This is a genomic window from Jiangella sp. DSM 45060 (assembly GCF_900105175.1).
In the GTDB taxonomy this organism is placed as follows: Bacteria; Actinomycetota; Actinomycetes; order Jiangellales; family Jiangellaceae; genus Jiangella.
The window spans coordinates 2218973-2274445 of record NZ_LT629771.1; the positions used below are offsets into that span (position 1 = coordinate 2218973).

59 protein-coding genes, 1 pseudogene and 1 riboswitch (2 of these 61 only partly in view) are annotated in these 55473 nt (G+C 72.7%); of the genes and pseudogenes, 37 read left to right on the forward strand and 23 right to left on the reverse strand.

Annotation, left to right across the window (positions count from 1 at the left end; genetic code table 11):
• Positions 1-1869, forward strand: the 3' portion of a protein-coding gene (locus tag BLU82_RS09875) for a DEAD/DEAH box helicase (protein WP_092619158.1). 282 nt of this gene lie to the left of the window's left edge; 1869 of the gene's 2151 nt are visible here — the last part of the coding sequence; its start codon lies off the left edge, out of view; the stop codon is at positions 1867-1869.
• A 51-nt stretch (positions 1870-1920) separates the two neighbouring features.
• Here the strand turns inward: BLU82_RS09875 and BLU82_RS09880 are convergent, their stop codons facing one another.
• From BLU82_RS09880 to BLU82_RS09900, 5 genes and pseudogenes are all read right to left on the reverse strand, one after another.
• A complete protein-coding gene (locus BLU82_RS09880) occupies positions 1921-2244 on the reverse strand; it encodes a hypothetical protein (RefSeq protein ID WP_157740775.1) in 324 nt (107 codons plus the stop codon).
• A gap of 72 nt (positions 2245-2316) precedes the next feature.
• Positions 2317-3174: a lysyl oxidase family protein gene (locus BLU82_RS09885; protein WP_092619164.1), complete on the reverse strand. Its 858-nt coding sequence runs from the start codon at positions 3172-3174 to the stop codon at positions 2317-2319.
• A 67-nt stretch (positions 3175-3241) separates the two neighbouring features.
• Positions 3242-3892, reverse strand: a complete 651-nt coding sequence (locus tag BLU82_RS09890) for a PIG-L deacetylase family protein (protein WP_092619167.1) — start codon at positions 3890-3892, stop codon at positions 3242-3244.
• Positions 3893-3986: 94 nt separating this feature from the next.
• Positions 3987-4523, reverse strand: a pseudogene (locus BLU82_RS36285) (nucleosidase); the annotation flags it as partial.
• Entirely contained in the window at positions 4520-5362 is an 843-nt protein-coding gene (locus BLU82_RS09900; protein WP_092619170.1) for an SDR family NAD(P)-dependent oxidoreductase, read from the reverse strand. The pseudogene BLU82_RS36285 and the gene BLU82_RS09900, both read right to left, overlap by 4 nt.
• 44 nt (positions 5363-5406) lie before the next feature.
• Here BLU82_RS09900 and BLU82_RS09905 point away from each other — a divergent pair, with 44 nt between their 5' ends.
• Positions 5407-6024: a uridine kinase gene (locus BLU82_RS09905; protein WP_092619172.1), complete on the forward strand. Its 618-nt coding sequence runs from the start codon at positions 5407-5409 to the stop codon at positions 6022-6024.
• Here the strand turns inward: BLU82_RS09905 and BLU82_RS09910 are convergent.
• From BLU82_RS09910 to BLU82_RS09925, 4 genes are all read right to left on the reverse strand, one after another.
• The gene (locus BLU82_RS09910; RefSeq protein WP_092619175.1) at positions 6017-7840 is read right to left on the reverse strand and encodes an ABC transporter ATP-binding protein; all 1824 of its coding nucleotides are present in this window, start codon (positions 7838-7840) and stop codon (positions 6017-6019) included. The two genes, BLU82_RS09905 and BLU82_RS09910, sit on opposite strands and share 8 nt — an antisense overlap.
• Positions 7840-9627 carry an ABC transporter ATP-binding protein gene (locus BLU82_RS09915; protein WP_092619178.1) on the reverse strand — a complete coding sequence of 596 codons (1788 nt, stop codon included), beginning with the start codon at positions 9625-9627 and terminating at the stop codon, positions 7840-7842. The genes BLU82_RS09910 and BLU82_RS09915 overlap by 1 nt, the downstream gene beginning before the upstream one ends.
• Before the next feature lie 62 nt (positions 9628-9689).
• A complete protein-coding gene (locus BLU82_RS09920; RefSeq protein ID WP_092619181.1) occupies positions 9690-11168 on the reverse strand; it encodes a glutamate-cysteine ligase family protein in 1479 nt (492 codons plus the stop codon).
• A gap of 74 nt (positions 11169-11242) precedes the next feature.
• Complete coding sequence (locus BLU82_RS09925) at positions 11243-11656, reverse strand: hypothetical protein (RefSeq protein ID WP_092619184.1); 414 nt, start codon at positions 11654-11656, stop codon at positions 11243-11245.
• 100 nt (positions 11657-11756) lie between these two features.
• Between BLU82_RS09925 and BLU82_RS09930 the strand changes: the two genes are divergently transcribed.
• Positions 11757-12818 carry a DUF4037 domain-containing protein gene (locus BLU82_RS09930; protein ID WP_197682844.1) on the forward strand — a complete coding sequence of 354 codons (1062 nt, stop codon included), beginning with the start codon at positions 11757-11759 and terminating at the stop codon, positions 12816-12818.
• Here BLU82_RS09930 and BLU82_RS09935 read toward each other — a convergent pair.
• The 3 genes from BLU82_RS09935 to BLU82_RS09945 all read right to left on the reverse strand — a co-directional run bounded on the left by BLU82_RS09935 (position 12796) and on the right by BLU82_RS09945 (position 15342).
• The gene (locus tag BLU82_RS09935) at positions 12796-13215 is read right to left on the reverse strand and encodes a VOC family protein (RefSeq protein ID WP_092619190.1); all 420 of its coding nucleotides are present in this window, start codon (positions 13213-13215) and stop codon (positions 12796-12798) included. The two genes, BLU82_RS09930 and BLU82_RS09935, sit on opposite strands and share 23 nt — an antisense overlap.
• Before the next feature lie 103 nt (positions 13216-13318).
• Positions 13319-14881 carry a DHA2 family efflux MFS transporter permease subunit gene (locus tag BLU82_RS09940; RefSeq protein WP_092619193.1) on the reverse strand — a complete coding sequence of 521 codons (1563 nt, stop codon included), beginning with the start codon at positions 14879-14881 and terminating at the stop codon, positions 13319-13321.
• On the reverse strand, positions 14878-15342 hold the full coding sequence (locus tag BLU82_RS09945; RefSeq protein WP_092619196.1) for a MarR family winged helix-turn-helix transcriptional regulator: 465 nt from the start codon (positions 15340-15342) through the stop codon (positions 14878-14880). The genes BLU82_RS09940 and BLU82_RS09945 overlap by 4 nt, the downstream gene beginning before the upstream one ends.
• 228 nt (positions 15343-15570) lie before the next feature.
• Between BLU82_RS09945 and BLU82_RS09950 the strand changes: the two genes are divergently transcribed.
• The 13 genes from BLU82_RS09950 (at position 15571) to BLU82_RS10010 (ending at position 27929) form a co-directional block, all read left to right on the forward strand.
• Positions 15571-16173 carry a CDP-alcohol phosphatidyltransferase family protein gene (locus tag BLU82_RS09950; protein ID WP_197682845.1) on the forward strand — a complete coding sequence of 201 codons (603 nt, stop codon included), beginning with the start codon at positions 15571-15573 and terminating at the stop codon, positions 16171-16173.
• A gap of 56 nt (positions 16174-16229) precedes the next feature.
• Positions 16230-17087: a DUF881 domain-containing protein gene (locus BLU82_RS09955; protein ID WP_157740777.1), complete on the forward strand. Its 858-nt coding sequence runs from the start codon at positions 16230-16232 to the stop codon at positions 17085-17087.
• Positions 17084-17416: a small basic family protein gene (locus BLU82_RS09960; RefSeq protein ID WP_069114798.1), complete on the forward strand. Its 333-nt coding sequence runs from the start codon at positions 17084-17086 to the stop codon at positions 17414-17416. The genes BLU82_RS09955 and BLU82_RS09960 overlap by 4 nt, the downstream gene beginning before the upstream one ends.
• A complete protein-coding gene (locus BLU82_RS09965) occupies positions 17409-18386 on the forward strand; it encodes a DUF881 domain-containing protein (RefSeq protein ID WP_092619205.1) in 978 nt (325 codons plus the stop codon). Before BLU82_RS09960 ends, BLU82_RS09965 begins: the two co-directional genes overlap by 8 nt.
• Before the next feature lie 34 nt (positions 18387-18420).
• The gene (gene gcvH / locus BLU82_RS09970; RefSeq protein WP_092619208.1) at positions 18421-18807 is read left to right on the forward strand and encodes a glycine cleavage system protein GcvH; all 387 of its coding nucleotides are present in this window, start codon (positions 18421-18423) and stop codon (positions 18805-18807) included.
• 139 nt (positions 18808-18946) lie between these two features.
• Positions 18947-19483 (forward strand): FHA domain-containing protein, encoded by a 537-nt coding sequence (locus BLU82_RS36145; protein WP_069114796.1) that lies wholly within the window; start codon positions 18947-18949, stop codon positions 19481-19483.
• A 71-nt stretch (positions 19484-19554) separates the two neighbouring features.
• Positions 19555-20220 carry a MerR family transcriptional regulator gene (locus BLU82_RS09980; RefSeq protein ID WP_092625659.1) on the forward strand — a complete coding sequence of 222 codons (666 nt, stop codon included), beginning with the start codon at positions 19555-19557 and terminating at the stop codon, positions 20218-20220.
• Between the two features lie 61 nt (positions 20221-20281).
• Complete coding sequence (locus tag BLU82_RS09985) at positions 20282-20758, forward strand: bifunctional nuclease family protein (RefSeq protein WP_046770126.1); 477 nt, start codon at positions 20282-20284, stop codon at positions 20756-20758.
• 798 nt (positions 20759-21556) lie between these two features.
• Positions 21557-22168, forward strand: a complete 612-nt coding sequence (locus BLU82_RS09990; protein WP_281243393.1) for a MerR family transcriptional regulator — start codon at positions 21557-21559, stop codon at positions 22166-22168.
• A gap of 108 nt (positions 22169-22276) precedes the next feature.
• Positions 22277-22374, forward strand: a riboswitch (glycine riboswitch).
• 73 nt (positions 22375-22447) lie between these two features.
• Positions 22448-25300 carry an aminomethyl-transferring glycine dehydrogenase gene (gcvP, locus tag BLU82_RS09995; protein ID WP_092619211.1) on the forward strand — a complete coding sequence of 951 codons (2853 nt, stop codon included), beginning with the start codon at positions 22448-22450 and terminating at the stop codon, positions 25298-25300.
• A 120-nt stretch (positions 25301-25420) separates the two neighbouring features.
• Positions 25421-26116 carry a DedA family protein gene (locus tag BLU82_RS10000; protein WP_092619214.1) on the forward strand — a complete coding sequence of 232 codons (696 nt, stop codon included), beginning with the start codon at positions 25421-25423 and terminating at the stop codon, positions 26114-26116.
• An 89-nt stretch (positions 26117-26205) separates the two neighbouring features.
• Entirely contained in the window at positions 26206-27294 is a 1089-nt protein-coding gene (locus BLU82_RS10005; protein ID WP_197682847.1) for a sensor histidine kinase, read from the forward strand.
• Positions 27285-27929, forward strand: a complete 645-nt coding sequence (locus BLU82_RS10010) for a response regulator transcription factor (RefSeq protein WP_172885567.1) — start codon at positions 27285-27287, stop codon at positions 27927-27929. Before BLU82_RS10005 ends, BLU82_RS10010 begins: the two co-directional genes overlap by 10 nt.
• Here BLU82_RS10010 and BLU82_RS10015 read toward each other — a convergent pair.
• The gene (locus tag BLU82_RS10015; RefSeq protein WP_092625665.1) at positions 27914-28531 is read right to left on the reverse strand and encodes a DedA family protein; all 618 of its coding nucleotides are present in this window, start codon (positions 28529-28531) and stop codon (positions 27914-27916) included. The two genes, BLU82_RS10010 and BLU82_RS10015, sit on opposite strands and share 16 nt — an antisense overlap.
• 260 nt (positions 28532-28791) lie before the next feature.
• Between BLU82_RS10015 and BLU82_RS10020 the strand changes: the two genes are divergently transcribed.
• The 10 genes from BLU82_RS10020 (at position 28792) to BLU82_RS10065 (ending at position 39079) form a co-directional block, all read left to right on the forward strand.
• Positions 28792-29589 carry a polysaccharide deacetylase family protein gene (locus BLU82_RS10020; RefSeq protein WP_157740779.1) on the forward strand — a complete coding sequence of 266 codons (798 nt, stop codon included), beginning with the start codon at positions 28792-28794 and terminating at the stop codon, positions 29587-29589.
• Between the two features lie 76 nt (positions 29590-29665).
• The gene (locus BLU82_RS10025; RefSeq protein ID WP_092619223.1) at positions 29666-30340 is read left to right on the forward strand and encodes a hypothetical protein; all 675 of its coding nucleotides are present in this window, start codon (positions 29666-29668) and stop codon (positions 30338-30340) included.
• Positions 30341-30371: 31 nt separating this feature from the next.
• On the forward strand, positions 30372-30989 hold the full coding sequence (locus BLU82_RS10030) for a hypothetical protein (protein WP_092619226.1): 618 nt from the start codon (positions 30372-30374) through the stop codon (positions 30987-30989).
• Positions 30990-30996: 7 nt separating this feature from the next.
• Positions 30997-31623, forward strand: coding sequence for a hypothetical protein (locus BLU82_RS10035; RefSeq protein WP_092619229.1), 627 nt, complete (start codon positions 30997-30999; stop codon positions 31621-31623).
• A 57-nt stretch (positions 31624-31680) separates the two neighbouring features.
• On the forward strand, positions 31681-32703 hold the full coding sequence (locus BLU82_RS10040; RefSeq protein WP_092619232.1) for a LacI family DNA-binding transcriptional regulator: 1023 nt from the start codon (positions 31681-31683) through the stop codon (positions 32701-32703).
• A gap of 38 nt (positions 32704-32741) precedes the next feature.
• Entirely contained in the window at positions 32742-34040 is a 1299-nt protein-coding gene (locus BLU82_RS10045) for a sugar ABC transporter substrate-binding protein (RefSeq protein ID WP_092619235.1), read from the forward strand.
• Positions 34037-34975, forward strand: a complete 939-nt coding sequence (locus tag BLU82_RS10050) for a carbohydrate ABC transporter permease (protein WP_092619238.1) — start codon at positions 34037-34039, stop codon at positions 34973-34975. The genes BLU82_RS10045 and BLU82_RS10050 overlap by 4 nt, the downstream gene beginning before the upstream one ends.
• Complete coding sequence (locus BLU82_RS10055) at positions 34975-35805, forward strand: carbohydrate ABC transporter permease (RefSeq protein ID WP_092619241.1); 831 nt, start codon at positions 34975-34977, stop codon at positions 35803-35805. Before BLU82_RS10050 ends, BLU82_RS10055 begins: the two co-directional genes overlap by 1 nt.
• Before the next feature lie 13 nt (positions 35806-35818).
• Positions 35819-37273 (forward strand): sulfatase-like hydrolase/transferase, encoded by a 1455-nt coding sequence (locus tag BLU82_RS10060; protein WP_092619244.1) that lies wholly within the window; start codon positions 35819-35821, stop codon positions 37271-37273.
• 102 nt (positions 37274-37375) lie between these two features.
• Positions 37376-39079: a calcineurin-like phosphoesterase family protein gene (locus BLU82_RS10065; RefSeq protein WP_092619248.1), complete on the forward strand. Its 1704-nt coding sequence runs from the start codon at positions 37376-37378 to the stop codon at positions 39077-39079.
• Between the two features lie 12 nt (positions 39080-39091).
• On the opposite strand, the gene BLU82_RS35590 is transcribed toward BLU82_RS10065, so the two are convergent.
• Genes BLU82_RS35590 through BLU82_RS34090 form a run of 4 tightly spaced genes read right to left on the reverse strand, consistent with a single transcriptional unit; the run spans position 39092 to position 43456 of the window.
• Positions 39092-40294 carry a Fic family protein gene (locus BLU82_RS35590; protein ID WP_092619251.1) on the reverse strand — a complete coding sequence of 401 codons (1203 nt, stop codon included), beginning with the start codon at positions 40292-40294 and terminating at the stop codon, positions 39092-39094.
• Positions 40295-40344: 50 nt separating this feature from the next.
• Entirely contained in the window at positions 40345-41724 is a 1380-nt protein-coding gene (locus tag BLU82_RS10075; RefSeq protein ID WP_092619254.1) for a metallopeptidase TldD-related protein, read from the reverse strand.
• Positions 41721-43247, reverse strand: a complete 1527-nt coding sequence (locus BLU82_RS10080) for a TldD/PmbA family protein (RefSeq protein WP_231947750.1) — start codon at positions 43245-43247, stop codon at positions 41721-41723. Before BLU82_RS10080 ends, BLU82_RS10075 begins: the two co-directional genes overlap by 4 nt.
• Positions 43248-43294: 47 nt before the next feature.
• Positions 43295-43456 carry a type II toxin-antitoxin system prevent-host-death family antitoxin gene (locus tag BLU82_RS34090; protein WP_157740781.1) on the reverse strand — a complete coding sequence of 54 codons (162 nt, stop codon included), beginning with the start codon at positions 43454-43456 and terminating at the stop codon, positions 43295-43297.
• A 93-nt stretch (positions 43457-43549) separates the two neighbouring features.
• Between BLU82_RS34090 and aroC the strand changes: the two genes are divergently transcribed.
• The 3 genes from aroC to aroB are packed head-to-tail and all read left to right on the forward strand — an operon-like array spanning position 43550 to position 46327.
• Positions 43550-44746: a chorismate synthase gene (gene aroC, locus BLU82_RS10085; protein WP_092619257.1), complete on the forward strand. Its 1197-nt coding sequence runs from the start codon at positions 43550-43552 to the stop codon at positions 44744-44746.
• Entirely contained in the window at positions 44746-45246 is a 501-nt protein-coding gene (locus BLU82_RS10090; RefSeq protein ID WP_092619260.1) for a shikimate kinase, read from the forward strand. Before aroC ends, BLU82_RS10090 begins: the two co-directional genes overlap by 1 nt.
• Complete coding sequence (gene aroB / locus BLU82_RS10095; protein ID WP_092619263.1) at positions 45236-46327, forward strand: 3-dehydroquinate synthase; 1092 nt, start codon at positions 45236-45238, stop codon at positions 46325-46327. The genes BLU82_RS10090 and aroB overlap by 11 nt, the downstream gene beginning before the upstream one ends.
• Positions 46328-46412: 85 nt before the next feature.
• Here the strand turns inward: aroB and BLU82_RS10100 are convergent, their stop codons facing one another.
• Positions 46413-46931 carry a pyridoxamine 5'-phosphate oxidase family protein gene (locus tag BLU82_RS10100; RefSeq protein WP_157740783.1) on the reverse strand — a complete coding sequence of 173 codons (519 nt, stop codon included), beginning with the start codon at positions 46929-46931 and terminating at the stop codon, positions 46413-46415.
• A 67-nt stretch (positions 46932-46998) separates the two neighbouring features.
• Between BLU82_RS10100 and BLU82_RS10105 the strand changes: the two genes are divergently transcribed.
• Positions 46999-47916, forward strand: a complete 918-nt coding sequence (locus BLU82_RS10105; RefSeq protein ID WP_092619269.1) for an aldo/keto reductase family oxidoreductase — start codon at positions 46999-47001, stop codon at positions 47914-47916.
• Positions 47917-47936: 20 nt separating this feature from the next.
• On the forward strand, positions 47937-48371 hold the full coding sequence (aroQ, locus tag BLU82_RS10110; RefSeq protein ID WP_092619272.1) for a type II 3-dehydroquinate dehydratase: 435 nt from the start codon (positions 47937-47939) through the stop codon (positions 48369-48371).
• A gap of 3 nt (positions 48372-48374) precedes the next feature.
• Here aroQ and BLU82_RS35595 read toward each other — a convergent pair whose 3' ends face one another.
• Genes BLU82_RS35595 through BLU82_RS10130 form a run of 4 tightly spaced genes read right to left on the reverse strand, consistent with a single transcriptional unit; the run spans position 48375 to position 50289 of the window.
• Positions 48375-49004, reverse strand: a complete 630-nt coding sequence (locus BLU82_RS35595) for a ribosomal protein L7/L12 (protein WP_092619275.1) — start codon at positions 49002-49004, stop codon at positions 48375-48377.
• Between the two features lie 16 nt (positions 49005-49020).
• Complete coding sequence (locus BLU82_RS10120; protein WP_092619278.1) at positions 49021-49467, reverse strand: type II toxin-antitoxin system VapC family toxin; 447 nt, start codon at positions 49465-49467, stop codon at positions 49021-49023.
• Complete coding sequence (locus tag BLU82_RS10125; protein WP_069114769.1) at positions 49464-49769, reverse strand: toxin-antitoxin system HicB family antitoxin; 306 nt, start codon at positions 49767-49769, stop codon at positions 49464-49466. Before BLU82_RS10125 ends, BLU82_RS10120 begins: the two co-directional genes overlap by 4 nt.
• Before the next feature lie 40 nt (positions 49770-49809).
• Positions 49810-50289, reverse strand: a complete 480-nt coding sequence (locus tag BLU82_RS10130) for a hypothetical protein (protein WP_092619281.1) — start codon at positions 50287-50289, stop codon at positions 49810-49812.
• 98 nt (positions 50290-50387) lie between these two features.
• Here BLU82_RS10130 and BLU82_RS10135 point away from each other — a divergent pair, with 98 nt between their 5' ends.
• The 5 genes from BLU82_RS10135 to BLU82_RS10155 all read left to right on the forward strand — a co-directional run bounded on the left by BLU82_RS10135 (position 50388) and on the right by BLU82_RS10155 (position 54448).
• Positions 50388-51497 (forward strand): Xaa-Pro peptidase family protein, encoded by a 1110-nt coding sequence (locus tag BLU82_RS10135; RefSeq protein ID WP_092619284.1) that lies wholly within the window; start codon positions 50388-50390, stop codon positions 51495-51497.
• Between the two features lie 40 nt (positions 51498-51537).
• Entirely contained in the window at positions 51538-52098 is a 561-nt protein-coding gene (gene efp / locus BLU82_RS10140; RefSeq protein WP_092619287.1) for an elongation factor P, read from the forward strand.
• A 12-nt stretch (positions 52099-52110) separates the two neighbouring features.
• On the forward strand, positions 52111-52521 hold the full coding sequence (gene nusB, locus BLU82_RS10145; protein WP_092619290.1) for a transcription antitermination factor NusB: 411 nt from the start codon (positions 52111-52113) through the stop codon (positions 52519-52521).
• An 86-nt stretch (positions 52522-52607) separates the two neighbouring features.
• Positions 52608-53528 (forward strand): NAD(P)-dependent oxidoreductase, encoded by a 921-nt coding sequence (locus BLU82_RS10150; protein WP_092619293.1) that lies wholly within the window; start codon positions 52608-52610, stop codon positions 53526-53528.
• Positions 53525-54448: an RNA polymerase sigma-70 factor gene (locus BLU82_RS10155; protein WP_092619296.1), complete on the forward strand. Its 924-nt coding sequence runs from the start codon at positions 53525-53527 to the stop codon at positions 54446-54448. The genes BLU82_RS10150 and BLU82_RS10155 overlap by 4 nt, the downstream gene beginning before the upstream one ends.
• Positions 54449-54471: 23 nt before the next feature.
• On the opposite strand, the gene arfB is transcribed toward BLU82_RS10155, so the two are convergent.
• Entirely contained in the window at positions 54472-54897 is a 426-nt protein-coding gene (gene arfB, locus BLU82_RS10160; RefSeq protein WP_231947751.1) for an alternative ribosome rescue aminoacyl-tRNA hydrolase ArfB, read from the reverse strand.
• A 118-nt stretch (positions 54898-55015) separates the two neighbouring features.
• On the opposite strand from arfB, the gene BLU82_RS10165 reads away from it, so the two are divergent.
• Positions 55016-55473: the 5' end (the start) of an FAD-dependent oxidoreductase gene (locus BLU82_RS10165; protein ID WP_092619302.1), read on the forward strand. It continues 1252 nt past the right edge of the window; only the first 458 of its 1710 coding nucleotides appear in the window; it begins with the start codon at positions 55016-55018; the stop codon falls past the right edge of the window.

Genomic DNA, 55473 nt, shown 5'->3' on the forward strand with positions numbered 1-55473 from the left:
GCGACCATCCTCGCGAAGGTCGCCGTGCGCGATGCGTCGCTGCTGGGCCTGCTGGCCGAGGACGCGCCGGTCAGCGATGCGGCCCGGGCGCTGCGGCGCGAGATGCTGGTCGCCGCGGGCCGCGAACCGGCCGAGGACGAGGTGCCGGTCGCGGCGCCGACGGCGTCCGCCGTCACCGCGCCGAAGCGGCGGGTGGTGCCACAAGCGGTGATCTCGCGGCAGCTGGCCAACCCGTTCCTCGCCCCCGACTACGAGGCCGTCGCCGCGGCCCGTCCAGCGCAGAAGAGCGCGACGCGGCCCCGGCGGCTGGTGAACTGGGAGCTGATCGGGCCGCTGCTCAGCTCGTTCGAGAACGCCACCGACGGCACGACCGCCTCCATGGCGCTGCCCGACGCCGTGCCCGTCCGGCTGCCCGACGGCCTCGAGCTGATGCCGCACCAGGCCCGCCTGGTCGCCGCCGCCGAGGACGGGCACCGGACCTTCCTGCTCGCCGACGAGCCCGGCCTGGGCAAGACGGCGCAGGCGCTGCTGGCCGCGCAGGCCGCGAACGCCTTCCCGCTGCTCGTCGTCGTCCCGAACGTGGTCAAGACGAACTGGGCGCGCGAGGCCGGCCTGTGGACGCCCGCCCACCCGGCGACGGTCATCCACGGCGACGGCGACACCATCGACGGGTTCGCCGACATCATCGTCGTCAACTACGAGGTGCTCGACCGCCACGTCGGCTGGCTCGGCGACCTCGGCTTCCGCGGCATGGTCGTCGACGAGGCGCACTTCATCAAGAACAAGAAGTCGCAGCGCTCGCAGCACGTCCTGCAGCTGTCCGAGCAGCTGCGCTCGCGCGCCGTCCGCCCGCTGCTCATGGCGCTGACCGGCACGCCGCTGATCAACGACATCGACGACTTCCGCGCCATCTGGCAGTTCCTCGGCTGGATCGACGACCGCAAGCCCGGCTCCGAGCTGATGGAGGCGCTGGAGGAGACCGGCCTGACGCCCGTCGACCCCGGGTTCTCGTCGGCCGCCCGCGGCTGCGTCATCGACCTCGGCATCGTCCGCCGCCGCAAGGCCGACGTCGCCGCCGACATCCCTGCCCGCCGGGTCGCCGACCTCCCGGTCGAGCTCGACGACGCCGCCGGCCGGTCCATCCGCGCGGCCGAGCGCGAGCTGGCCGACCGCCTCGTCGCCCGCTACCACGCCGCCCTCGAGGCGCGCGGCGACGGCGCCACCACCGCGGGGTTCGACGCCGACCTCATCCGCCGCGTCGCCGGGGCGGAGCTGGCCGACAAGTCGGCGAAGACCGGCGAGAACGTGTTCAGCATGATCCGCCGCATCGGCCAGGCCAAGGCCGGGCTGGCCGCCGACTACGCCGCCCAGCTGGCCCACAGCGTCGGCAAGGTCGTCTTCTTCGCCAAGCACATCGACGTCATGGACGCGGCCGAGGCGCTGTTCGCCGAGCGCGGCCTGCGCTACTCGTCGATCCGCGGCGAGCAGACCACGCGCAAGCGGCAGCAGAACATCGACGCGTTCGTCAACGACCCCGACGTCGCGGTCGCGGTCTGCTCGCTGACGGCGGCCGGCGTCGGCATCAACCTGCAGGTCGCGTCCAACCTCGTGCTGGCCGAGCTGTCCTGGTCGGCGGCCGAGCAGACCCAGGCCATCGACCGCGTCCACCGCATCGGCCAGGCCGAGCCGGTGACGGCGTGGCGCATCATCGCCGCCCAGACCGTCGACACCCGCATCGCGGAGCTGATCGACGGCAAGGCGGGGCTGGCCGCCCGGGCGCTCGACGGCTCGGACGAGGAGATCTCGTCGGCGGCGGACATCCAGCTGGAGGCGCTGGTCGCGCTGCTCACCGACGCGCTGACGGCGTAAGGGGGACGAGCGGCCCGGCTGCGGCCGGGTGCCCGATGGCCGTCCTTCCGTTCAGTCCTTCTTGACGTCCCCGCACGAGAAGTCGGAGAGCACGAGCCGTCCCGGAAGGTCGGTGCTGGCCGTGACGAGAGCGCCCTCGGACTCGACGATGAAGTGCTGGGTGTTCTTGTTGACCTGGGACGCGCCGACGACCCAGTTGGTGCCGTCGGAGAACGACGCCGTGAGCGTGCCGGCGGCGGCGCCGCCGGTCTGGTTGTTGACGAAGTGGTAGGTGCCGACCGAGCCCTCCGGACACGACTGTCCGTCGCCGTTGGAGAGCGTGGCCGCCACCACCGGTGTCGCCATGGCCACCGAGATCAGAGTCGTGAGACCCATGACCGCGACTGACTTGCGCATGATGGAACCCCCCTGTTCCGCGCCACGACCCCCCGTCGTGGCTGGTGAGGGTCAGTGTGGCACTGGCTGGCCGGTCGCGCCAGACTCCGGCGGGGCCGAGTCGCCCTGCGGCTGCGGCCCGACACCGGCGACCACCGCGGCGCGGGCGCCCGCGGCGGTCGTCGAGAGCTCGAGATCGACCCAGGTCAGGTTGTTGTCCTTGGTCGTCTCGGTGAAGTGCCCGCCCTCGTCGGCCTCGGCCCACAGCCGGTACCGGCCGTCCGGCACGTCGGAGACGTCGATGCTCTGCCCGGGCAGGTTCCATTCGTAGGTGTCGCCCCAGCCCGGGGACAGGCCCATCGACAACCTGAGCGCGTCCTCGGGCTGGCAGCCGCCGCGCTCGAAGAAGGCGTCGTCGGGCCCCATGCCGTCGAGCTCGCGGCCGAAGTCGTAGATGCAGAACCCGACCTTGGCGTCGGTGAGCCCGGGCCCGGGCCGCGGCGTTCCGGTGTCGTCGATGCCGACCATCCGGTAGCTGACCACCCGCCGGACGTGCCAGTGGTCGTGCCCGTCGCCGCCCCACTCGACCTCGGCGCCGGTGCGCACCTGGTCGAACCCGCCGCCGGCGTGGCGGACGGCCTGCGTGACGACCCAGGGGTCGTCGACCGAGGGCCGGTCGACGACGAGCCAGAACTCACCGGCGCCGACGTTGACGAGCACCGAACTGAACTCCAGCTGCCAGCCGTCACCGGTGTCCTTGGTGTGGACGTCGACCGGCGGCTCGGGGAAGAAGTCGGGCAGCACGGGCTCGCCCGTCGGCGTGCCGGACGGCACCGGCAGCGGCGACTGCGCGGCGTGCTGGTGTTCACCGCCGCACGCGGCCACCAGCAGGGAGAACGCCGCCAGGAGGACGACCGGCCGAAGGCTCACGGCCCGATGATGGCAGATCGGGTGCGCTCCGGCGGCGGATCCGTGCCGCCGATCCGGCGGCGCGCGGTCACACGTTCCGCGCGAACACCGGGGTGGCGGTGCGCTCGGACCGCAGCACGACCAGCCGCTCGGTGCGGTCCTGGCCGCGCTGCCAGCGCCGGCGCAGCGGGTCGTCGGCGGCGAGGCCGGTGTGGCAGGCGGTGGCCGCGCGCTGCCGTTCGCGGTCGACGTCGACGACGAGCACCTGGCGGCCGCGGAAGGCGTCGCCCGGCCGCAGCGTCCAGGCGTAGAGCGTGCTGCCCTGCCTCGTCGCCGCACGGTAGGCCGCCCGCATCGCGCGGACGTGGTCGGGGTGGGCGTCGTCGGCGGTCGCGTCGACGGTGAGCATGGCGTCGGCGCCCTGGTGCGCCGCGAGGATCTCGTCGGCCAGCGTGTCCAGGCTGGTCAGCGCCAGCGTGCCGGGCGCGTGGTCGAGCAGTGTGACGTCGTCGGCGCCGAGGTGGCGGGTGGCGCGGCCGAGGTCGCGGGCGCGGTCGAGGCGGCGCCGCGGCCGTGGATCGGGCGCGCGGCCGTGCGTGAGGCAGACGATGTGGACGGACGTCCGGGCGCCGGCGAACGCGGCGATGACGCCGCCCAGCGCGAACGTCGCGTCGTAGGGATGCGCGCACACCACGACGAGGGTGCGGACGGCCGGCACCGGCCTCACATAGGTGCTCATACCTCAGCATCGGGCCGCCCGATTCACCCCCATAGGCCGGAAAGGCCCTCGATCGAGGGACCATCGTCCCAAGGCAGTTCAGCCGGCCAGCTCCCGCCGCCAGCCAGGCGCCCAGCACCCGGGCGCTCGCGTCGACCACCGACGGCCAGTCCAGCGCGGACTCGTCCGCGGCGTCGGAGACGTGCTTGACCAGCCGCACCGGCACGCCGAGCCGGCGGCACGCGTACGCGACCGCGTAGCCCTCCATGTCGACGAGGTCGGCCCGCCGGGCGAGGGCGTCGCGCACGCCGGGATCGGCGACGAACCGGTCGCCGGTCGCGAGCGTGACGTCGTCGCCGCCGGGCAGCTCGATCAGCTCCTCCGGGTCGAACCCGAGGGCCCGGATCAGCGCCGCGTCGAGGTCGTGGTTGAGCACCCGCCGGGGCGTGAACAGGCCGGTCAGCCCGGGGCGCAGCGCGCCGGCGGTGCCGATGTTGACGACGACGAGGTCGCCCGGCGCCCGCCCGGCCAGTGCCAGCGTCGTCGCCGTGGCGGCGGCCGTCTTGCCGATGCCGGTGACGACGACCGGCAGCCCGGCGGGCACGTACCGGGCCTCGGCCTCGGTCGCGCTGATGATCAGGTGGCCGGTCACGCGGTCGCGGCCGGCAGGACCGGGGCCAGCGCCCGCCGGGTGAGCTGGTCGAGCAGCTCCTGCGCGACGGAGTCGAGCGCGATGGGGTTCGGCGTGGCCGGGCGCCGCTCGTCGTAGTAGGTGCCGTTGTCGCCGCCGGCCCGGGCAATGGCGAGCAGGTTGCCGGCCGCGTGCTCCGGGGTGTCGCCACCGATGGAGAACATCGCGTGCAGCAGCGGCGTCGCGATGACGCCCGGGTGCGCGCTGACGACGTCGACGGTCGGCCGCGGCCGGTGCCCGGCGAGCCGGCAGCTCCACGTGACCAGCGCCAGCTTCGACCGCGCGTACGCCGACGCGGGGGAGTAGCCCGGCCCGGCCAGCTCGAGGTCGTCCAGCCGCAGCTCCGCCGAGAAGTGCGTGGCCGACGCGACGTTGACGATGCGCCCGGCGCGCCCCGCGCCGACCGCGTCGAGCAGCAACGTCGTCAGCGCGACCGGCGCGAGGTAGTTGGTCTGCCACGTCGCCTCGTGGCCGTCGGCGGTCAGCGTGCGGGTGCGCGGGCCGGGCCGCGCGGCGTTGTTCACCAGCAGGTCGACGCCCTCGGGGCAGGCCGCGCGCACCGCCGACGCCAGCGCCGCGACGTCGTCCAGCACGCCGTAGTCGGCCGCCAGGTACACGACCTCGCCGGCCCGCCCGACGGCGGCGGACAGTTCGCCGACCAGCGTGGTCGCCTCGCCGGGCGGCTGCGGGCCGTGCACGACCAGTCGCCGCGGCCGCAGCGCGGCCAGCTCCAGCGCCGTCGCCCGCCCGATGCCCGACGTCGCGCCGGTCAGCACGATCGTCGATCCGGTCAGCCGCATGCGGTCACAGTAGGGCACGGGCCGGACGGTGGCAGCATGGCCGGATGCGCGTGCAGCCGGTGACCGAGGACGTGCTGGTCACGCGCGTCGTCGAGCGGGTCCTCGCCACCGGCGCCCGGCGCATGGTGGTGGACGGTCACCCGGCGGCGCGGCCGGAGCGGCTGGCCGACGCGCTGGGCGAACCCTTGCGGGCGGCTGGCCGCCCGGTGGCGCGCGTCCGCGTCCGCGACTTCCTGCGGCCGCGATCGCTGCGGCTGGAGCATGGCGCGCACGACCCCGACTCGCTGCTGGACGGGTGGATCGACACCGGCGCGCTGAACCGTGAGGTGCTGACGGCCGTCGGGCCCGGCGGAGCCGGCCGCTACCTGCCGACGCTGCGCGACCCGGACACCGACCGCTCGACCCGGGCGCCGTACGTCGAGGCGCCGCCCGGGCTGGTCGTCGTGCTGGACGGCGCGCTGACGCTGGGTCGCGGGCTGGACCTGGACCTCACCGTTCACCTCGCGCTGCGTCCGGCGACGCTGCGCCGGGTGACCGCGCCGGCGGATGCCTGGACGCTGCCCGCGTACGAGCGCTACGCCGCCGAGTCCGGCCCGGAGGCCGTCGCCGACATCGTGGTGCGGGCCGACGACCCGCGGCACCTGGCGGTGGTCGTCAGCTGACCTCGACCCCGACGAAGCCGGTGCCGGGCCGGTAGTCGGGGGACTGGTGCCGGAAGTAGGTGTTGTAGACGTCGCAGTAGGCGCCGCCGGCCCGCAGCAGGGAGTCGTGGGTGCCCTCTTCGACGATGCCGCCCTCGCGCATGACGATGATGCGGTCGGCGTGCTCGATGGTGGACAGCCGGTGCGCGATGACGATGGACGTGCGCCCGGCCAGTGCGACGTCGAGGCCCTCGGAGATCTGCGCCTCGGTGAGGGGGTCGACGCTGGCGGTGGCTTCGTCGAGGATGACGATGGCGGGGTCCTGCAGCAGCAGCCGGGCCAGCGCCACCAGCTGCCGCTGGCCCATCGACAGCGCCGAGCCGTGCTCACCGACCTCGGTGGCGAGGCCGTCGGGCAGGGCGTCGAGCCAGTCGCCGCCGGCCACCGTTGCGGCCGCCGCGCGGACGTCGTCGTCGGAGGCGCCGGGACGGGGGTAGCGGATGTTGTCGGCGACGGTGCCGGAGAACAGGAACGGCGACTGCGGCACGACGCCCAGCTGGTGGCGGTACGACGTCAGCTCGACGGTGCGGATGTCGGTGCCGTCGATGAGGATCTGCCCGCCCTGGAACTCGTAGAACCGCACCAGCAGCCGGCCGATGGTCGACTTGCCGGCGCCGGTGTGCCCGACCAGCGCGATGGTCTCGCCGGCCGCGATGGTGAGGTCGAAGCCGTCGAGCACCGGGTGCTCCGGCGCGTACCCGAACCGGACCGAGCGGAACTCGATGCGCCCGCTCAGCCGTCCGACCGGCCTGGGGTCGCGCTGCACCACCAGCGGCTCGGCGTCGATCAGCGCGAACACCCGCTCGGACGCCGACAGTCCCTGCTGGAACTGCGACCAGAACGACGCGATGGACGTCAGCGGCAGCCAGAACAGCGCGACGCTCTGCAGGAACAGGTACCAGTCACCGGCCGAGATGTCGCCGTCGAGCACCCGCCCGCCGCCGACCTGCACCAGCATGACGGTGGCCAACCCGGCCACCGCGAACAGCGCCGGGAAGATCGCCCCGAACACGAAGCCCTGCTTGAGCGTGACCCGGTAGTTCTGCCCGTTGATCGGCTGGAACTCGCCGTAGATGGTGTGCTCCTGGCGGAAGTTCTTCGCCACGGAGATGCCGCCCATCGTCTCTTGCAACGTGGCGTTGACCTTGGCGAGCGAGCGCTGCTGGTGCCGTGTGGTCTCGCGGGCGATGCGCCGGAACCCCAGCGCCATGGCGACGATGACCGGCACGACCGCCATGACCAGCAGCGCCAGCCCGACGTTGCGGGTGAAGAGCAGCACCGTGATGAGCCCGACCATGAGCACCTGGCTGATGAGGTTCAGCGTCAGCGTGACGACGGTGGCGAAGTCCTCGGTGTCGGACGTGACCCGGCTGACCACCTTGCCCGAGGAGTGCTCGTCGTAGAAGGACATGTCGCGGTCGAGGACAGCGTCGAAGGCGTCCTCGCGCAGGCCGAGCACGACGTCGCCGACCACCGTGGCGGTGTACCAGCGCTGCACGAAGTTGAACACCCAGCCCAGCACGCCGGTGACCAGCACCGCCGACACCAGGGCCACGACCAGGCCGGTGGTGCGGTCGGCGACGAGGCGGTCGAGGCCCTCGCTGACGACGATGGGGAACGCCGCCTGCATGAGCGCCTGCAGCACGATGGCGACGGCGATGAACGCCATGACCCGCGTCTTGGGCCGGAAGTAGCGCAGGATGCGGCGCAGCAGCTCGCGGTCGCCGTACGTGCGGTCGTACGCCTCGGCGTCGAGGCCGTTCATGATGAAGGCCATCAGCCGCTCACCTCGTCGTAGTGGGCGAAGATGCGCCGGTAGAGCGCGCAGCGGCCGAGCAGTTCGTCGTGCGTGCCTTCGTCGACCAGCCGGCCGCGCTGCAGCAGCAGGACCTTGTCGGCCCAGCGGATCTGCGACAGCCGGTGCGTGATGAGCAGCGTCGTGCGGCCCTCGAGGACGCGCTGGATGGCCCGCTGGATCTCGTCCTCGGTGGCGCTGTCGATGGCGCTGGTGGAGTCGTCGAGCACCAGGATGGCGGGGTCGGTGAGCAGTGCCCGGGCGATGGCCAGCCGTTGCCGCTGCCCGCCGGAGAGCGTGACGCCGCGCTCGCCGATGACGGTGTCGTAGCCGTCGTCGAGGGCGGTGACGAACTCGTGCGCCTGGGCGTCCTTCGCCGCGCGGACGACGTCGTCGCGGTGGGCCTGCTGGCCGAGGCTGAACGCGATGTTCTCGTGCACCGAGCGGGAGAACAGCACGATGTCCTGCTCGATGGTGGAGATCTGCGAGCGCAGGGAGTCGAGGTTCCAGGTGCGGACGTCGGCGTCGTCGACCAGGACCCGGCCGGAGCCGGTGTCGTAGATGCGGTTGACCAGCTTCGTCAGCGTGGTCTTGCCGGAGCCGGTCTCGCCGACGACGGCGACGGTCTGGCCCGGCTCGATGCGGAACGACAGGTTCTCGAGTACCGGCTGGCCGCCGTAGCCGAACGTGACGTCCTGGAACTCGATGGCGCCGCGCATGGGCGCGACGTGGCCGGCCTCGTTGTGGTCGAGCTCGGTCTCTTCGCGCATGAGCGCCAGCAGCCGGTTCGCGCTGGCGATGCCGTTCTGCACCAGCGAGAAGGAGAAGATCGAGATGAACGCCGGGAAGCCGAGCAGGCCGAGCAGCCCGATGTAGGTGATCAGCCCGCCGACGCTCAGCTCGCCGGCGTCGAGCAGCCACAGCCCGTGCAGCAGGCCGCCGGCCGTCGCGACCGCCAGCAGCAGGGTGGGCAGGTAGCGGGCCTGGATGAGGCCCTGCTGGACGTAGGCGTCGCGGTAGCGGCGGGCGTTGCGGCCGAACTTGGCCAGTTCCTGCTTCTCCTGGCCGGTGGCCTTGACCACCTCGATGCCGCGGATGGTCTCGTTCAGCCCCGCGTTCAGGGTGCCGTAGTTCTCGCGCAGCTGCGCCGACACCGGCGCCAGCCGGCGCATGAACCGGCGGATCGACCACACGAACGCGACCGCGAAGATCAGCGGCGCCACCAGCAGCCGGGGGTCGAGGAACGCGATGAAGACGATCGGGACGATGCCCTGCGACAGGGAGTCGACGAGGAGGTCGATGCCCGGGCTGAACATGGTGCCGAGCTGCCGGACGTCGTTGGCGCCGCGGGCCATGAGGTCGCCGACCCGCTGCCGGTTGTGGAACGTCTGGCTCTTGCCCAGCAGGCTGACGTACAGCTCGTCGCGGGTGTCGCGCTCGATGCGCTTGGCCAGCACCTCGGTGCACAGCCGGGCCACGAAGTCGAGCACCGACCGCCCGACGACCACCACCAGCAGCGTGACGACGATGGCCGTGAGCGCCGCCTGCCGGTCGGCGGAGTCGTCGAGCACCGCGTCGAAGGCGTCGCCGACCAGCCCCGGCACCATGGAATTGAGCACCACCATGGCGACCGAGCCGACGAGGAAGCCGGCGAGGTGCCACGGGTTGCGCAGCTGGTGCGACACGATCCACCGCACCGGGCCGCGCCGGTCGTACTCCGGCTGCCCGGCGACGGTGAACTCGGTGCGCGTCGCGGTGGTGAGTGTCATGGTGCTGGAAGTTCTAACACGCGGCACCGACAGAGCTCATCCGGTTAATCGGGGGTGCGGGCTCAGTCGACGGCCCAGGTGTGGACCGGCTCGTTGCTGTGCATGTGCTCGACGTAGGAGCCGAGCATGCCGCGCAGCGCGTCGTGGCGTTCGGCGGAGGTGCCGTCGAAGCGGCGGCGGAACGCGGCGACCTGCCAGTCGGCGCCGTTGCGGTGCTCGGCACAGCGCCGCTCGACGATGCCGAGCAGCCGCTCTTGCTCGGCGGTGTCGACGCCCCACTCGCGCAGGCCGTCGTAGGCGAGCGGCAGCAGCCGCCGCAGCACCAGCTCGGCGACCGGGACGTGCCCCAGGCCCGGCCAGTACACCTGGGCGTCGAGGCCCTCGCGGGCGCAGGCGTGGAAGTTCTCCTCCGCCGCGCTGAACGACATCTGCGTCCACACCGGGCGGTCCTCGGCGGCCAGCCGCCGCACCAGCCCGTAGTAGAACGCGCCGTTGGCCAGCGTGTCGGCGACCGTCGGCCCGGCCGGCAGGACGCGGTTCTCGACCCGCAGGTGCGCGCGGTCGCGGACGACGTCGTACACGGGCCGGTTCCAGCGGTAGATGGTGCCGTTGTGCAGCCGCAGTTCGGCCAGCTCAGGGGTGTCGCCGCGGTCGAGCACCGCGATCGGGTCCTCGTCGGCGACGATCGGCAGCAGCGAGGGGAAGTACCGCACGTTCTCCTCGAACAGGTCGAAGATCGACGTGATCCACCGCTCGCCGAACCACACCCGCGGCCGCACGCCCTGCGCCTTGAGCTCCTCGCTGCGGGTGTCGGTGGCCTGCTCGAACAGCGCGACGCGGGTCTCGGCCCACAGCTGCTTGCCGAGCAGGAACGGCGAGTTCGCGCCGACGGCGATCTGGACGCCCGCGACGGCCTGGGCGGCGTTCCAGACGGCGGGGAACTGCTCAGGGCTGACCTGCAGGTGGAACTGCGTGCTCGTGCAGGCCGCCTCGGGGAGGATGGTGTCGCACGAGACGCGCAGCCGCTCGGCGCCGTCGATGGCGAGGTGCAGGTCCTCGCCGCGGGCGGCCAGGATCTGGTCGTTCAGCAGCTCGTAGCGCGGGTTCACCGACAGTGCCTGCCCGGACAGGTGCTCCTGTCGCAGCGTCGGCAGGATGCCGATCATCGCCAGGTGTGCCCCGACGGCGCCCGCCTTCTGCTCGGCGGCGTTCAGGCTGGCCCGGACGTCGTCCTCGAACGCGGTGACGCCGCTGCCGTCGAGCTCGCGCGGCGCGAGGTTGATCTCCAGGTTCCACTGGCCCAGCTCGGTCTGGAAGGCGGGGTCCGCGATGGCCGCCAGCGCCTCGGCGTTGCGCATGGCCGGGTCGTGGTGGTCGTCGACGAGGTTCAGCTCGATCTCCAGCCCGGTCAGCGGCCGGTCGAACTCGAACTGGGCCTCGCGGAGCATGCGCTCGAAGGCGTCGAGGCACCGGCGGACCTTGGCGCGGTACTGCGTGCGGTCCGCCCGGGTGAACTCCTGCCGGCCGACGTCCTCGCCCATGTGACCTCCAGCGGCTCGTCAGCTCAGTCTTACCCCAGATACCGGGGTTTGGAGCACCCGCCGGGCGGCCGCGGTCAGGACGTCGACCAGCGGCCGTACTCGGCCGGCCGGCGCAGCATGGCCAGCCACATCAGCGGCAGCATGACGACGTGCTCGGCGATCAGCAGGACGTCCGGGCCGAACAGGCCGAGCCAGTGCAGCGGGGCGAGGACGGCGACCGGCGCGATCATGACGGCGGCCATCTCCAGCGACGCCGGCCAGCCGTGGCCGCGGATCCGCATCCAGAGGACCATCGCGACGGACATGTCGACGGCCATGAGGACGGCGCCGACGCCGGGGTCGGCGGGCGACTCCAGCCCGGCGGCCGAGCGCAGCATCGGACCGACGATCATGCCGGCGACCATCGCCGCCAGCATCTCGAGGTAGTGGCGGACGAACGCGCGCCGCCCGCGGCCGTGGTGGGTGTGTGCGCTGTGGGTGAGTGTCATACCAGCAGCGTCGGGCCGATCCGCGCACGGTCGTAGATGCGCGTCGTCACGTCTTGGCCGTGCGGATCGCACGGTCCGGCCGTGCACTACCGTGGCGGTCGTGTTCGTACCCGGGCTGGACCTCGCCGAGGCCTTCTACCGCGAGGTGCTGGCGCCGCTGACCGGCGAGCCGCACGCGGCCGCGCTGCTCGGCGAGGGGTCTGAGGTGCTCGGCTTCGACACCGAGCGGTCGACCGACCACGAGTGGGGGCCGCGGGCGCAGGTCTTCGTCCTGGCCGAGCGGGTCGAGGCGGTACGGGCCCGCGTCGCCGCCGGCCTGCCGGCCGAGTTCCGTGGTCACCCGACGGCCTGGTTCTCGCTGGCCAGCGGCGGCGTCGACCACCACGTCGAGGTCATCACGGCCGGGGAGTGGCTGACGGCGGCGCTCGGGCGGCCGCTCGACGGCCTCGACACCGCCGCCTGGCTGGCGCTGCCGCAGCAGCGGCTGCTGCACGTCACCGCCGGCCGGGTGTTCCACGACGACCTCGGGGAGCTGACGGCGGCCCGCGCGGCGCTGGCCTGGTACCCCGACGACGTGTGGCGCTGGATGGTCGCCGTCCAGTGGCACCTGATCGGCAACACCGAGCCGCTGCGGGCCCGCTGCCGCGAACTCGGCGACGCCCGGGGCGCGGCGCTGCTGACCGCCCGGCTGGCCGGGCTGGCGATGGAACTGGCGTTCCTGCTGGAGCGGCGCTACCGGCCCTACGACAAGTGGTTCGGGACGGCGTTCGCCCGGCTCGACGCGGCCGCCGTCGTCGGGCCGTTGCTGGACGCCGCCCTGGCGGGCGGTCCCGGCGGCGCCGACCCGCTCCTCGCGGCGCTGGCCGAGCTGGGTCGCCGGCACGACGCGGCCGCCGTCAGCGCTCCCGTCGGACCCGCGGCCGGCGACTTCGACGTCGGCATCAACGGCGCCGTCCGGCCGTATCGGGTGAGCAACGCCGGCGCCTACGTCCGCGCGACGCTGGCCGCCGTCGCCGACCCGGCGCTGCGCGCGCTGCTGCCGGTCGGCGCGCTCGACCAGCTCACCCACGGCGACGACACCCTGGTGACGTTCTCGGGCTGGCCCGGCCGCCTGGCCGAGGCCTACCGCGCCGAGCTGGCTACTGCGGCGGAGCCCCGGTGATGTTGACCAGCCAGGCGACGCCGAAGCGGTCGGTGCACATGCCGAAGGCGTCGCCCCACGGCGCCGTCTGCAGCGGCTCGGTGACGGTGCCGCCGTCGGCCAGCTTCTCCCAGTAGCCGCGCAGGGTGGGCTCGTCGTCGCCGCTGAGCGAGATCGAGACGTTGCCGCCGGGGGAGTGCTCCATGGCGTTCGGGGTGTCGGCGGCCATCAGGACCAGGCCGTTCTCGGCCTCCAGCTGGCCGTGCATGATCTTGCCCGCCTCGGCCGGGTCGTCGCCGGCGCCGAAGTCGGCGAACGTGCTGAGCTGCAGCTCGCCGCCGAAGACGGACCGGTAGAACTCCAGTGCCTGCCGGGCGTTGTCGCGGAACCCGATGTACGGGTTGAGGCGCGTACTCATGACCGTCCTCCTCGTCGAGACACACCTTCCGGTTCGACACTAGACCCGAACGTGGGAAGGCCCCGCCCGGCGAGCGCCGGACGGGGCCATCTCGAGTGGTGCGTCAGTGCAGCATGACCGGCGGCGCCTGGTCGACGTCGCCCTCGCCCTCGCCCTCCGCGCGCGGGTCGGTGCGCAGCTCCTGCTTGCTCCGCGGCAGGAAGAACGCAGGGATGAGGCAGATCACGACCAGCACGACGCCCACCAGGAAGGTGTCGCCGAACGCGTGCGCGAGCCCCGTCTGCCCGGCCGCCATGACCTCCGGCGGCACCTGGGCGGGGTCGACCACGCCGGTGACGACGCCGTTGTAGGCGGTGGTGGCGTCGTTGCTCAGGATGTGGTTGGTCAGGATGACCGACATGACGGCGGTGCCGATGGAGCCGCCGGTCTGCTGCACGATGTTCATCAGCGTCGACCCGCGGGCCACCTCGCCGTGGGTGAGGCTGGCCAGCGCGGCCGTCATGATCGGCATCATCGTCATGCCCATGCCGAGGCCCATGACGAACAGCGAGCCCAGCAGCAGCGAGTACGGCGTGTCGGCCTCGAGCTGGGTGAACGTCCCCATGCCCAGCGCGATGAGCACGATGCCGCCGAGCACCAGCTTGCCGGGTCCGATCTTGTCGGTGAGCCGGCCGGCGATCGGCATGGTGATCATGGCGCCGAGGCCCTGCGGCGCCATCAGAACGCCGGCCATCAGCGTACTCTCGCCGCGGACCTGCAGGAAGTAGCTCGGGAACAGCAGGCCGGCGCCCATGAACGCGACGATGAACAGCGACATCGTCACCACGGCGATGGTGAGGTGCCGGTTGAGGAACAGGTGCAGGTCGATCAGCGGGTGGTCCTTGCGCAGCGCGTGGAAGACGAACGCGACCACCAGGATCAGGCCGATGATGGCCGGGACCAGCACCTCGGCGTTGTTGACGGTGCCGTGCTCCGGGATGGACGACACACCGTAGAGGAACGCCGCCAGGCCGGGAGAGAGCAGTGCCATGCCGACGAAGTCGAACGTCTCGGACGGCTGCGGCTGGTCCTTCGGCAGCACCCGGAACGCGGCGATGAAGGCGAAGATGCCGATGGGCAGGTTGATCAGGAAGATCCAGTGCCAGGACGCGACGTCGATCAGCCAGCCGCCCAGGATCGGGCCGCCGATCGGGCCGAGCAGCATCGGGATGCCCAGCACGGCCATGACGCGGCCGATGCGGTCGGGGCCGGCGGCGCGGGTCATGATCGTCATGCCCAGCGGCATCAGCATGCCGCCGCCGAGGCCCTGCAGGATGCGGGCGCCGATGAGCGGGCCGATGTCCCAGGCCATGCTGCACAGCACGGAGCCGAGCACGAACAGGACGAGCGACGTCAGGTAGAGCCGCTTGGTGCCGAACCGGTCCGCGGCCCAGCCGGTGATGGGGATGACCGCGGCCAGGGCGAGGGTGTACGCCGTCATCGTCCACGCGACGGTGGCGTAGCTGGCGCCGAACTCGGACTGGAAGGTCGGCAGCGCGACGCTGACGACCGTGACGTCGAGGATCGACATTATGGCGCCGAGCACCACCACACCGGCGACCTTCAGGACGCCGCGATCGAGCTTGTCGTCGGACCCGGTGTCGGGGGGTCCGGCCGGTGCACTCATGAGAGTTGTTCCTCCAGGCGAGATGGTGCGGATGGTTCGACGATCGGAGCGAGCGCGGCCGCGAGCCGGTCGCGGTCGGCCGGGTCCAGGGACCGGGCGAAGGCCCGCACGGCGTTGTGGCGGGCGTCGTCGATCTCGGTCATGATCGCCTGGCCGGCGCCGGACAGCGAGACCAGCCGGACGCGGCGGTCCTGCGGGTCCTCACGCCGTTCGACGAGGCCGTGGGCGACCAGGCGGTCGACGTTGCGACCCGCCGTGGCCAGGGTGAGGTCGAGCCGGTCGGCCAGCTCGTTGATCGGCAGTGCCCCGGCGTGCTGGCCGAGCAGGATGAGGCAGCGGAACTGCGAGATGGAGAGATCCAGCTCGACCATGGACCGCAGGTCGGAGTCGGCCTTGGTGCACGCCAGCCGCTGGAGGAACGCCTCCAGGGCGGTGGCGAGCTCGAGCTCGGAGGCGGGCACCCGAGAATACTAACGCACCTGCAACCATTGCGGGTGTGAGAGCGATCACGCCCATGCGTCCCCCGGTCCCCGTCCACGCGAGCAAGCATGACCCCGCGGGACTCCGTCGCGCATCGCATTTTTCCGGCCCCTCCTTCGGCCCCCGTACATCCGAGACGTACGACCCCGCCGGATTGTGACGCGTACGCTTGGCCCAGCCGGGCCGCGATCGACGGGGGAGGACCTGCTGTGAAGGCGCAGGAGACGGCGGTGCAGACCGACCGGGTGTTCACGATCCCGAACATCCTGTCGTTCCTGCGGCTGCTGGGCGTGCCGGTGTTCCTCTGGCTGGTGCTGGTGAAGGAGGCCGACACCCTCGCGATCATCCTGCTCGCGGTCTCGGGGTTCACCGACTACCTCGACGGCTACCTGGCGCGGCGCTGGAACCAGATCAGCCGCGTCGGCCAGCTGCTCGACCCGCTCGCCGACCGCCTCTACATCCTCACCACCATCGTCGCGCTGACGCTGCGCGACATCATCCCGCTCTGGTTCACGATCCTGCTGGTCGCCCGCGACGTGTACATGACGGGCATCGTCGCGCTGCTGCGCGCCCGCCGCGGCATCACCGGGCTGCCCGTCCACTTCCTCGGCAAGTCCGCCACCGCCTGCCTGCTGTACGCGTTCCCGCTGCTGCTGTGGGGCGACGGCGACGGCACGCTGCCCATGCTGGCCCGGGTGTTCGGCTGGGCGTTCGTCATCTGGGGCGTGGCGCTGTACTGGTGGGCCGCGGTCCTCTACACCGAACAGACCCGCAAGGTGCTCGCCACCCCGGCCGCCGGCCGGAATTCCTGAGCGGCCGGCACGGATGTCTGAGTGGAACGTCGTGACGTGCGTGCGAGCATAGGATCGTGGTGACAGGGCAGGCTCCCCGGGTCCGTCCGCTGCGGCGGCCGGACGAGTCGATGTCGCTGCTCAACGACCTGTTCGCGAAACCGCTCGACCCCGGCTACGAGGACGCCGCGGCGCGTCGCCGGGCCGCGGGCGAGCGGCCGACGTCGAAGGGCACCTGGCGCTCGCCGGCGCTCGCGATCGGGCTCGTCGCGCTCGGCCTGTTGCTGACCATGTCGGTGTTGCAGGTGCGCAACACCGCTAGTGTTGTCTCTTCGGAGCGGCAGGGGCTCATCGAGCAGATCCACAACGAGGACGAGCGCGTCAGCCGGCTGCAGGGCGAGGTCGGCTCCCTGGAGTCCGAGATCGGGCGGCTGGAGAGCGACCTCCTGCAGAACTCCGCGGCCGGGCAGCAGACGCGGGAGGAAGTCGAGAGCTTGCAGGCGACAACGGGGGCGATTGCCGTGACGGGGCCAGGGGTGGTGGTCACGGTCGACGACGCCGAGGAGCAGAGCGCCGAGAACGGCACCGACCGCGTGCTCGACCTCGACCTGCGCCAGGTGGTGAACGGGCTCTGGTCGGCCGGAGCCGAGGCCGTCGCCATCAACGGCCAGCGCATCACCCCGCTGACGGCCATCCGGTCCGCGCAGAACGTCATCCAGATCAACTACCGGCCCATGAACGCGCCGTACGAGGTCTCCGCCATCGGCGACCCTCGCACGCTGGCCCGCGACTTCGGCGACGGCAGCGGCGGCCAGTGGCTGCGCGACGTCGCCTCCAAGAGCGGCATCCAGTACGACGTCGACTCCGAGGAGTCGCTGACGCTGCCCGCCGGCAACACGCCGCTCGCCTACGCGGTACCGGGGGAGGGCTCGTGATCCCACTCGCCGGGCTCCTCGTCGGCATCCTGGCCGGCCTCGTCTTCGACGTGTCGGTGCCGCTGGAACTGCAGCCCTACCTGCCCATCGCCATCGTCGCCGCGCTCGACGCGGTGTTCGGCGGCATCCGGGCGGTCATCGAGGGCATCTTCAACGACAAGGTGTTCGTCGTCTCGTTCATCGCCAACGTGCTGATCGCCGCGTTCATCGTGTTCCTCGGCGACCAGCTCGGCGTCGGCTCGCAGCTGTCGACGGCGGTGATCGTCGTGCTGGGCATCCGCATCTTCACCAACGTCGCGACGATCAGACGGCACATCTTCCATGCCTGACCCCACGCCCGGCCCCGACGACACCGGCCTCGACGGCGCGGCCGCTCCGGCCTCCGCGACCTCGCCGACCTCGCCGGCCTCTCCGGCCGAGCCGGTGGAGACGCCGGAGCCCGTCGAGCCGCCGGAGCGCGCCGACGAGACGGCCGAGCCCGACCCGCCCGCTGCGCCGCAGCCGTTCGTCCCGGGCACCGGCCGGTTCACCCCGGCGGCGCCGTCAGGCACCAAGCGGCTCTGGAACGCCGTCCGGCAGCGCCCCGACGGCGGCCAGGTGCTGGTGGCGGTGCTGGTCGCGCTGCTCGGCTTCGGCGCCGTCCTGCAGGTGCGGGCCGACGACGACGACGCGCTCGCCAACGCCCGCCGCGACGACCTCGTGCAGATCCTCGACGGCCTGCGCCGCCAGGCCGACCGCCTCGACGACCACGTCGCCGAGCTGGAGTCCGACCGCCGCGACCTCGTCAGCGGCGCCGACACCGAGGCCGCCGCGCTGGAGCAGGCCGAGGAACGGGCCCGCAGCACCGGCGTGCTGGCCGGCACCATCGCGGCCAGCGGGCCCGGCATCATCATGACGATCAGCGACCCCGACCACGACGTCAACGCCTACACCATGCTGCGCGCGATCAACGAGCTGCGGGTGGCCGGCGCCGAGGCCATCCAGATGCGCGGCGGCGGCAACGACGCCGCCGTCCGGGTGGTCGCCAGCACCTCGTTCGAGAACCCGAGCAGCGACGTTCTCACCGTCGGCGGGGTGGAGCTCGAGCCGCCGTACGAGATCGTCGCCATCGGTGAGCCGGGCGAACTGAGCGGCTCGATGATGTTCGCCAACGGCGTCGTCGCCAGCATCGAGGGCGACGACGAGGGCGGCGCGCAGGCCACCGTCGACGAGTACGACGACCTCACCGTCGACGTGTTGCACGAGCCGCAGGCGCCTCAGTACGCTCGCCCGGCGCCCGAGGACGGCGACGACGAATGACCCCCAACAGATGCCCTCGAGGAGGCAGAGCCCGTTGTATCCCGACGATCTGAGGTACACCGCGGAACACGAGTGGGTCCGCAGCCCCGGCGAGGCCGAGGGCAGCGTCCGCGTCGGCATCACGCACTTCGCCCAGGAGCAGCTCGGCGACATCGTGTACGTCCAGCTGCCGGCCGTCGGCGACGCCGTCACCGCGGGCGGCGTCTGCGGTGAGCTCGAGTCGACCAAGAGCGTCAGCGAGCTGTTCGCGCCGGTCACCGGGACCGTCGTGGCCCGCAACGAGGAGCTCGACGCCGCGCCCGAGCAGGTGAACGCCGACCCCTACGGTGCCGGCTGGATGATCGAGATCGTCCCGGCCGATCCAGGGGTCGTCGATCAGCTGCTGACGGCCGCCGACTACCGTTCCCAGGTAGAGGGCTGACCCGCCGGTTGACCCTGGCGGCGGCCGGTTCTAGGTTGCCAACATCTGTAAACCCTCAGGCGCTGGTCGAGAGTGAGTGAGACACTCGTAGCGCCGACGAGTCGAAGCCGGGGGGAGACCCACGGCGGGAGGCCAGCTGATGCCGTTCTGCACCCAGTGCGGGCACCAAAACCCGTCCGACGCGAAGTTCTGCTCCAATTGCGGAACCCCGCTGGTCCGGCCCATGCAGCCGGCCGAGACGGGGGGTGACGCCACGAGCACCATGGCCATGGTGCGCGAGGAGACCGCGCAGGTCGAGCGGGACGACTCCAGCGACCTCGCGGCGGCCGACCAGGCCGCCGTCGACGCCCTGCCCGAGGGCAGCGCCCTGCTCGTGGTGCTGCGCGGCCCCAACGCGGGCAGCCGGTTCCTGCTCGACACCGACGTCGTCAGCGCCGGCCGGCACCCCGACTCCGACATCTTCCTCGACGACGTCACCGTCTCGCGGCGGCACGCGGAGTTCCGGCGCATGCCCGGCGGCTTCGTCGTCTCCGACGTCGGCAGCCTCAACGGCACCTACGTCAACCGCGACCGCATCGACGAGGTCGCGCTGAGCAACGGCGACGAGGTCCAGATCGGCAAGTACCGCCTGGTCTACTACTCCAGCCAGCACGGGTTCGGAGGCGGGCCCAGGTGAGTCCCGCCGAGGGGAACTCGGCGCGTGCCTCCGGGCCGGCGCGGCGCGACGCCGCGCCGGCCGGACAGACGATGAGCATCGGTGAAGTGCTCGCCCAGCTGCGGCCCGACTTCGCCGACGTCAGCATCTCCAAGATCCGGTTCCTCGAGACAGAGGGCCTGGTCGAGCCGCAGCGCTCGCCGTCGGGCTACCGCCGCTTCACCCACGACGACGTCGCCCGGCTGCGCTACGTCCTCACCGTCCAGCGCGACCACTACCTGCCGCTGCGGGTCATCAAGGAGCAGCTCGAGCAGCTCGACCGCGGCATGGAGCTGGTCACCGAGGGCAGCACCGTCACGCCGTACACCGCGGCCGCGGCGGCCAACGACGAGGTGCTGCTGCCGCGCGCGTCGCTGCTGGAGGCCGCCGCCATCTCCGACGAGCTGCTGACCGAGCTCGAGTCGTACGGCATGGTGACGGCGCGCCGTGGCGGCACGTACGACGCCGACGCCCTCCTGGTCGCCCGCACGGCCGCCGAGCTGGCCCAGTACGGGCTGCAGCCGCGGCACCTGCGCTCCGTCCGGACCGCCGCCGAACGGCAGGTCGGGCTGGTCGAGCAGGTCGTGTCGCCGATGTTCCGCCAGCGCGGCGCCGACTCCCGCGGCCGCGCCGAAGAGACCGCCGCCGACGTCGCCCGGCTCACCGTCCGGCTGCACGCGGCGCTCGTCGACGCGGGCACGCGCCGGCTGTCGCGCTGACGCCGTCCGCGGGCCGGTTCTGGCTCGGGCCGGGGCCCGTTGCGGGGGTAGTGTTGAAGGCGTGCGCGAGCTAGACGTCGTGGGCGTCCGAGTGGAGATGCCCTCCAACCAGCCCATCGTCCTTCTGCGTGAGGTGGGTGGTGACCGTTTCCTGCCCATCTGGATCGGCGCCGTCGAGGCCACGGCCATCGCGTTCGCCCAGCAGGGCGTCGTGCCACCGCGGCCCATGACGCACGACCTGTTCAAGGACGTGCTCGACGCCGCCGGCATCACGCTCGAGCAGGTGCGCATCACCGAGGTGCGCGACAACACCTACTACGCCGAGCTCGTGCTGTCCGGCGGGCTCGAGGTCAGCTCGCGCCCGTCCGACTCCATCGCGCTGGCGCTGCGCACCGGGTCGCCCATCTACGCGTCCGAGCCGCTGCTCGACGAAGCCGGCGTCCTCATGGCCGACCCCGACTCCGAGGAGCAGGAGGACGAGGTCGCCCGGTTCCGCCAGTTCCTCGACGAGGTCACGCCCGAGGACTTCAGCGGCTGACCGGGGGTCGCGTTCGCCTTCGGCCTCGGCCGCACGCCCGGGTCGGCCTGCGGCGGGGCGGGTGGTCAGTGTGGGTGGGTGGTGCGGGCGGGGTGACGGAGCCGCCAACAGTTGGCGCTGAGGTCAACCCGCGCGCTCGGGTGGCCGGGAATGGTCGGTGGCCGCTGGTGTGGGGGTGGCGGCCACGGCGGCGGCGGGGCGGGTGGTCAGTGTGGGTGGGTGGTGCGGGCGTGGTGACGGAGCCGCCAACAGTTGGCGCTGAGGTCAACCCGCGTGATCGGGTGGCCGGGCTGGCCGGTGGCCGTGGGTGCGGGGGTGGCGGCCACAGCGGCGGGGCGGGTGGCCAATGCGGGTGGCCATTGCGGGTGGGTGGTGCGGGCGAGGTGACGGAGCCGCCAACAGTTGGCGCTGAGGTCAACCCGCGCGCTTGGGTGGCCGACCCGGCGGGCACCCGGCACCCAGTCACCCCGGCGGTGACGGTGGGCGGCACCCCCGATGCACCGGGCACTCTTCGGCGGCTCGGGCGGCGACGGCGGGGCGGCATCCCGGCACCCCGGCACTCCAGCACCCCGGCACCCCGGCTTCCCGCGCGGCATCCCGCGCTCCGGGCCGCGCCCCGGGCAAACCCACCTGACACCCCGGGTGCGGGTGTTACTCGTGTGACTGATGTGATTTCTGTCTAGAGCTGAAGTCGAGCTTGAGACTTGCCGCGTGTTGCATTGACCGCCGTGGGGCCCGGCCCTAACGTCACTGGTGTAAGACGACGTCGCAATCGGCACGGACCACGAAGGGGTCGGCGTGAGCGCAGACAGCACATCCGGTACCGGCACGGCAGGTGACGCCGGTCGTACCGCCGCCGCGGGCCGCGCCGCTACCCGGCAGGGCCTGCTGTTCGAGGGCATGGTCGGCCCGGTCCCCGAGGACGTCGGCTACCGCGGCCCGACGGCCTGCAGCGCCGCCGGCATCACGTACCGCCAGCTCGACTACTGGGCCCGCACCGGGCTGGTCGAGCCGAGCATCCGCAGCGCGGCCGGGTCCGGCAGCCAGCGGCTGTACTCGTTCCGCGACATCCTGGTGCTCAAGATCGTGAAGCGGCTGCTCGACACCGGCGTCTCGCTGCAGCAGATCCGCCAGGCGGTGCAGCACCTGCGCGACCGCGGGGTCGAGGACCTCGCCGGCATCACGCTGATGAGCGACGGCGCCAGCGTCTACGAGTGCACGTCCGCCGACGAGGTGGTCGACCTCGTGCAGGGCGGCCAGGGCGTCTTCGGCATCGCCGTCGGCCGGGTGTGGCGCGAGATCGAGGCCACCCTCGTCGAGCTGCCGGCCGAGAAGCCCGGCGAGCCGCCGGCAGAGCACCCCGGCGACCAGCTCGCCGCCCGCCGCCGCGCCCGCGCCGCGGGGGAGTAGCCCTCCGAACAGAGCGACGAACGAGCGCCCGTCCCGGCCATCGGGGCGGGCGTTCGCGCGTCGGCGTCGCAGCCCGAGCGGTGGCGAGCTATGCTGACGGCGAGCTGTGGACCCGGGCCGGGAGAGTTCTCGCACCACGCGGTGTGAGGCGCCGAAGGGGCAACATCCCCGCCAACCTCTCAGGCAGCAAGGACCGGTCGGGCGAGGCCACTCTGAAGTCGTGTCTGCGGCGACAGAGGGGGAGCGAACTCGCCCATACGTGTCCGAGGAGCTCCGCCGATGTCCCTGTCCCAGATCGCCAGCGAGGCGCCCTTCGTCGCCCGGCACGTCGGGCCGCGCGACGAAGAGATCGCGAAGATGCTCGACGCCGTCGGGTACGAGTCGCTCGACGCGCTGGTCGAGGCGGCCGTGCCGGACGCCATCCGCAACCTCGGCGCACTCGACCTCCCGCCCGCCGCCACCGAGACCGAGACGCTGGACGAGCTGCGGGCGCTGTCGCGGCGCAACCGGCCGCACACCCAGATGATCGGCCTCGGCTACTACGACACCGTGACGCCGCCGGTGGTCGTCCGCCGCGTGCTGGAGAGCCCGGCCTGGTACACCGCCTACACGCCGTACCAGCCGGAGATCTCGCAGGGCCGGCTCGAGGCGCTGCTGAACTTCCAGACCATGGTCTCCGACCTCGCCGGCCTGCCGACGGCCAACGCCAGCCTGCTCGACGAGGCCACAGCGGCGGCCGAGGCGATGACGCTGATGCGCCGCTCGATCCGCGGCACGACCAGCAACACCGTCGTCGTCGACGCCGACTGCCTGCCGCAGACCATCGCCGTCATCCAGACCCGGGCCGAGCCGCTGGGCATCGACGTCGTCGTCGCCGACCTCGACCAGGGGCTGCCCGACGGCGAGCTGTTCGGCGTCGTCGTGCAGTATCCGGGCGCGTCCGGGCGCGTCCGCGACCTCACGCCGGTCGTCGAGGCGGCGCACGAGCGCGGCGCGCTGGTCACCGTCGCCGCCGACCTCCTCGCCCTGACGCTGCTGACGCCGCCCGGCGAGCTGGGCGCCGACGTCGTCGTCGGGTCGTCGCAGCGGTTCGGGGTGCCGCTCGGGTACGGCGGCCCGCACGCCGGGTACATGGCCGTCCGGACGGGGCTCGAGCGCGGGCTGCCGGGCCGGCTGGTCGGCGTCTCGAAGGACGCCTTCGGCGCGCAGGCCTACCGCCTGGCGCTGCAGACCCGCGAGCAGCACATTCGCCGCGAGAAGGCGACGTCGAACATCTGCACCGCGCAGGTGCTGCTGGCCGTGGTCGCCTCGATGTACGCCGTCTACCACGGTCCCGAGGGGCTGCGCGAGATCGCGTCGCGGGTGCACGGACACGCGACGTCGCTGGCGGCAGCGTTGCGGGCCGGCGGGGTCGAGGTCGTCCACGACGCGTTCTTCGACACCGTCCTCGCCCGGGTCCCCGGCCGCGCCGACGCGGTCGTGGCCGACGCCGCCGAGCTGGGCGTCAACCTCGGCGCGGCCGGCGTCGACGACGTCCGCATCGCCTGCGACGAGGTGACCACCGAGGCCGACCTCGGCAAGGTGCTGCGCGCCTTCGGCCTGCCGACGGCGACGACCGCGGCGGCCACCGTCGCGATCCCCGAGGGCCTGCGCCGGCACAGCGCCTACCTCACCCACCCGGTCTTCAACACGCACCGGTCCGAGACGTCGATGCTGCGCTACCTGCGCAAGCTCGCCGACAAGGACTATGCGCTCGACCGCGGCATGATCCCGCTCGGGTCGTGCACCATGAAGCTCAACGCGGCCACCGAGATGGAGCCCATCACCTGGCCCGGGTTCGCCGGCATCCACCCGTTCGTGCCGGTCGAGCAGGCCGACGGCTACCTCGCGCTGATCCGCCAGCTGGAGGGGTGGCTGGCGACGGTGACGGGGTACGACGCGGTCTCCATCCAGCCGAACGCCGGGTCGCAGGGCGAGCTGGCCGGGCTGCTGGCGATCCGCGCGTTCCACCGCTCCAACGGCGACGAGCAGCGCGAGGTCTGCCTCATCCCGTCCAGCGCCCACGGCACCAACGCGGCGTCGGCGGTCATGGCCGGCATGCGGGTCGTGGTGGTCGCGGCGGCCGGCGACGGCACCGTCGACCTCGCCGACCTGCGGGCGAAGATCGACGAGCACGCCGACCGGCTGGCCGCGATCATGGTCACGTACCCGTCGACGCACGGCGTGTACGAAGAGGGCATCACCGAGATCGCGGCGCTGGTGCACGCGGCCGGCGGCCAGGTGTACGTCGACGGCGCCAACCTCAACGCGCTGGTCGGGCTGGCCAAGCCGGGCGAGTTCGGCGCCGACGTCAGCCACCTGAACCTGCACAAGACGTTCTGCATCCCGCACGGCGGCGGCGGTCCCGGCGTCGGCCCGATCGGCGTGCGCGCGCACCTGACGCCGTTCCTGCCGAACCACCCGCTGCTGCCGGAGGCCGGCCCCGCCACCGGCGTCGGGCCCATCGCGGCGGCGCCGTTCGGGTCCGCGTCGATCCTGCCCATCCCGTGGGCCTACATCCGCATGATGGGCCCGGCCGGGCTGAAGCTGGCCACCCAGACCGCGGTGCTGAACGCCAACTACGTCGCCGTGCGGCTGCGCGACCACTTCCCGGTGCTGTACACCGGCCGCGGCGGCCTGGTGGCGCACGAGTGCATCGTCGACCTCCGGCCGCTGACCAAGGCCACCGGCATCTCCGTCGACGACGTCGCCAAGCGGCTGATCGACTACGGGTTCCACGCGCCGACCATGTCGTTCCCCGTCGCCGGGACGCTGATGATCGAGCCGACCGAGTCCGAGGACAAGGGCGAGCTGGACCGCTTCTGCGACGCGATGATCGCCATCCGCGCCGAGGCCGCCCGCGTCGCCGCCGGTGACTGGCCGGTCGACGACAACCCGCTGGTCAACGCGCCGCACACGGCGTCGTCGCTGGTCGAGGAGTGGTCCCACCCGTACGATCGCGCCACCGCCGTGTACCCGTCCGCGGCCAGCCGCGACGACAAGTACTGGCCGCCGGTGGGCCGCATCGACGGCGCGTACGGAGACCGCCACCTCGTCTGCTCGTGCCCGTCGCCCGAGGCGTTCCAGGACTGACCCCGGCCCGACCCCCCACCCGAAGTCCAGGGTCCGCGTCCGACTGAGGTCGTACGTGCCGCGCCGCCGCGCCACGTAGGGTCGGATGTACCACTCGGCGAACGGAGAACACGGGGGACCATGAACGACGCGATCATCGAGGCCGCCCGCGACGTCATGGGGTCGCCCTGGGTCTACGTGGTGCTGTTCGCCATCTCCGCCATCGACGGCTTCTTCCCGGCCGTGCCCAGCGAGACGCTGGTCATCACGGCCGGCGTGTTCGCCGCGGCCGACGGCGTGCCGAACCTGCTGTTCGTCATCCTGGCGGCCGCGGCCGGCGCGTTCGTCGGCGACCACATCTCGTACTTCATCGGCCGCACCGCGGGCACCAGGGTCAGACACCGCATCGAGGGCGGCAAGAAGTCGGGCGCGATGTTCGCCTGGGCCGGTCGCCAGCTCGAGGAACGCGGCGGCGTCATCCTCATCGTGGCGCGCTACATCCCGGGCGGCCGCACGGCGGTCACGCTCACCTGCGGCACGGTCGAGTACCCGCTGCGCAAGTTCTCCTTCTTCGACGCCATCGCGGCGCTGTCGTGGGGTGTCTACTCCGGCATGATCGGTTACGTCGGCGGGCACGCGTTCGAGGACAACCCGCTGCTCGGGCTGGGCGTCGGGCTCGGCATCGCGCTGACCATCACCGGCCTGGTCGAGCTGATCCGGCATCGCATCGGCGTGCGCAACCGCCGGCGCGCCGAACAGGCCGGGGCGGCCGAGTCCGCGCCCGGCGCGGAGGGGTCACCGGAGTCGCCGGGGGAGAAGCCGCAGGAGCTGGTCTGAGCACCACGGCCGCGGCGCCGCCGCGGCCGTGGCTGCGCGGCGTCGTCGACGTCGCGTGGCGGCGCACGGCCGGGATCAGTCTGGGCGCGGTGTCGGCGTTCGCGTCGCTCGGGCTGCTGCTGGTCACCGGCGTGGCGCTGCTGCCGGTCGCGGCCGCGCGGGGCGCCCGCGGCCGGGTGCTGACGGCGGCCGCGCGGCCGGCGCACCGGCTGGTCGGCTGGGAACGGCGGCGGCTGCGGCTCTGGTTCGGCACCCCGACGCCGGACCACACCGGCCGGCCACTGGCCTACCTCGCCGCGCGCACCGTCGTCGGGCTGCTGGGCGCGGCGATCCTGCTGCTCGTCGTCTGGGGCGTGGTGACGGTCGCGGTGACGGTGCGGATGTGGCTGGTCGGCAGCCCGTTCGACGGCGAGGGCGAGCCGGTCACCGGGCTGACCATCCTGTCGCTGATCCTGCCCGGCGCCGTGCTGCTCTACATCGCCGTGCAGGGACTGGCCGGCGTCGTCGGGCTGGATCGGCGGGCGGCGCGACGGTTCCTCGGGCCGACGGAGTCCGAGGTGCTGCGGCGGCGCATCGACGAACTGGCCGAGTCGCGGGCCGGCGTCGTCGCGGTGGTCGACGCGGAACGCCGGCGCATCGAGCGTGACCTGCACGACGGTGTCCAGCAGCGGCTGGTCGCGCTCGGCCTGCTGCTGGGGCGGGCGCGGCGGGCGGCGGACCGGGAGCGTGGCGACGAGCTGCTGCGGGCGGCGCATGAGGAGTCGCAGCGGGTGCTGGCCGACCTCCGCGCCGTCGCCTGGCGGGTGTATCCGGCGGCGCTGGACAGCCTCGGGCTGGAGGAGGCGCTGGCGGCGGTCGCCGACGGCGCCGGGGCGAAGCTGTCGTACGCGGCCGGCTCCCCGCCCGAGCCGGTCGCGACCGCCGTCTACTTCGTCGTCGCCGAGGCCGCCACCAACGCCGTCAAGCACGCCGGGGCGTCGTCGCTGCACCTCGACGTGTGGCGCTCGGGCGCCGCGGTGCGGGTGCGGGTGACCGACGACGGCGCGGGTGGCGCCGATCCGGACGGCGGCGGGCTGGCCGGGCTGCGCCGCCGGGTCGCCGCGCTGGACGGCCGGTTCGCCGTCGAGTCGCCGCCCGGGCGCGGCACGGTCGTGGAGGCGGAGCTGCCGTGCGAGTGATGCTGGCCGAGGACTCCGTGCTGCTGCGCGTGGGGTTGGCGAAGCTGCTGCGCGACGAGGGCCACGAGGTGGTCGCGTCGGTGGGCGACGCGGACGCGCTGCTGGCCGCTGTCGCCGCCGACCGGCCCGACGTCGTGGTCGCGGACGTCCGGATGCCGCCGTCGCACACCGACGAAGGGCTGCGGGCGGCGCTGCGGATCAAGGCCGAGTGGCCGGGGGTCGCGATCCTGGTGCTGTCGCAGTACGTCGAGCGGCGCTACGCCACGGAGCTGTTCGAGACGCACACCGAGGGCGTCGGCTACCTGCTCAAGGACCGTGTCGCCCACGTCGGCGACTTCCTCGACGCGCTGGAGCGGGTGGGCGCCGGGGGAGCGGCCTACGACGCCGAGGTGGTGCGCCGGCTGATCGCCCGCACCTCCCACGGCGACCCGCTGCGCCGGCTCACCCCGCGCGAGCGCGACGTACTGGAGCTGATGGCGCAGGGCCACACCAACGCGGCGATCGCCGGCCGGCTGCACGTGTCGCAGAGCGCCGTCGAGAAGCACGCCAACGCGATCTTCGACAAGCTGGAGCTGACCTCCGCCGGCGGCTACAGCCGCCGGGTGCTGGCGGTGCTGCGCTACATCGGGTCCTGACGGCCCGCGCGGTACCGGGCCCGCTCGCGGTCGCGCCGGTTGGACCGGAGCCGGAAGATCACGAACGCCGCCACCGCGACGACCACCGCCGCGATGACCGCGTACTGCAGGATGCCGATGTACTGCTCGACGGAGTCCCAGTTCTGCCCCAGCTGGTAGCCGAGCAGGATGAACACGCTGTTCCAGATGGCGCTGCCGAGCGCGGTGAACGCCAGGAAGATCGGCAGCGACATGCGTTCGACGCCGGCCGGGATGGAGATGAAGCTGCGGAAGATCGGGATCATGCGGCCGAAGAAGATGGTCTTCACGCCGTGCTTGCCGAACCACGCCTCCGCCTTGTCGACGTCGCTCATCTTCACCAGCGGCAGCGCCGCCAGGATGGAGCGGGTGCGGTCGCGCCCCACCGCCGCGCCCACGGCGTACCAGATCAGCGCCCCGACCACCGAGCCGACCGTCGTCCAGATGATCGCCGCCGCCAGGTTCATGTCGCCGCGGCTCGCGGTGAAGCCCGCCAGTGGCAGGATGACCTCGCTGGGCAGCGGCGGGAACAGGTTCTCGGCGGCGATGGCGAGGCCGGCGCCGACCGCCCCCATGGTGTCCATGAGGTCGACGGCCCAGCCGGCCAGGCCGGTCAGCTCGGTTTCCGGGGAGAGGCGGATGTTCACGACTCGACGGTACGGGATTCGGGCGGGGCGGCGCGATGAAGGTCACCGCCGGTATCGTCCTGTGGCTTTCCTCAGGGTGGGCGGTCTGGGAGGGAAAGCGCATTCGGCGCGCCTCACCGGGTCTGCGGTGCTGCGCCGGTACCGTCGCACCTGCCGGGTTCTGATGGATTCGTCCTGACTGAGGTGGGGTGGTGCCGGTGTCCCGAGAGCTCCGTGCTGCCCTGATTCTCTGCCTCATCGTCGGGGTCATCGTCGGCGCCGCCCGCAGCGAGCCGCCCGGCAGCACGTCCGCCGCCGCCGAGACCACCCAGCAGGCCGCGCCGAAGACGCCGGTCCGGCTGTTGTCGCTGGTCCCGGCCGCCGAGGGCGGCAAGCCTCCCGTCGCCGAGGTCGACGACGCCGGCACCCGCCGCCTCACCGGCCGCGACGGCGCCACCGTCGCCCTCACCTTCGACGACGGCCCGCACCCCGAGCAGACCCCGCAGGTGCTGCGCATCCTGCGCCAGTACGAGATCAAGGCGACGTTCTGCCTGGTCGGCGAGATGGCGCGGCTGTACCCGAAGCTCGTCCAGGAGATCGCCGACGGGGGCCACCGGCTCTGCGACCACACCGTCAGCCACGACACCTCGCTGCCTGACCGCGACCCCGATGTCATCGACGACGAGATCGCCGGCACCCTCGCCGCCATCGACGACGCCGTCCCGGGCGTCGCGGTCCCGTTCTTCCGCGCGCCGGGCGGCAACTTCGCCGCCAACGTCAACGAGGTCGCCGCCGGGCACGACCAGGTACCCCTCGGCTGGAGCGTCGACCCTGGCGACTGGCGCAAACCCGGCGCCCGCGCCATCCACGACTACGTGGCCGAGCACATCCACCCCGGCGCCATCGTCCTCCTGCACGACGGCGGCGGCGACCGCGCGGGCACGGTGGCGGCCCTGCCGGCGATCATCGAGACCCTGCGCGCCGCCGGCTACGAGTTCGTCCTTCCCCGCGGCTGAGAGTCTGTGACACCCTGACCGGTATGACCATGGGGGCCTTGGGCATCAGGAGTCGGCCGGTACGAAGGTCGCGCGGGTGATCGGACACGGGCTCTGGATCCTCATCCCGATCCTCAGCTTCACGTTGCTGTCGTGGCTGCCTGCGACGCAGGCATGGTGGCGGTCGCGCAGCGCTTTGTGGGCGGCCGTCGCGCTGCTCTTGCTGCTCGGCACGGTGACCTTCGTCGCCAGCACCGTCTCCGCCGAACCGGGGGACGCGATCGGTGCGCTGATCATCGCGCTGGGGATCGGCGGCGTAGTCGCGGCCGCATTCGCTCGTCCGGTCGTCTTCGGACATCGTGCGGACGTCCAGCACCGGCCCGTCGTGACACGCCAGCAGCCGGTGCCACCGGACCGGATCACGGCCGACCCGGCGGTCCAGGACGTTCTTCGACGCCGCGAGCGGCGCAACCGGGCGCGAGAGATCGCGACCCAAGATCTGGCCATGGCGTACGAGCTGGCCATCGGCAGGCCGGATCTGCCGAGGTCGTTCGACGACGGCGGTCTGGTCGACCTGAACAACGTCACCGCGGACGGGCTCGTGAGCGTCCTGCGCTGGGATCGTGCCGTCGCCGAGACGTACGCGACGGCTCGGGACATCCGCGGCGGCTACGTCACCTGGGACGAGGTGAACGCACTGTCAGGGCTGGAGCCGTCCATGGTCGAGCGCGATGCCGAGCGCCTGATCCTGCTGCCGTGGCGAGCGCGGTGACCGCCGGCCGTCATGTGGCATCCTTGCGCCCGTGCGGCGCGTCTTCCGGGTGATCGGCCAGGGCCTCTGGGTGCTCATGCCGGTCTACACCGTCGGGATCCTCGGCTGGCTGCCCGCGGCCCAGGCATGGTGGCGCACCCGGACGTCCGGCTGGCTGGCGGCGACCGCCGCGCTGGCGGTGGGTGGTGGCGGCATGCTGCTGCGGTACGCGCTGGGGTCGGAGAATGACGTGTTCGTGATGATCTTCCTGGCGACCGCCGTCGCCGGGGTCGGGGCGGCGCTGAAGGCCCGCCCGGTGGTGTTCCGACGCCGCGAGGAGACGGTCGAGCTGCCGCCGTACGAAGGCCCCGCCGCCATCGAGGACCATCCGGCCGTCCGCGAGGTCCTCGCCGGGCGGGAGCGGCGCCGGCAGGCCCGCGAGATCGTCGCCCGCGACCCGGCCATGGCGCACGAGCTGGGCATCGGGCGGCCGGGCGCCGGCCGCGACTACGACGACGGCGGGCTGGTCGACCTCAACAACGCGGACGCCGGCGAGCTGGCGACGGCGCTGGGCTGGCCGCGCGAGACGGCCGAGGAGTTCGTGCTGGCGCCGGCGCTGCTGGACCGCGACGCCGAGCGGGTGGTCGTCCTGCCGTATCGAACGAAGTGAGGAGCCGATGACCACGGAGGAGAGCCGGTCCGACCGGTGGCTGCGCATCGCGGCGGACGCCGCCTCGTCGGCCGGTGAGGCTCGGGCGACGCTGTCGCGCGAGCTGGCCGAGGGGCTGGCCGGCGTGGTGCGCCGCGCGCGCATCCCGTTGCTGATCGTCGGGCTGCTGCCGCTGATCCCGGCGCTGCTGGTCGCGATCGAGGCGGCGGTGCTGGGCGGCTACCCCGGCCTGGTGTTCCTGGCCATCGCGGTCGCCGGCGCGTCGCCCGGCCTGGCGCTGCTGTGGCGACGGCGCCGGCTGCTGCGCGCCGCCGACCCGCCCGAGGAGCTGGCGGCCGAGCTCGGCGAGGCCTACGACATCGCCGGGGCGTGGGCGCGGGCGGGCGACGCGCTGGAACAGGTGCAGACGGCCGGCCCGGGGCTTCGTGGCGCCCGGCAGGCGGCTCGCGGCCTGTGGGCCGGCTTCCAGCTGTCCAGGGACATGTTCGAACGGTTCTCCGAGCTCCCTCGCGTGGCCCCCTTCCTGCCCGTGTCGTTGCAGTTCACCGGCTCTCTCTGCCTCGCCTCGGTGGTCTCGGCGGTCGTGACGGGCGCGATCGGCGTGGCCGGTCTGGCCCTCGTGGCGGTCGCCTGACGAAATCCGCTCCGCCCCCTTGACGGTGACCCGGGTCACGTGGTTAAACGTATAAGCATGACGCGTTCGAGACAACCCACCTCCCGCGACGTGGCCGCGCTGGCCGGCGTTTCGGTCGCGACCGTCTCGTACGTCATGAACGGGCGCACCGACCGCCGCATCCCGGCCGAGACGCGCGACCGCGTGCTCGAGGCGGCCGGGCGCCTCGCGTACGCGCCCAACCGGTCCGCGCGCAGCCTGCGCAACCGGCGCACCGAGCAGGTCTGCCTCGTCGTCGGCTCGATCGGCGTGCCGGCCTACGACCAGCTGGCCCAGGACATCCACGACCGGGCCGACGAGGCCGGCTACGGCGTGCTCACCATCGTCGTGAACTCGCCGGCCCGGGCGGCCAAGGCGGTCGAGCTGCTGCAGCAGCGCATCGCCGACGGCGCCGTCATCGCGCCCGACATCCGGTTCCTGGACGGTGCGGAGTTGACCGGCCTCGCCCGCGGCGGCCTGCCGATGGTCGTCATGAGCAACACCGCGCCACCCGACGGCTTCGACGTCGTCCGGGCGCCGCAGACGCCGGCCTGCGACGCCGCGTTCGACCACCTCTTCGGCGCCGGGCGCCGCCGGGTCGCGTTCGTCGGCCACCGCTACGAGGTCGACGACCCGAGCTCGTCCGAGCGCATGTCCGCCTACCTCGCCGCGCTCGAGCGCCACGGCGCCGAGCCCGACCCGTCGCTCGTCGTGACCGGCGCCGACGACCGCGTCGCCGCCTACCACGCCGTCACCGCCCTGCTCGACCGTCCCGACCCGCCCGACGCCGTGTTCGCGGCGTCGGCCCGGGCCGGCGTCAGCGCCATCTGGGCGGCCCGCGACGCCGGGGCCGGCGTGCCCGGCGAGCTGGCCGTCGTCGGCGCCGGCAACCTGCCGGAGAGCCTCATCACCCGCCCGGCCCTCAGCACCGTCGGGCCGGCCACGGAGGACGACTTCACCGAGGTCGCCCGCCTGCTGTTCGACCGCATCGACGCCGGCGTGCCGGAGCGGGGCCGCGAGCTGAGCGACCCCTGGGCGTTCCACCCCCGCGGCTCCAGCTGAGCCCTGCCCGGCCGCCTCCCCAGAGAGGAGCACCGTCAATGGCGACACCCCGACCCACTCGACGTCAACTGCTGCACTGGACCGGTGCCGGCGCGGTCGCCGGGCTGACCGCGCCCTGGCTGAGCGGCTGCTCCGGCGCGCCGTCGTCCGACGCGTCCGCGGGCGGCGACGGGGGCGGCGGCGACTTCACCGTCTACTGGAACGCCGGCCACGCCTACGCCGCGTACGACGAGGTCATCGCGGCGTTCGAGGAGGAGCACGGCGTCACCGTCAACTTCCAGAAGTACCAGTGGGACGACCTGCGCACCCGGTTGCTGTCCGACCTCGCCTCCGGCAACGCGCCGGACGTCGTCGAGGAGCCGGGCGGCTGGGTCCAGGAGTTCGCGATCAGCGGCGACGCACTGTCGCTGCAGTCCTACGTCGACGCCGACGGCGCGGACATGGGCTACCCGGACGACTGGCAGCCGCGGACCATCTCGCGCAACTCCTACGAGGGCGAGGTGTACGGCGTCCAGCTGCACCTCACCTGCACCATGCTGCTGTACAACCGCGCGCTGCTGGACGCCGCCGGCGTCGAGGTCCCGACGACGTGGGACGACTTCCTCACCGCGGCTCAGGCCCTGACCGGCGACCGCGTGCACGGCGTCGCGCTCAACCAGGACTCGACGTACGCCTGGCCGTGGCTGCTGCAGAGCGGCGTGAAGTACTACGACGTGAGCAGCGGCGGGGTGCTGGTGCCGAACGAGAAGGCGATCGAGGCGCTGCAGTTCCAGGCCGATCTCGTGCACGTGCACGGCGTCGCGCCGGTGCCGACGCCGGGCACCGACTACTCCGGGCCGCAGAAGCTGCTGTCGGCCGGCCGCGCCGCCATGATCCTCACCGGCCCGTGGGACCTCGGCCCGATCGCGGAGGCCAGCCCCGACCTCGACCTCGGCATCGCGCCCGCCCTGACGAACGACGTCCAGGCGACGGTGCAGGCCGGCACCAGCGTATTCGTGCCGGCGAAGGCGAAGAACCCGGACCTGTCGTGGGACTTCGTCAAGCGCATCACCGCCCTCGACGTCGAACGGGCGGCCACCGAGGAGGTGGGCATGCTGATGCCGCGGCTGTCGTGGGCCGCCGACCCGGTGGTCCAGGACGACGAGCGGCTGGCGGCGTTCGCGCAGGGCTTCGAGTACGCCGTCGACACCAGCGAGGAGCTGCGGCTGACGGGGAAGAGCGGCGAGGTCATCGAGCTGTTCACGGTGCTCTACCAGGACGTCGTCATGAACAACACGCCCGCCGCGCAGGCGCTGGAGACGTTCACCGCCGCGGCGGAGAAGGCCATCGCCGGATGAGTGCCCCCGTCACGACGGCGCCCGCGGCGGCCGGCGCCCCGCCGCCGGTGCGCCGTCGCGGGCCGTTCGCGCGCTCGCTGCACCGCCGCTACGTCGTCACCGCGTACCTGTTCCTGCTGCCGGCGTTCGCGTTCTTCGGGCTGATGTTCTACCTGCCCATCGGGAACATCCTGGCCAACTCGTTCCGCACCGGCCCGCAGGCCGACGTCTACGCCGGGCTGGACAACTACACGCGGGCGTTCGAGGACGCGGCGGTGCGCAACTCGTTCACCGTCACGCTGGTCTTCGGGGCGGCGACGACCGTCGGCGCCATCGTCATCGGGCTGGCGCTGGCGCTGCTGCTCAACCAGAAGCTGCGCGGACGGGTGGTGTTCCGGGCCGCACTGCTGGTGCCGTACCTGACGTCGGTGGCGATCATCGGCCTGCTGTGGCGCAACATCCTGGACCCGCAACTGGGCATCCTCAACCGGGTGCTCGCCGACCTCGGGCTGCCCACCCAGACCTGGCTGAACACGCACCCGCTGGCCACCATCGTCGGCGTCACGCTGTGGATGACGGTCGGCTACACGATGGTGCTGTTCCTGGCCGGCCTGCAGAGCATCCCGGAGGAGTACCACGAGGCCGCGCTGGTCGACGGCGCCGGGGCGTGGCAGCGGTTCTGGCGCATCACGCTGCCGCTGCTGGCGCCGACGACGTTGTTCGTGTCGGTGATGGCGGTGATCAGCGGGCTGCAGGCGTTCGGGCAGGCGTACATCATCACCGGCGGCGGGCCGGCCGGCCGCACCGACCTCTACATCTTCCACGTCTTCAACGTCGCGTTCACCTCGCGCGACTTCGGCTACGCGTCGGCGCTGTCGTTCCTGCTGTTCCTCGTCATCGTCGTCGCGACGGTGGTGCAGCTGCGGGCCGGGCGCAAGGGTGAGGTGCAGTACTGATGGCCGCGACGCGGTCCCGGCCGGTCGCCCGGGTGGCGGGCTACGTCGTCCTGACGGTGGCCGCCGCGGTGACCGTCCTGCCGCTGCTGTACATGGCGGCGCTGTCGCTGCAGACCGAGGCCGAGACGCTGGCCGCGAACCCGGTGCTCTGGCCGGAGTCGCCGCAATGGGGCAACTACGCCGAGCTGTTCGAGCGGGCGCCGTTCGCGCACTTCATCGCGAACAGCCTGATCGTGGCCGGCGGCATCACCGTGGCGCACCTGGTGTTCGACCCGCTGATCGGGTACGTGTTCGCCAAGTTCCGGTTCCCGCTGCGCAACACGCTGTTCCTGCTGCTGCTGACGACCCTGATGATCCCGCTGTTCGTGCGGATGATCCCGCTGTACGTCATGATGTCGGACCTCGGCTGGCTGGACACCCACCAGGCGCTGATCGTCCCGTTCCTGATGGACGCGTTCGGCATCTTTCTGATGCGCCAGTTCATCCAGCCGATCCCGGACGACCTCATCCACGCCGCCCGCATCGACGGCGCGTCCGAGCTGCGGATCTACCTGCGGGTGATCCTGCCGCAGGTGAAGCCGGCGCTGGCGGTGCTGGGGTTGTTCACGTTCGTGTTCCAGTGGAACGAGTTCCTGTGGCCGCTGGTGGCGACGTCGAGCGAGGAGATGCGGACGATCCCGGTCGGGCTGACGCTGTTCAACCAGGAGTACTTCACGCTCTGGCACCTCACCGCGGCCGGATCGGTCATCCTGTTCGTCCCGACCGTGCTGCTGTTCCTGTTCAGCCAGCGCTACTTCGTCCGCGGCATCACGCTCAGCGGCCTGAAATGAGGAGTCCCACTCGATGTCCCAGCAGCCCGGCCGTCCGAACGTCGTGGTTGTCCTCACCGACCAGCAGCGCTGGGACTCCACCGGGGTGCACGGCAACCCGCTCGGCCTGACCCCGGAGTTCGACCGGCTGGCCACCCACGGCACGCACGTCGCGCAGGCGTTCGCCGCCAACCCGGTGTGCGCGCCGTCGCGGGCGGCGCTGCAGACCGGCCGGTACGGCACCGCGTCGGGCGTCTTCCGCAACGCGCTGCCGCTGCCCGCGGACACCCGGACGCTGGCCGACCACTTCGGCGCGGCCGGCTATCGCACCGGCTACATCGGCAAGTGGCACCTGGCCGGCGCCGAGCCCGTCCCGCCGGAGCAGCGCGGCGGCTACGGGTCCTGGCTGGGCGCCAACCTGCTGGAGTTCAGCTCCGACGACCACCGCACGGTGGTGTTCGACAACGACGGCGTGCCGGTGCTGCTGCCCGGGTACCGGTCCGACGCGCTGGTCGACGCCGCCATCCGGTTCGTCGGGGACTGTGCCGGTGTGCCGCCGGCGCTCGGCGGGCCGGCGCGGCGCGACCCGTTCTTCCTGTTCCTGTCGCTGATCGAGCCGCACCACCAGAACGAGGTCGACTCCTACCCGGCGCCGGAGGGGTACGAGCAGCGCTACCAGGGCCGCTGGGTGCCACCTGACCTCGCCGCGCTGTCCGGCGCCGGCGGCACCGCGCACCAGCACCTCGGCGGCTACTGGGGGCAGATCCGGCGGGTCGACGAGGGACTCGGCCGGCTGCTGGACGCGCTGCGCAGCCTCGACCTGCTCGACGACACCATCGTGGCGTTCACCTCCGACCACGGCTGTCACTTCAAGACCCGCAACGGCGAGTACAAGCGGTCCTGCCACGACGCCTCGATCCGGGTGCCGCTGGCGCTGCGCGGGCCTGGGTTCGACGGCGGCGGACGGGTGTCGCGGCCGGTCAGCGGCGTGGACCTCGCTCCGACGCTGCTCGAGGCGGCCGGGCTGCCGGTGCCGGACACCATGCAGGGCCGCTCGTTCCTGCCGCTGGTGCGCGACCCCGGTGCCGCCGCCGACTGGCCCGACGACGTGTTCGTGCAGGTCAGCGAGTCGGAGGTGGGCCGGGTGCTGCGCACGTCGCGGTGGAAGTACTACGTCGTCGCGCCCGACGCCGACCCGTGGCACGACGCCGCCGCCGGGCGCTACGTCGAGGCCGCCCTGCACGACCTCACGCACGACCCGTACGAGCTGGTCAACCTCGTCGGCGCCGAGTCGCACCGCGGGGTCGCCGCCGAGCTGCGACGGCGGCTGGCCGAGCGGATGGTCGCGGCGGGGGAGGCCGAGCCCGTCATCGACCCCGCGCCGCCGGCGCCGCCCGCCGTCCAGCGCGACGTCGACCCGTCCGTCCGGACGCTGCCGTGGCCGCCGGCCCGGCTCGGTCACCAGCCGCCGCGCCCGCCGTCGCACTGAACCTTCGGCCGTTGGCCCGTGGCCGGTCACCTGGCGTTCGGAAACGTCGTCCAGGTTGAGTCTCGCAGCACTCCGTGCACCCCCACTTGACCGGAGGACACCATGGCGAGACGCAGCGGACGGCTGATCGGCGCCGGCATCACGGCGACCGTGGCCGGGCTGGGCGCGACCGGCCTCGGATTGGCCGGCGCCGAGACCGCACCCGAGACCGAGACGGCCACCGGCGTCGTCTACGAGGACGCCAACCGCAACGGCGAGCGCGACGGCGGCGAGGCCGGCGTGCCGGACGTGTCGGTGTCGAACGGCCGCGACGTCGTACGCACCGACGCGCACGGCCGCTACCGCCTGAGCGTCGACGACGAGACCGTGATCTTCGTCAGCAAGCCGGCCGGCTGGATGGTGCCGGTCAACGACGTGCAGCTGCCGCAGTTCTACTACAAGCACTTCCCGGACGGCAGCCCGTACGAGCTGCGCTACGGCGGCGTCGACCCGACCGGCCCGCTGCCCGCGTCCGTCGACTTCCCGCTGCACCGCGACGACTCCGTCGACGAGCAGTTCTCGGCGCTGGCGTTCGCCGACCCGCAGACGTCGAACACCGGGCAGATCGACACCATGGCGATCGACGTCATCGCCGGCATCGTCGGCAACACCGACGCCCGCTTCGGCCTCACCGTCGGCGACATCGTCAACGACCCGCTGGACCTGTTCGCGCCGCACAACTCCGCCGTCGCGCGGATCGGGATCCCGTGGTGGAACACGCCCGGCAACCACGACCAGGACTACGACGCGCCCACCGACGCGAACGCCACCGACACCTACAAGGAGACGTTCGGGCCGACGGACTACTCGTTCGACTACGGCCGGGTGCACTTCGTGCTGATGGACAACGTCCGGCACCAGGGACCGGACCACGGCTACATCGGGTACCTGAACGACGAGCAGCTGCAGTGGCTGCAGAACGACCTGGCACACGTGCCGGACGACCGGCTCATCGTCATCGGGACGCACATCCCGCTGGCCACCGACGCCACCGCGTCCGACGGCGTCAACACCACCAACCTCACCGAGCTGTTCGACGTCCTCGAGGGCCGCGAGCACGTCTACACGATCTCCGGCCACGACACCAGCAACAGCTGGCAGATGTACATGGGCGAGGAGCACGGCTGGTACGGCCCGAAGGACTTCCACCACCAGGTGCTGGCCGAGGTGCGCGGCAGCGGCTGGAACACCGGCCCGCGCGACTCGCGGGGCATCCAGGCGGCGGACATGTCCGACGGCAACCCGAACGGGCACTACGAGCTGTTCTTCTCCGGCAACGAGTACCGGGCCCAGTTCCGGCCGGCCAGCCTGCCGGAGGACTACCAGATCCGGCTCACCTTCGACGGCGGCTGGGGCGACGAGGTCCGCATCCCCGGCGGCGTCAGCGGGGTGGACGGCTTCGCGCCGGGTGAGGTGGAGTTCGCGGCGCGCGACTGGACGGGTTCCGGCGTCCAGCGGCCGACGGTGACGGCCAACGTGTTCGACGGCGGCTCGCGGCACACCGTCGAGGTGAGCGTCGACGGCGGCCCGTTCGCTCCGATGACGCACCTCGCGCCGCAGAACGACCCGTACATCTCGGTGCTCCGGTCGACGCTCACCGGCAGCCTGCGCCCGGCCGCCCCCGAGCCGTCGTCGCACCTGTGGTCGTACGTGCTGCCCCGCGGGCTGCGCCTCGGCGAGCACACCGTCACCGTCCGCAGCACCGACCCCTACGGCCGGGTCTCGACCACCGACGAGACCGTCACCGTGGTGGACGGGCGTCCCTGACGGACCACCCGCTCAGCGGGCCGGACGGCCACGCCGTCCGGCCCGCGCGGCGAAGTCGTCGAGCGCCGTCAGGATCTCCGGGGCCTGCCAGTACCGGCCGCGGCGCCGCCCGGAGAACTCCGTGATGACGCCGGCCTCCTCGAGCTGCCGGATGGCGGCGTGCGTGTTCGCCGACGTGGTGCCGAGCTCGGACTGGGCCATGGCCGCGTCGATGACCGGCTGACGCACCAGGAGGTCGGCCAGCCGCCAGACGGCGGAGTCGCGGCGTGCTCTGATCCGTGCGCCCCACCGGTCCCGGGCAGCGTCGAGGTCCGCGGTCAGCTGACGTCCGTTGCCGACGGCGATGAGCGCGGCCTCGGCCATCGCGCCGACGATCGGCACCGGATCGCCGTCGCGGAAGGCGGTCAGCGCGGCGAAGTAGCCGTCGGTGTCGGTGAGCAGGCCGGCCGACACCGGTACCGTGACGTTCCTGGTGAGGCCGCTGGCCCGCAGCATGGCGTGGATCAGCGCCCGCCCCGTGCGGCCGTTGCCGTCAGTGAACGGGTGGATGGTCTCGAACTGCGCGTGCGCGAGCGCGGCATGAACGAGTGCGGGAACGTCGTCGCGGTGGACGAACGTCATGAGGTCGTCGATCGCCGCGCGGACCCGCGCGTGATGAGGCGGCACGAAGGCCGCCTCGTGCGGCCCGACGTTCGTGCCGCCGATCCACACCTGCTCGTCGCGCCACCGGCCGGGGGAGTGCTCCTGATCGTGCGCCATCAGCGCCGCGTGCATCGCGAGGACCGCGTCGGCGCTCAGCCGGTCGGCGAGGTCGATGGCCGCTTCCATGGCCCGGACGTTCGCCACGATGCGCGCCGCGTTGGACCGGCTGCCGTCGTCGAGCTCGGCAAGGGCGATGGCCCGGGCGCCGGAGGTGAGGTTCTCGATCTGCGACGACGACGCCGACTCCGAGCGGAGCAGCAACGCGCCGAACGGCGCCATGCCGGCCCCGACCTCGACGTCGTACCTGGCGATCTCGACGGAGGCCTCGTCGGCCAGGGCCAGCACCGCCGACGGCAGGGCGACGTCGGCGGTGGCGATGGGCGGGACGACGGCAGCGTGGTAAAGGCCGCTGTGGCGCTCGCGGAGCCGCCGTGACACCAGCTCGGGCGGCAGGGTGGAGCGCCAGGGGTGCGCCTCCCAGCCGATCGCCGGCCACGCGGTATCCGATGCCATGACGCCAGCTTAGCATCGGTTCATGCTGTAACCGATGCTAAGCCGTGACGTCAGGAGGCCTGCGACACCGACGACATGTTGAAGTCGGGCACCCGCAGGGCCGGCATCGCCGTGCGCGGGAAGTAGTCGCCCCACTCGCGGCTGAACGTCGGCACCGTGGCGCCGGCCGCGGTGAAGCGGTCGAGCAGCGCCACCGGGCTCTCGTTGAACCGGTAGTTGTTCACCGCGCCGGTGACCTCGCCGTTCTCGACGAGGTAGACGCCGTCGCGGGTGAGGCCGGTGAGCAGCAGCGTCTGCGGGTCGACGGCGCGGATGTACCACAGGCAGGTGAGCAGCAGGCCGCGCTCGACGCCGGCCGCGAGGTCGTCGACGCCGCCGGTGGCGCCGTCGACGGTGAGGCCGAGGTTGTCGACGGCGGGGGTGACGGGCAGGCCGGTCAGCCCGGCGGAGTGGCGGGTCTGCAGCAGCGCCCGCAGCGTGCCGTCGTCGATCCAGGACGTGCGCCCGACCGGCAGGCCGTTGTCGAACACGCTCGACTCGGCCGACGACGCGTGCACGTACACCGACGACGCGCACTCCAGGCCCGGCGCGGTGGGGTCGGACCACAGCGACACCGGGTGCTTCGACAGCCGCTCGCCGACCCGCGTGGCGCCGCCCGGCGCGGAGTACACCGACTGGCCGTCGGCGGCGTCGCGGGCGCTCATCGTCCAGTAGGCGTAGATCATCAGGTCCGCGACGGCGGTCGGCGGCAGCACGGTGTCGTAGCGGCCGGCCGGCAGCTCGACCGTCCGCTGCGCCCAGCCCAGCCGCTTGGTCAGCTCGGCGTCGAGCGCGGTGACGTCGACGTCGGCGAGGTCGCGCGAGGACTGGCCGACCCACGCCGAGCGGCTCTTGTCGGCGGACTTGCCGGTGATGCCGATGTGCCCGGTCGGCTGCTCGTGCCGGGCCCGCAGGCCCGTCGACGAGCCGAGGTACGTGGTGCGCACGCCGTGCTCGAGGTAGCCATAGAGCAGCCGCCGCTCGTCGTCGGCGCGGCTGAACGCGTCGCCGAGGGCGGGCGCGATGTGCGCGAACACCGCGGGCGAGGTCTCGCCGGGCGGGTCGGCCCAGCCCGGGCCGGCGTCGCCGGGCACCAGCGGCTGGGCGTCCTCGGCCGGGCCGTTGTCGCGGGCGGCCTGCTCGGCGGCGCGGACCAGTGGCTCGAGGCCCTCGGGCGTGACGGCGCTGCGGGCGACCACGCCGGACGCGGTGCCGCTGGCGCCCTCGACGGTCGCGATGACGGTGACCGACCGGTCGCGGGTGACGCCGTTCGTCGTCAGCGCGTTGGTGGCCCAGCGCAGGTTCGCCGTCGACCCCTCGTCGACCAGCACGATCGTGCCGCTGGCCTTCGACAGCTCGAGGCAGCGCTCGACGATCTCCTGGGGCGTCACTGGCCACCCTCCTCGGCGGTGTTGAGCACGCGGATGTCGCGGAACAGGGCGGACGGGGCGCCGTGCGAGACCGGCGCGATCTGGCCCGGCTGGGCCTTGCCGCAGTTGAACGCCCCGCCCAGTACGTACGTCTGCGGGCCGCCGACCGCGGCCATGGAGCCCCAGAAGTCGGTCGTCGTGGCCTGGTAGGCGACGTCGCGCAGCTGGCCGTCCAGCTCGCCGCCGCGGATGCGGTAGAACCGCTGGCCGGTGAACTGGAAGTTGTAGCGCTGCATGTCGATGGACCACGACTTGTCGCCGACGACGTACACGCCGTCGTCGACCTGTCCGATCAGTTCCTCCGTCGACGGTCCGCCGTCGGCCGGCTGCAGCGACACGTTCGCCATGCGCTGCACCGGCACGTGGCCGGGGGAGTCGGCGAACGCGCAGCCGTTGGAGCGGCTGGTGCCCAGCGCGCTGGCGTTGGCGGCGGCCATCGCGCGGTCGAGCTGATAGCCGACGAGCGTGCCGCCGTTGACGATGTCCCACCGCTGCGACGCCACGCCCTCGTCGTCGTAGCCGATGGTGGACAGGCCGTGCGGGGTGGTGCGGTCGCCGGTGACGTGCATGATCGGCGAGCCGTAGCGCAGCGTCCACAGCTGGTCGAGGGTGGCGAACGAGGTGCCGGCGTAGTTGGCCTCGTAGCCGAGCGCGCGGTCGAGCTCGGTGGCGTGGCCGATGGACTCGTGGATCGTCAGCCACAGGTTCGTGGGGTCGATGACGAGGTCGTAGCGGCCGGACCGGACGCTCGGCGCGGCGAACTTCTCCGCCAGCAGCGGCCCCAGCTCGTCGAGCGCGGCGCCCCAGTCGACGACGCCGTCGGCGCCGGTGGCGTACTCCCAGCCGCGGCCGGCGGGTGCGGCGAGCGTGCGCATGGTCTCGAACCGGCCGGTCTCGGGGTCGACCTTGACCGCCTCGAAGACCGGGTGCAGCCGGACCCGCTGCTGGGTGGTGACGGTGCCGCGGGTGTCCGCGTAGAACTTGTTCTCCTGCACCTGCTGCAGCTGCGCGGTGACGTGGTCGACGTCGTCCTGGGCGAGGACGCGGACGGACTGGCCGACCATGCGGTCGATCTTCTCGGTGTCGGCGACCTCGAACGGGTTGATCTCGTACGCCGACACCCACGTGACGTCGGGATGGACGGGCTCGTCGGCCAGCTCGGTGCGAGCCGGGCTGAGCCGGCGCGAGACCTTCGCGAGGTCGACCGCCTTCTCGGCCGTCTTCGCGGCGTCGTCGATGGTGAGGTCGACGGTGGCGGCGAACCCCCACGTCCCCTCGTGCAGGACGCGCACCGCGAACCCGACGTCCTCACCGTCGCGGCTGCCCTCGAGCTTGCCGTCGCGGAAGGAGAGGTCCTGGGAGCGGATGCGCTCGAGCCGGAAGTCGGCGTGCTCGACGCCGAGCTCGCGGGCCCGCTGCAACGCGGCGTCGGCCAGCGAGCGCATCGGCAGGGCGATGAAGGCTGGATCGATCTCGTGCGGCACCCTGCGAGCCTAGACCAGCGCCCGGGCGGCGAGCACGGGCATTGCCGTCAGCCCGCGAACGGGTCGAGCACGCTCACCCCGGCGTACTCGATGTCGCACGGCAGTTCGTGCGCGCGTTCGGCGACGATCTGCGGCCCCTCGTCGATCGCCTTGCGCAGCAACTCGCTGAGCCGCTGCTTGGCATCTTGGACGGGCCATCGGGATTCCATCCAGACGGACTGGACAGAATTCGGCCGGCAAGGCAAACGCCGGCAGGCGGACGCCGGTCGGGACGGGCGGGCGGAGCGTGGGAGAATCCGAGCATGCTCAGATGGCTGACAGCGGGGGAGTCGCACGGCCCGGCCCTGGTCGCGATCCTCGAGGGACTTCCGGCCGGGGTCGAGGTCACGACCGCCGACGTCGACGCGGCGCTGGCGCGGCGGCGGCTCGGGTACGGCCGTGGCGCCCGCATGAAGTTCGAGGCCGACGCCGTCACGCTGGTCGGCGGGGTGCGGCACGGCCGGACCATGGGCGGCCCCGTCGCCATCGAGGTGGGCAACACCGAGTGGCCCAAGTGGGAGCAGGTCATGTCGGCCGACCCGGTCGACCCCGAGGTGCTCGACGGGCTGGCGCGCAACGCGCCGCTGACCCGCCCGCGCCCCGGCCACGCCGACCTCGCCGGCATGCAGAAGTACGGCTTCGACGAATCGCGACCGGTGCTCGAGCGGGCCAGCGCCCGCGAGACCGCCGCCCGGGTGGCCCTCGGCGCCGTCGCGTCGGCGTTCCTGCGCCAGGCCTACGGCGTCCGGCTGGTCAGCCACACGGTCGAGCTGGGCACGGTCGCGGTGCCGGCCGGCTCGCCGCTGCCCGGGCCCGACGACGTCGACTACCTCGACGCCGACCCGCTGCGCTGCTTCGACGTCGACACCAGCAAGCTCATGGTGGCCGAGGTCGACGCCGCGCACGACGAGGGCGACACCCTGGGCGGCGTCGTCGAGGTGGTCGTCACCGGCCTGCCGCCGGGCGTCGGCAGCTACGTGCACGGCGACCGCAAGCTCGACGCGCGGCTGGCCGGCGCGCTCATGGGCATCCAGGCCATCAAGGGCGTCGAGGTCGGCGACGGCTTCGAGCTGGCGCGCACCCGCGGGTCCAAGGCGCAGGACGAGATCATGCCGGTCGACGGCGGGGGCGTGCGGCGCACGTCGGGGCGCTCCGGCGGCATCGAGGGCGGCATGTCCACCGGCGAGACGCTGCGGGTCCGCGCCGCGATGAAGCCGATCTCGACGGTGCCGCGCGCGCTGCGCACCGTCGACACCGCCACCGGCGAGGTCGCCAAGGCGCACCACCAGCGCTCCGACGTCGCCGCCGTGCCCGCCGCCGGTGTCGTCGCCGAGGCCATGGTCGCGCTGGTCGTGGCCGAGCTGGCGCTGGAGAAGTTCGGCGGCGACTCCGTCGCCGAGACCGCACGCAACCTGCGCGCGTACCTCGACGCCATCCCGTCGCGGCTGGAAGTGCGCTGATGGCGCCGCGCGTCGTCGTCATCGGCCCGCCCGGAGCCGGCAAGACCACCGTCGGCACGCTGGTGGCGCGTCGCCTGGGCACCCGGTTCCGCGACACCGACACCGACATCGAGCGGGTGGCCGGCAAGCCGATCACCGACATCTTCGTCGAGGACGGCGAGCCGGCGTTCCGCGCGCTCGAGCGCGACGCCGTCGCGGCCGCCCTGACCGAGCACGACGGCGTCCTCGCGCTCGGCGGGGGCGCGGTCGTCGCGGCGGAGAACCGCGCGCTGCTCGCCGGCCACGTCGTCGTCTTCCTCGACGTCGGCCTGGCCGACGCCGTCTCGCGGGTCGGCATGAACCGCGACCGGCCGCTGCTGCTGGAGAGCCCGCGGGCCCAGCTCAAGCGGCTGCTCGACGAACGCCGGCCGGTCTACGCCGAGGCCGCCACGGTCACCGTCGACACCGCCGGACGCGACCCCGAGGACATCGCCGACGAGGTCGTCAAGCATGTCCGCTGACACCGCCGCGCCCACGCGGGTCCGCGTCGGCGGCGAGCACGCGTACGACGTCGTCGTCGGCACCGGCCTGCTGGGCGAGCTGCCCGGCCTGCTCGGCGACGGCGTCCGGCGGGTCGCCGTCATCCACCCGGGCGCGCTGCGCACCACCGCCGACGCCGTCCGCGACGACCTCGTGGCGCAGGGCTTCGAGGCGCACGCCGTCGAGGTCCCCGACGCCGAGGACGCCAAGACCGCCGAGGTGGCGGCGTACTGCTGGTCGGTGCTCGGCCGTATCGGCATGACCCGCTCCGACGCGATCGTCGGCATCGGCGGCGGCGCCACCACCGACCTCGCCGGCTTCGTCGCGGCGTCCTGGCTGCGCGGCGTGCGCTGGGTGCCGGTGCCGACGACGGTGCTCGGCATGGTCGACGCCGCGGTGGGCGGGAAGACCGGCATCAACACCGCCGAGGGCAAGAACCTGGTCGGCGCCTTCCACCCGCCGGCCGGCGTGCTGTGCGACCTCGCCGCGTTGTCGTCGCTGCCGCCCAACGAGTACGTCGCCGGCCTCGCCGAGGTGATCAAGGCCGGCTTCATCGCCGACCCCGCGATCCTCGACCTCGTCGAGGCCGACCCCGCCGGCGCCGCGCGGCCGGACGGTCCGTACGTGCGCGAGCTCGTGGTGCGGTCGGTGCGGGTGAAGGCGGACGTGGTGGGCGCGGACCTGCGCGAGTCGGGGCTGCGCGAGATCCTCAACTACGGGCACACGCTCGGACACGCCATCGAGAAGCTGGAGCGGTACAAGTGGCGCCACGGCGCCGCCGTCTCCGTCGGCATGGTGTTCGCCGCCGAGCTGGGCCGCCTCGCCGGCCGTCTCGACGACGACACCGCCGACCGCCACCGCCGCGTCCTCGAGCTGCTCGGCCTGCCCACCACCTACGACGGCCAGGCCTGGCCGCGGCTGCTCGACACCATGCGCATCGACAAGAAGACCCGCGGCGACCGGCTGCGGTTCGTCGTGCTCGACGCGCTCGGCAAGCCGGGCATCCTCGAGGCACCGGACCCGCAGCTCCTGACGGCGGCCTTCACCGAGGTCGCACGCTGACCGTCGCAGGTAGGGGCGACGGCCCCTCCCGGTACCGACACGACTGACGGCCGATCGCCGGGGTAGCGCTCTACTGCGTCGCGAGCTAGTCCGAGGGCCGCTCCCAGCGCCACCGGGTGGGGTTGTAGTCCTCGCCCTCGGCCGACCCGTAGCCGAACCCCTTCGACGGCGTCAGCGCGTAGACGTCGAACGGGCCCGGCCCGGCCGTGGGCGCACCCTCGGCGTGGAAGGCGCCGTCGTGGATCTCGACCGGCCAGTCGTACTGGTCGAGATAGCGGGCGGCCGCCGCCCGCAGCACCGGTTCGTCGCGCACCGGCACGGCCCGGCCCTCGACGGCGAGGTCGATGCCGGCGGCGTTGACGGACACCACGCACCGGGCGTCGGCGGCGAGGTTGCGCCCGGCGACGCTGCCCGGCCACGCGGCGAAGTGGAACCGGCCGGCGACGACCACGCCCAGGATGGGCACCACGTGAGGCCGGCCGCCGGGACGCACCGTCGACAGCCAGTACGTGTCGGCCGCGGCCAGCGCCGCCACCGCGTCGGCCCACGGCCTGGTGCCGGAGCCGTCGCTGACCATCGAGCTGGTCTGCGGTTCATCGCTCATGATCGCCATCCTGGCACCGGCCACCGACAACGTCACCCGGCCCGCGCGCGCCGGATAGGCTCACCGGGTGGAGTACATCGACATCGGCGGGTCGGGGCTGCGCGGCTCGGCCGTCGCGCTCGGCTGCATGCGCATCGACCAGTTGCCCGAGGGCGAGGTCGCGAGCCTCGTCGGCGCCGCCGCCGACGCCGGCATCACGATGTTCGACCACGCCGACATCTACGGCGGCGGCCGCTGCGAGGAGGTGTTCGGCGCGGCGCTGGCGCAGACCGGCCTGCGGCGCGAGGACATCGTCGTCCAGACGAAGTGCGGCATCCGCGACGGTTTCTTCGACTTCTCAGCCGAGCACATCCGCACGTCCGTCGAGGGGTCGCTGCGCCGCCTGGGCACCGACTACGTCGACCTGCTGCTCCTGCACCGCCCGGACACCCTGATGGAGCCCGACGAGGTCGCGGCGGCCTTCGACGACCTCGTGACGGCGGGCAAGGTGCGCCACGTCGGGGTCAGCAACCAGAACCCGGCCCAGCTGGAGCTGCTGCGCGCCCACGTCCGGCAGCCGCTGATCGCGAACCAGCTGCAGTTCGGCCTCGCGCACACCGCGCTGGTCGACTCCGGCCTCAACGTCAACACCGGCTTCGACGCCGGTGTGGTCCGCGACGGCGGCGCGCTGGAGTACTGCCGGCTGCACGGCATCACCATCCAGCCGTGGTCGGTGCTGCAGCACGGCCACATCGCCGGGACGTTCCTCACCGACCCCGGCTTCCGCGAGCTGAACGACGCGCTGGCGGGCGTCGCCGCCGAGCACGGCACCACGCCGGGCACCATCGCCGTCGCGTGGATCCTGCGCCACCCGGCCCGCATGCAGCCGGTCGTCGGCACGACGAAGCCGGCCCGGGTCGCCGAACTGGCCCGCGCGGCGCACATCGAGCTCGACCGCGAGACCTGGTACGCGCTCTACCGGGCGGCGGGCAACCGGCTCCCCTGAGGCACCGATAGGGTCGGGCCGTGACGACGCGCGTACTGGTGCTCAACGGTCCCAACCTCGGTCGCCTGGGGTCCCGCGAGCCTGACGTCTACGGCAGCACGACGTTCGCCGGGCTGGTGGAGCGGTGCCGCAAGACCGCCGCCGGTCTCGGCCTCGACGCCGACGTGCGGCAGACCGACGACGAGGCGGAACTGGTGCACTGGCTGCACGAGGCCGCCGAAGCGGGCACGCCGGTCGTGCTCAACCCGGCCGCGTTCACGCACTACTCCTACGCGCTGCGCGACGCGTGCGCGCAGCTGCGGGCGCCGCTGATCGAGGTGCACATCTCGAACCCGGCGGCACGCGAGGAGTTCCGCCACACCAGCGTCGTTGCCTCCGTCGCCACCGGCACGGTCGCCGGGTTCGGGCTGGGCTCGTACGACCTCGCGCTGCGCGCCGTCGCCGACCTCGTCTGAGCGTCACATCCGGTCGACGATCTCCTTCGCCCGCCGCAGGTCCAGCTCGGGGGCGTTCTCGAGCAGCAGCTTGATCGCCTGGATCTTCTTGCCCTGAGCGACCAGCGCCTGCACCCGCCCCATCACCTCGTCGGTCGGGTCGGCAGCCGGGCCGGCGACGTCGAGCGCGGCGACGACGCCGGACTCCTCCATGCGCTCGACGGTGTCCTTGGCCTGCTTGAGACCGAGGCCGGTGTGCTCGCGCAGCACCTTGATGGCCTGGATCTTCTTGCCCTGCGCGACCAGCTGCTGGATGTGCGCCATCGCCTCGGGCGTGACGGCGTCGGCGGACGGCCGCGCCGGCGCGGCGGGCGCGGGCAGCCCGGCCTGCAGCCGATCGACGTACTCCTTGGCGTCCTTGAGTCCGAAGCCGGTCCGCTCGCGGACCAGCTTGACGGCGGGGATCAGCCTGCCCTCGGCGAGCAGGGCGCGGACGGCGTCGTCGAGGTCCGGGCGGTCCAGGACGGCCGCCGGGGCGGAGCTCGCAGGCGGCGTCGCGCCCGCCGCGTCGACGCGGGCCCGCCGCAGGACGATGCCGAACCCGAGCACCAGCGCGGCACCGAACGCGATGACGACGATCAGCCAGAGGTCCACGCGACGACCGTACCGGTCAGATGGCGACGAACCCGAGATCCGCGGCCGCAGCGCGCTGGGCGGGATCGTGCGAGGCGAAACCGACCCGCTCGCCGGAGCGGACCAGCGGCCGCGCGGCGAGGTCGGCGATGGCCAGGTGCATGGCGTCGAACGCGCGGATGCCGAACCGGCGCACCAGCACCCGGGCGGTGTTCTCGGTGTCGAGGGCGTCGGCCCGGATCAGCGCGATGGGCCCGGTGGGGGAGACCTCCTCGTACAGCTTGGCCAGCAGCGTGTCGACGTCGCCGAGGCGGCGGGTGCGCGCGGCCCGGACCAGCGCCGACGACGCCTCGAGCAGCGCCAGCGTGGACGTGACGAGCAGCGTGCGGCCCTCGATCAGCCCGCGCGCGACCGCGTGGCGCGGCTCGTCGGCGAGGTAGGAGCGCACCAGCACCGAGGAGTCGACGTAGGTGAGCATGCTCATCGGCCGTCGGCCCAGAGCTCGTCGACGACCGGGCCGACGCCCTCGGTGTCCTTCAGCGCGCGGACGAACTGCGCAGGCGGGACGGACGGCGCCGGGCTCTCGACGAGGACGCCGAGGTCGCGGGCCTTCTCGCGCAGCTCGAGGCGGCGCACGTCGATGTCGTCGTCGGACGGGGGAGGCGGCGGCGCGGCGGCGGAGAGCACCTTGTTGGCCAGCGCGTTGATGGAGACGCCTTCACGCTGGGCGCGCGCGGCCAGCCGCCGGTGGAGATCGTCGGGGATCCGCAGCAGCAACTGACGCATGCCCGGATGATATCACCGGCACGTGTCGTGATAGCAAGGGTCAGAGCGCGTCGAGGAACCGCCGGGCGTCGCGGCTGTTCATGCCGGTGCGCTCGCGCAGCAGCCTGATGGCGGCCGTGCGGCGCAGGCGGTCCTGGCTGACCAGCCGGCGCAGCGTGGCCAGCAGTTCAGCGTCGATGGCGCCGCGGCGGCGGGCCGGGGTGGCCGGCGCGGTGCTGTCGGGCTCGGGCTCCGGGAACACCTGGCCCGCCTGAAGCGCGTACACGATGGCGGTAGCCTGCGGGTGTGGGAGGTGTGCCCGCTTCTGCAGGTTTTTGACGGCTTGGTCGGTATTGCCGCGTGAGGCGACATCGCGAACCTCGTCCTGCAACTCGCGGGGGAGACGCACACCGGGGGGCGGCGTCAAGGACGAAGACAAGGTGCGTGCGGTGGTTGTCTCGGGCCCACGCCGAATGACGAGAAAGCTCATGACGAGGGCCAGGATGACGATGACGACAAGGCCTAGGATGAGCATGATCATGAGCGTAGTCGAGCACTGATCAACTGCGAAGCACCCGTCTCAATTATTGAAATACGACAGCATCGATGCAGGTCAGAGTGGATGGAGAGGGACACAAGATGGCGGAGACCCACGCGAGACGACGCGCCGAACTGGCTCGGAAGCTGGTTGATGACAAGCTCGACGCGGCGCTAGTCACAAGCCTGGTCAACGTCCGCTATCTCACCGGCCTCGACAGCAGTAACGCGGCATTGCTCCTGACCTCGGACGGTTCGGCCGTGCTCGCCACGGATAGCCGTTATTCTACGGCCGCGAAGGCCGTCGCAGAAGACGTCGAGCTGGTGGTCGAACGGGGTGTCGCGACGTCCCTCGCCACGCGTGCGGCGAAGGCCGGGGGGAGTCTACGGCTGGGCGTCGAGGAACAGGCCGTCACCCTCGAGCTGTGGGAGTCGATGCGTGCGGCGCTCGACGCCGAGGCGGGCACGGTCGAGACCGTCCACCTCGGCCGGGCGGTCGAGCAGCTGCGCGCCGTCAAGGACGAGGACGAGCTGGGCCTGCTGGCGCAGGCGTGCGCCATCTCCTGCCGGGCGCTGGAGGACCTCTGGGCCGCGGGCGGGTTCGCCGGGAGGACGGAGAAGGAGATCGCACGCGACCTCGAGTGGCGCATGTTCGGCCACGGCGCCGACGCCGTCGCGTTCGAGACCATCGTCGCGACCGGCCCCAACAGCGCCGTCCCGCACCACCGGCCGACCGAGCGCGTCGTCGAGCGCGGCGACCTGCTGAAGATCGACTTCGGCGCCGCCTACCGCGGCTACCACGCCGACTGCACCCGCACCTCCGTCGTCGGGGCCGAGCCGCAGGACTGGCAGCGCGAGATCTACGACCTCGTCGCCGCCGCCCAGCAGGCCGGCGTCGACACCGTCGCCGTCGGCGCCGAGTGCATGTCCGTCGACCACGCCAGCCGTGCGATCATCGACGACGCCGGGTACAAGGAGAACTTCGGGCACGGCACCGGGCACGGCGTCGGCCTCGAGGTGCACGAGGCGCCGACGCTCGGTTACTCGGCGGCGGGTACACTGGCCGATCGCATGGCTGTGACCGTCGAGCCCGGGATCTACCTGCCCGGCCGCGGCGGCGTCCGCATCGAGGACACGCTGGCGGTTCGAGCCTCCGGCGCATCCGAACTGTTCACGCCCACCACCAAGGACCTGCTGATCCTGGACGCCTGACGCGGCCGGGACCCCGAGACGACAGAAGGCATCGAACGACGTGGCGACGACCAACGACCTCAAGAACGGCATCGTGCTCAACCTCGACGGGCAACTGTGGAGCGTGGTGGAGTTCCAGCACGTCAAGCCCGGCAAGGGTGGCGCCTTCGTGCGGACGAAGCTGAAGAACGTCCTCTCCGGCAAGGTGGTCGACAAGACCTTCAACGCGGGCGTCAAGGTCGAGACCGCCAACGTCGACCGCCGCGAGATGACCTACCTCTACCGCGACGCCGACGACTTCGTGTTCATGGACACCCAGAGCTACGAGCAGACGCACGTCTCCGCCGCCGTCGTCGGCGACGCCGCGAACTTCATGCTCGAGAACCAGGACGCCACGGTCGGCCTGCACGACGGCACCCCGCTGTTCGTCGAGCTCCCGGCGTCGGTCGTGCTCACCATCGAGTACACCGAGCCGGGCCTGCAGGGCGACCGCTCCACCGGCGGCAACAAGCCGGCCCGGCTCGAGACCGGCTACGAGGTGCAGGTGCCGCTGTTCATCACCAGTGGCGAGAGGGTCAAGGTCGACACCCGCGACGGTTCGTACCTCGGCCGCGCCGGCTGACGAGGCCGACGCATGCCCGCCCGGAGCCGTGCCCGTAAGCGCGCTCTCGACATCCTGTACGAGTCCGAGCTGCGCGGGCTGACGCTCGGCGCGACCCTGGCGCACCGCATGGCCACGGCCGAGCAGCCGCTGCACGAGTACACCGTCCAGCTGGTCGAGGGCGTCATCGCGCACCGCGACCGCATCGACGATCTGATCTCGACCTACTCCGAGGGCTGGACGCTGGAGCGCATGCCCGCGGTCGACCGCAACGTGCTGCGCATCGGCGTCTACGAGGTCCTCTACCGCGACGACGTGCCCGACCCGGTGGCGCTGGACGAGGCGGTCACGCTGGCCCGCGACCTCTCGACGGATCAGTCACCGACGTTCGTCAACGGCCTGCTCGGCCGGCTGGTCGCCATCAAGCCGAGCCTGAGCGCGTAACCGCGTCCTCCGCCCGTGTCACAGCGGCCCGGGCTGTCTTGTCTCAGATCTCGAGGACGGATTCCGAGATCGGGACGGTGAGGGTCATGCGGGTGTTCGTGGCGGGCGGCACGGGTGTCGTGGGGCGGCGGCTGGTTCCGCAGCTGGTGGCTCGGGGTCACCAGGTGACGGCCACGGCGACGACGCCGGGCAAGCTGGCACTGCTGGAGCAACTGGGCGCCGACGCGGTGCTGATGGACGGGCTGGACGCGGCGTCGGTCGGCGAGGCTGTGGCGGCGGCCCGCCCCGACGCGATCACGCACCAGATGACCGCCATCGGCGGCAAGGCCGACATGAAGCACATGGACCGGTGGTTCGCCACCACCAACCGGCTGCGCACCGAGGGCACCGACCACCTGCTGGCCACCGCCGAGGCGACCGGGGTGTCCAACGTCGTCGCGCAGAGCTACGGCGGGTGGAACGGCATCCGCCGGGGCGGCTGGGTCAAGACCGAGGAGGACCCGGTCGACCTGTGGGAGGGCACGGTCGCGCACCCGGTCATGGCGGCGGCCCGCCACCTCGAGGAGGCGGTCGTCAAGGCGGGCGGCGCGGCGCTGCGGTTCGGCTGGCTCTACGGTCCGGGTGCCATGGACTCCCTGGTCGGGCCCGTGCGCAAGCGGCAGTTCCCGATCGTCGGAGGCGGCGCCGGCCACACCTCGTGGCTGCACGTCGACGACGCGGCGAGTGCTACCGTGCTGGCCCTGGAGCAGCAGGCCGAGGGGGTGTTCAACATCGTCGACGACGAACCCGCCTCGGCCGCCGTCTGGCTGCCCTACCTGGCCGGGGCCGCCGGTGCGAAACCGCCGATGCGGATCCCGTCGTGGCTGGCCCGGCCGCTGGCCGGCGACGCGGTGGTGGGGTTGATGACCGAGGGACGCGGCTTCTCCAACGCCAAGGCCAAGCGGCAGCTCGGCTGGCAGCCGCGCTACCCGTCCTGGCGCCAGGGCTTCAAGGCCGAGCTGGCGTGAGGCGGGTCGAGGAGTTCGAGCAGCTGCGGCCGCTGCTGTTCGCGATCGCCTACCGGCTCCTCGGCAGCGTGGCCGAGGCCGAGGACGCGGTCCAGGAGACCTGGCTGCGCTACCAGGCGTCACCGACCCAGCCCGTCTCGGTCAAGGCCTACCTGTCGGCCACGGTGACCCGCATCTCGATCAACGTGCTGCGATCGGCCCGCGTGCGGCGGGAGGAGTACGTCGGGCCGTGGTTCCCCGAGCCGCTGCTGGCCGACCCCTACTCCGACCCCGAGCGCTCCGCGGAGCTGGCCGACTCGATCTCGATGGCGGCCCTGGTGGTGCTCGAACGGCTGACCCCTCTCGAGCGGGCCGTCTTCGTGCTGCGCGAGGTGTTCGGCGTCGGCTTCGCCGAGATCGCCTCGACGGTGGGGCGCTCGGAGGCGGCGTGCCGCCAGCTCGCCGTGCGGGCGCGCCGTCACATGGACGAGGGCCGGCCCCGGTTCGAGGCCGACCGCGGCCAGCGCGAGGAACTCGCCGCCCGGTTCTTCGACGCCTGCCGGGACGGCGCCGTGGACCGGCTGCGGGACCTGCTCGCCGCCGACGTCCAGATGGTCGGCGACAGCGGCGGCAAGGCACCGCAGTGGGGCCAGGGCGTCTTCGGCGCCGAGCACGTGGCCCGGATGCTCGCCGGGTTCGCCCCGGCCTTCACCAAGACCGGCGTCGTCGTGACGCCGCACGAGGTCAACGGCCAGCCCGGCGCGATCTTCCGCGACCGCGACGGCAAGGTCGTCAACACGTTGGCGCTCGACATCGTCGACGGGCGGATCCAGACGATCCGCGCGGTGGTCAACCCCGACAAGCTCCGGCACCTGGGCCCGGTGGCCGACGCCCGGGCGGTCGTCCGCGAGGCGAACCGGGCCCGCCGGCCGGCGGACTGACCCTGGGGCGTGCGGCGTGGCGCTCAGCCGTCGTCGGGACGGCGGCGCAGGCGTTTGGTCTCGCCGGTGCGGCGCTTCTGCTCCACCCGGCGGGCCCGGGCCGACCGCGACGGCTTCGTGGGGCGGCGCGGCGGCGGTGGCGGGCGCAGCGCGTCGTCCAGCAGCCCGGCCAGCCGGTCCGCGGCCGCCTCGCGGTTGCGCAGTTGCGATCGGTGCTCCGACGCGACCACCGTCAGCACGCCGTCGACGAGGCGGTGCCGCAGCCGCTCGGTCAGCCGGTCGCGCTGCGCCGGGCTGAGCACCCGTGAGCCGGCGACGGAGAAGGACAGCTCGACCCGTGAGTCGGTGGTGTTGACGCCCTGCCCGCCGGGCCCGCCGGCTCGGGAGAACCGCCACGACAGCTCGTCGTCGGGGATGACGAGCGTCTCGCGGACTCGGACCGGCGCCACCTGCCCATTCTCTCCCGTCACGACCGGCCGCAACCGCACCCACGCGCCGTAGACTCGCCACCAAGCGGCCGGCGGGCACGTCCGGCCGCCACCTTCGGGGGGAGGTGCCGGCGTGGCCATGTCCGTCCAGCCTGACCACCGGCGACCGGCGCTGCTCGTCATCGAGCACGAGCACGACGCCGCCGGGCAGGACCGCATCGCCGACCAGCTGCGGCGGCGCTACGGCGGCGACTACGACGTCGTCGACGAACGCAGCGACGCGGCCGGGCTGACGACGCTGGAGTCGCTGCGCGACCGCGGACTGCAGGTCGCGCTGGTCCTGTGCGACCGCCCGGCCGGCGGCCCGGCCGCCACGGACACCGTCTTCGCGCAGGTCAAGCAGCTCTACCCGGAGGCGAAGCGGGCGCTCGTCGTCGACTGGGGCGCGTGGGCCGACCGCGAGACCGCCGAGGCCATCCACAGGCTGATCGCGCTGGGCCGCATCGACTACTACGCGCTGCGGCCGTGGCACTCGCCGGACGAGTACTTCCACCGCACGGTCACCGAGTTCCTGCTCGAGTGGGAGCGGGCGGTCTC

What these genes read in the sequence shown, in the direction of transcription:
- BLU82_RS09880 (WP_157740775.1), bottom strand. Translation starts at nt 2,244, where the DNA reads ATGGGTCTCACGACTCTGATCTCGGTGGCCATGGCGACACCGGTGGTG.
- BLU82_RS09890 (WP_092619167.1), bottom strand. Translation starts at nt 3,892, where the DNA reads ATGAGCACCTATGTGAGGCCGGTGCCGGCCGTCCGCACCCTCGTCGTG.
- BLU82_RS09900 (WP_092619170.1), bottom strand. Translation starts at nt 5,362, where the DNA reads ATGCGGCTGACCGGATCGACGATCGTGCTGACCGGCGCGACGTCGGGC.
- BLU82_RS09905 (WP_092619172.1), top strand. Translation starts at nt 5,407, where the DNA reads ATGCGCGTGCAGCCGGTGACCGAGGACGTGCTGGTCACGCGCGTCGTC.
- BLU82_RS09910 (WP_092619175.1), bottom strand. Translation starts at nt 7,840, where the DNA reads ATGGCCTTCATCATGAACGGCCTCGACGCCGAGGCGTACGACCGCACG.
- BLU82_RS09915 (WP_092619178.1), bottom strand. Translation starts at nt 9,627, where the DNA reads ATGACACTCACCACCGCGACGCGCACCGAGTTCACCGTCGCCGGGCAG.
- BLU82_RS09920 (WP_092619181.1), bottom strand. Translation starts at nt 11,168, where the DNA reads ATGGGCGAGGACGTCGGCCGGCAGGAGTTCACCCGGGCGGACCGCACG.
- BLU82_RS09925 (WP_092619184.1), bottom strand. Translation starts at nt 11,656, where the DNA reads ATGACACTCACCCACAGCGCACACACCCACCACGGCCGCGGGCGGCGC.
- BLU82_RS09935 (WP_092619190.1), bottom strand. Translation starts at nt 13,215, where the DNA reads ATGAGTACGCGCCTCAACCCGTACATCGGGTTCCGCGACAACGCCCGG.
- BLU82_RS09940 (WP_092619193.1), bottom strand. Translation starts at nt 14,881, where the DNA reads ATGAGTGCACCGGCCGGACCCCCCGACACCGGGTCCGACGACAAGCTC.
- BLU82_RS09965 (WP_092619205.1), top strand. Translation starts at nt 17,409, where the DNA reads ATGCCTGACCCCACGCCCGGCCCCGACGACACCGGCCTCGACGGCGCG.
- BLU82_RS36145 (WP_069114796.1), top strand. Translation starts at nt 18,947, where the DNA reads ATGCCGTTCTGCACCCAGTGCGGGCACCAAAACCCGTCCGACGCGAAG.
- BLU82_RS09980 (WP_092625659.1), top strand. Translation starts at nt 19,555, where the DNA reads ATGAGCATCGGTGAAGTGCTCGCCCAGCTGCGGCCCGACTTCGCCGAC.
- gcvP (WP_092619211.1), top strand. Translation starts at nt 22,448, where the DNA reads ATGTCCCTGTCCCAGATCGCCAGCGAGGCGCCCTTCGTCGCCCGGCAC.
- BLU82_RS10000 (WP_092619214.1), top strand. Translation starts at nt 25,421, where the DNA reads ATGAACGACGCGATCATCGAGGCCGCCCGCGACGTCATGGGGTCGCCC.
- BLU82_RS10015 (WP_092625665.1), bottom strand. Translation starts at nt 28,531, where the DNA reads ATGGACACCATGGGGGCGGTCGGCGCCGGCCTCGCCATCGCCGCCGAG.
- BLU82_RS10035 (WP_092619229.1), top strand. Translation starts at nt 30,997, where the DNA reads ATGACCACGGAGGAGAGCCGGTCCGACCGGTGGCTGCGCATCGCGGCG.
- BLU82_RS10040 (WP_092619232.1), top strand. Translation starts at nt 31,681, where the DNA reads ATGACGCGTTCGAGACAACCCACCTCCCGCGACGTGGCCGCGCTGGCC.
- BLU82_RS10045 (WP_092619235.1), top strand. Translation starts at nt 32,742, where the DNA reads ATGGCGACACCCCGACCCACTCGACGTCAACTGCTGCACTGGACCGGT.
- BLU82_RS10050 (WP_092619238.1), top strand. Translation starts at nt 34,037, where the DNA reads ATGAGTGCCCCCGTCACGACGGCGCCCGCGGCGGCCGGCGCCCCGCCG.
- BLU82_RS10055 (WP_092619241.1), top strand. Translation starts at nt 34,975, where the DNA reads ATGGCCGCGACGCGGTCCCGGCCGGTCGCCCGGGTGGCGGGCTACGTC.
- BLU82_RS10060 (WP_092619244.1), top strand. Translation starts at nt 35,819, where the DNA reads ATGTCCCAGCAGCCCGGCCGTCCGAACGTCGTGGTTGTCCTCACCGAC.
- BLU82_RS10065 (WP_092619248.1), top strand. Translation starts at nt 37,376, where the DNA reads ATGGCGAGACGCAGCGGACGGCTGATCGGCGCCGGCATCACGGCGACC.
- BLU82_RS35590 (WP_092619251.1), bottom strand. Translation starts at nt 40,294, where the DNA reads ATGGCATCGGATACCGCGTGGCCGGCGATCGGCTGGGAGGCGCACCCC.
- BLU82_RS34090 (WP_157740781.1), bottom strand. Translation starts at nt 43,456, where the DNA reads ATGGAATCCCGATGGCCCGTCCAAGATGCCAAGCAGCGGCTCAGCGAG.
- aroC (WP_092619257.1), top strand. Translation starts at nt 43,550, where the DNA reads ATGCTCAGATGGCTGACAGCGGGGGAGTCGCACGGCCCGGCCCTGGTC.
- BLU82_RS10090 (WP_092619260.1), top strand. Translation starts at nt 44,746, where the DNA reads ATGGCGCCGCGCGTCGTCGTCATCGGCCCGCCCGGAGCCGGCAAGACC.
- aroB (WP_092619263.1), top strand. Translation starts at nt 45,236, where the DNA reads ATGTCCGCTGACACCGCCGCGCCCACGCGGGTCCGCGTCGGCGGCGAG.
- BLU82_RS10100 (WP_157740783.1), bottom strand. Translation starts at nt 46,931, where the DNA reads ATGAGCGATGAACCGCAGACCAGCTCGATGGTCAGCGACGGCTCCGGC.
- BLU82_RS10120 (WP_092619278.1), bottom strand. Translation starts at nt 49,467, where the DNA reads ATGAGCATGCTCACCTACGTCGACTCCTCGGTGCTGGTGCGCTCCTAC.
- BLU82_RS10125 (WP_069114769.1), bottom strand. Translation starts at nt 49,769, where the DNA reads ATGCGTCAGTTGCTGCTGCGGATCCCCGACGATCTCCACCGGCGGCTG.
- BLU82_RS10130 (WP_092619281.1), bottom strand. Translation starts at nt 50,289, where the DNA reads ATGATCATGCTCATCCTAGGCCTTGTCGTCATCGTCATCCTGGCCCTC.
- BLU82_RS10135 (WP_092619284.1), top strand. Translation starts at nt 50,388, where the DNA reads ATGGCGGAGACCCACGCGAGACGACGCGCCGAACTGGCTCGGAAGCTG.
- nusB (WP_092619290.1), top strand. Translation starts at nt 52,111, where the DNA reads ATGCCCGCCCGGAGCCGTGCCCGTAAGCGCGCTCTCGACATCCTGTAC.
- BLU82_RS10150 (WP_092619293.1), top strand. Translation starts at nt 52,608, where the DNA reads ATGCGGGTGTTCGTGGCGGGCGGCACGGGTGTCGTGGGGCGGCGGCTG.